We start from the raw sequence: 56823 nt of genomic DNA, 5'->3' as shown, positions 1-56823 counted from the left end.
AATAACCGCCACAAACATAATTCCCCAAACTTGCTCAATTATCCCCAAAAATAAATAAGAACTTGCCAATAATATAATTAAGAATAATAAACTTTTTTTCAATCCTAATTTTTCTTCTAGGTTATTAGCTGATAAAGAAGCTAAACTCATCATCCCATGAAACCCAACCCAAACAACCCCAAACCAAGCGGTGGGTACATTATAATTAGATAGGTAAGCTTGAGATAACCAAACAATTAAAAAAGTGGCCACTGAAAAGGTACTACTGAATAAAATAAACCAACGAATTGAAGCATTAATAATTAAAGCATTTTTGACAATCGACCATAAATTTTGTGGCTCTTGAGACAGTTCTAAATTATCATTATCAGGTTCAATTAATTGGGTTGCTAATAAGCAATAAAAAATCAAACAAATCGTTTGTAAATAAAAAGGATAAACTAAATTATATTGAGCCACAAAAGCCCCAATTAAACCACAAATGGCCTCACTAATTCCTGCGATCGCTACTAATTTTCCCTCAAATTTACGGTAGTCTTGAGGGCGTTTTAAGGTTAATAAAGTATCATAAGTTATGGCTGTATCTGCCCCAGAAATTAAACTACCAGCGACTCCCGTTAACGCTTCTGCTACAATAAACCAGGAAAATGTCTCTTGAGTACCATAAATTAACCAACTAATAACCCAAATTCCACTACCACTAACAAGACAAAACTTTCTTCCCCATTGATCAGCAATATATCCTGACGGTATTTCTAACAAAAAAAAGGAGATAGAAAGAACGGTTTTTAAGAAAATTGATTGCTCAATAGATAACCCATGAGACTCATAAAATAACATGATTGTGGGAATAGGAAACCAAGCAAAGGATAGGCCTTTTAAAATTAAAAGTTTAGAAAGATTCCTTTGCAAAGCCAGTTGAGAATTTATGGGCATAGCAAAAGGGTTATCCTGCTAAATCTTTAGTCAAAAAGCGACGAATTAAACCAATAGTTACCCCAGGTAATTCTAATTGTGGCGTTAATCCTACCTCTTCAATAATTTCAAAGGCTTTGATAAAAGTAGGATTCATTTGAGCTAATTTTAGACCAATTTCAGGGCCAGTAAACTGAGACTTTCTACCCCAAATCATCGCCGTAGGCGTGGTTAATTGGTCAATATATTCTGCCAAATCAAAACATAAATCTCCCCTGACAAAAGACAAGGCACTATATTCAGCTAAGGGTTGGGTGGCCGAGTCTAAATAAGCGGAGATAATTTCAGGATAGACGCGATCGCTATTGGCAAATTGACGCTGTTCTAAAAAATTACGGATTCCCATTTCATTGGCCACCCCAAAGTCATAAATAAAGCGATCTATAACAGGCGTGGTGACTAATTTAGCAAAGAAACTTCGGCTATAATCTTCACCAAAATCCGATAATCCTGCCGGTGTGGTTAAAATTAAGGATTTAAACAACTCAGGCCGAGTAATGGCCACTCGAATGATCAAGGCTGCTGTTAAAGAAGAGGCGATCGCTGTTACCGGTCCGTCAGCAATGTTCTCAATAAATTCGCTGAGGGTGGTTAAATAGTCATCTATGGTGTAATTTCTTTCTAAATGGGATGATTTTCCCCAACCAATTAAGTCCGGTGCGATAATACGGTATTCACTGGCAAAGGCCGGATAGACTTTTGACCATTCGTAAGCACTCGATCCCCCCCCAAACCCGTGTAAAAAGACTAATGTGGGGCGATCTGACATCTTTTCGTCTGTGGTACACCAAGGAAGACCATCAGCCATATAATAGACCATGTTGCCGAGGCTAGTGGGCAGGTAATGTTTATGGAACCCAGGAATAGTTAACATTGTGATTTAAACTGATCTTCACTTCCCATGTTAATTAAAAGGCAACAGGATTTTAACTTTCTGGCCTAACGGTACTCAGAGGGGGATCTTGAACCGATCGCCAAATAGGGGCATAGGTTTGTAAAGCTTTCATATACTGCGATCGCTCAAAGGCTGCGGGATCGGGACAATGGAGTTGCGAGAGACTCCCTTGCATCTGTTGGATAGATTCGTATTCGTTTTCTTCCATCCAGTAACGCATTCCTTCTTCTAGGGTTCCTAAATAATGGATACCATGACGTAACAAAGAACTCACCACTTGAGTGATTTTTGCTCCGGCCATGACCATTTTAATGACATCGGTGGGGTGATGAATGCCACTGGTTGCCGCTAAGTCGGCCTCAATTTTTCCGTATAAAATAGCGATCCAACGCATGGGTAAACGCATGGCGTGAGGGGTACTTAACAGCACATTGGGATACACTTCTAAGTTGTTTAAGTCGATATCGGGTTGATAGAAACGGTTGAATAAAACTAAGCCATCGGCCCCGGCTTCTCCTAACCGTTTGGCCATGTTAGCCATATTACTAAAATAGGGACTAATTTTAATGGCCACAGGAATATTAATTTCTGATTTTACCGCTTTTAAAATGTCTAAATAGTTCTGCTCAATTTCTCCGCCCGGAATATCTAAATCCGTGGGAACATAATAAATATTGAGTTCTAAGGCATCGGCCCCGGCCTGTTCAATTTGTTTAGAATAATCGAGCCATCCTCCCAAGGTTGAGCCATTAAGACTGCCAATAATGGGCATATCCACCATTTCTTTTGCCTTGCGAATATGGTCTAAATATTCTTGAGAGCCGACGTGAAAAATTTCGGGTTCAGGGAAATAAGTTAAAGCTTCGGGAAAGCTTTCGGTTCCGTGGGTTAAATGATGATGTAATTCGAGTTGTTCTTGTCGTAATTGTTCTTCAAAAAACGAGTGTAACACCACCGCTGCCGCCCCTGCATCTTCCATTCTTTTGATGTTATCGATTTCTTCAGTTAAGGGGGCGCAAGAACCTACCACTAAAGGAGATTTTAATGTCATTCCTAGATAGGTTGTTGTTAAGTCCATTTCTGACTCCTCAATTAATACTTTAATTTTAGTTTTATGCTAATTTTTTGAACATATTTTTTACAACTGTTCAATCTTTTTTGTCTCAACTTTATAGTTTTATTCTATCAGATTTGTCCCTCCTATTTTCTGGTTTTATTTATTTGTAAGATTTAGTTACAAATATTATTCTCAATCTATAGCGGTACAAAAAAAGTTGTTGGTCACTGGTTAACGTTTAAACTGTTCTTTAATTAACCATTGCTACCCCCTCTAACTCCCCCTTTTGTGAGGGGGAAAACTCTTTATTCCTAATTCCCCAGTGCGTAGCACTATTGTTTTTATCCTTCATTCTAAATCCCCAATAAACTAACCATCAAAGCTTTTTGAGCGTGCATTCTATTTTCAGCTTGATCCCATACTTTTGACTGTTTTCCTTCTATGACACTATCGGTTATTTCTTCCCCACGATGTGCCGGTAAACAGTGTAAAACAATGGCATCTTTATCCGCTTGATTTAACAGTTCATCATTAATTTGATAGGGTTGAAAAATAGGAATTCTTGATTCGGCTAAATTTTCTTGTCCCATACTTGCCCAAACATCGGTATAAAGGACATGAGACTCTTTAACCGCAGCCACGGGATCATCAGTGATCATAATCTCAAAACCGGGTTTTGCTAACTGTTTAGCTTGTTCAATAATCATCGGTAATGGTTGATAATCTTTAGGGGTGGCCACTCTAATTTTCATCCCCATTAATGCACCCCCTAAAATAAGAGAATGGGCAACATTATTCCCATCTCCTAAATAGGTTACCGTACTTCCTGCCAGTTCACCAAAACATTCTTTAATGGTCATAAAATCCGCTAAAATTTGACAGGGATGTTCTAAATCCGTTAGGGCATTAATAATAGGAATTTGGGCATATTCGGCAAAGGTTTCTAACTTCGACTGTTCAAAGGTACGGATGGCTAAAATGTCTAAATAGCGATCTAAGACTCTGGCCGTGTCCTTGGTGGGTTCTCCTCGCCCCACTTGGGTTACACTAGGATTGAGATCGAGGACTTGTCCCCCTAGTTGATAAATGGCAGCACTAAAGGAAACACGGGTCCGGGTAGACGCTTTATCGAACAACAGTCCTAATATTTTTTGACAATGGGGCGATCGCTGACCACTTTTCAATTCTGCCCCTAAGTCTAGCACCTGGGTCATTTCTTCTGCACTGAGATCCCCAATTCCTAAGATATCTCTTCCTTGGAGAGTTGTCATAATGGCTGTTTTCCTCATCTGTTGAGGACTTTATTATAACGACGGTGTTTCGCTTTACGAGAGAATCATAATTGAGATTTTAGAATTGTTTTCACAGTAATCAGTGATCAGTTACCAGTTATTAAGTAGGTAGGCATAATTAAATGGACAAAACTTGTAGGGTGGGCAATATCTCAAATGGTTTCTAGTTTAGGTTTGTCAGCTTTTTCTTAGCATTGCCCACCTTACGTTTATTTATAACCACCTACATAGTTATCTTACAATTTATTTTCTCTGAGGTGATATAAAATTATCAAATTTTGGGAAGACTAGGAATAGATAATCACCAGTCAGCTTTCATTAAGACTTGCTTTTTAATATTAATTGTCTTCAGTGTCTCTTCTCTATTGTTTTGCTTTTTCCTCCATTATGGGTTCTCCTACTTGACCTCAGTTTATCTGAGGTTTTTTTATCATTTATTTAATCTGGGGTGATAGAAAATGGTTCATTTGCTACCCCCTCTAACTCCCCCTTTTATTAGGGGGAGAACCCTTGCCTATTTAATTATACATAAGTTGCTCTAAACTTGCTTTCATTATGTCAGTAGTTTGGGCAAAAACACTAAAAACAAGAGCTTCTTTATACACCCTTTGTGCTGGATGATTGTAATAGTTAGCAGCACCACTAGACACGGTTACGGCTGCTTTCGCGCATCGTTCGGCTAAGTTAATTGACCATACTCTTAACTGTAAATCGTCGTCAAAAGAACGGTTTTCAATGGTGATAGCTTGTCTAATTTTACTTTGACAGATTTGCCATTCTTCATAAAGATGATCGTAAGCTTCTTGAATAAAATCAAGGGGTTTAGTTTCTGCTTTATTTTTAACAATATCTAGCCCTGCTTTAGCACAACCTAATACTAAAAAACTGGGATAAAGAACCACTTGTTTATCATTGTTATGTATGTCCCCAGGTTGAGCAATAGAAACAATCTTATTTTCAGGTAAAAAATAATTTTCAAACCTAGCAGTAACTGTATTGGTTGACTCCATTGCCCCTAATTTCATCGGTTTACTAAACATCACATCCGACGATGACTTAAAAGGAACAATTCCCCGAATTTCTTGACCATCGGGTAAAGTTGCCCCCAAAATAAAGCTATCAAAAAAATCAAATCCTGTGATCCAAGGAACGTTACCGGTTATTGCATATCCTCCCTGAATAGGAGTTGCTGTAATCATTGGTTTTCCCTGTCTTCGTAATTGAGAAAAACCCAAACCACACGATAAGTTTTCTGCGACAATTTTCGGTAAATAGTTTTGTTTTAACGCTTCATTTTCACTCTTGACAATAGCATTGACAGCCCCTTGATGTTGTAATTGTAAAAAAGCTAACGCCCCCGAATATTGAGATAGTAATTGTTGCAGGAGATAAAACATTTCTGAGTTTAACTCTAACCCTCCCCAAGTTTGAGGAATTCTTGCCGATAATAATGACTGTTGAATTAATCCTTCTAAAGCCTTTTTTAGAGCATCAGGAGAATGATCAATTTCTGAAGCAAACGGAGTCACAAATTCTTGTAAATAGGATTCTATATTAGCTAAAAAATTATCTAAACTATTAATATCTTGACAGATAGCCATAAACTGATTTGATAACACAACAATTAACGGTAACTATAAATTATGATAGATTAGACTAAAGATAATATCAATAAAAATTATGTTAACCCGTAACCAACCCAGTAATGCAAAAGCTGATCGAGTTGTTTTATATCAGATTAGTTGGCAACAATTTAATAAATTATTAGAAAATTTAGGAAATAACCGTGCTGCTAGAATTGCTTATGATCAAGGAACCCTAGAAATTATGACACCTTTACCGGAACATGAATATTTTAAATGATAAGAAAAAACAACTTCTGTTCGATAGAGCCGGAGCTTCGCTGTGGAACTTCTGACTTCCTACTTCTGACTTCGAGCGAAGCGATAAACTGTTCCCAAACCCCCGACACCCCACACCCGACACCCCACACCCTGCACCCTCAACAGCCAAGACGTTAAACTATTATTCAAAGAATGAGAATAAGCGAATCTAAGGTATAGACTAAAAGGGACACAGACAAGACATGGTGATCCACTGATCCCATCCATCTCAAACGGATGGCCACTGTAGTCAGGATAAAGATAAACATAAAGGGAGAGAGTGTCAATCTCTCTTGATAGGAGTTAAGGAGTTACATGGCAAACCTCAACCCAACTGCAAGTTATAGCCTTGCATTAACCATCGAATTACCCAACATTTCCGGAACCCTGGCCAACGTTACCCAGGCCATTGCAGGGGCCCAAGGGAGTTTAGGACAAATTTCTTTGATTGAGCATAACTTGAAAATTACGCAACGGGAAATTACAGTAGAAGCATCAAGCGAAGAACACGCCGAAAAAATTGTTTCTGCCGTCAGAGAAATTCCCAACGTTAAGATATTAAAAGTCTCCGATCGCACCTTTGAACTTCATCGCAAAGGTAAAATTACGGTAGAAAGTCGTCTTCCCCTTCATTCTCAGGGTGACTTGGCGATGGCTTATACCCCAGGGGTGGGCCGTATTTGTAAAGCGATCGCCCGTGATCCCTCTGAAGTCTATAATCTCACCATTAAACATAATACCGTGGCCGTGGTCACCGATGGGAGTGCGGTGTTAGGGTTAGGAAACCTCGGACCTGAGGCTGCCTTACCAGTGATGGAAGGGAAAGCCATGTTATTTAAAGAATTCGCTGGAGTCGATGCCTTTCCTATCTGTTTAGCCACCCAAGACACAGAAGAAATTATCGAAACCGTTAAACGCATCGCCCCGGTTTTCGGCGGAATTAACCTAGAAGATATTGCAGCCCCCCGTTGCTTTGAAATTGAAAAACGACTGCGTCAAGAATTGGATATTCCCGTCTTCCACGACGATCAACATGGAACAGCGATCGTTACCTTAGCCGCCTTATTTAATGCCCTGAAACTGGTTCAGAAGTCCCTAGAAAGCGTCCGTATTGTCATTAATGGGGCCGGGGCCGCAGGAGTAGCGATCGCCTCTCTATTACGGGCGGCCGGGGCTACCACCATTTGGCTGTGCGACTCCAAAGGTCTAATTTCTCACAATCGAGAGGATCTCAACCCTCAAAAACAAGCCTATGCCGTTAGTGCCAGTGGGACCTTGGCCGATGCCATGCAAGGGGCCGATGTCTTTTTAGGAGTGAGTGTGCCGGGGGTAGTCACCCAGGAGATGGTACAGTCGATGAATCGAGATCCCATTGTCTTTGCCATGGCTAACCCCATCCCTGAAATTCAACCGGAGTTAGTGATCAATGACGTAGCGGTGATGGCCACCGGACGCAGTGACTATCCTAACCAAATTAACAACGTTTTGGCTTTTCCTGGGGTATTTCGCGGGGCCCTAGATTGTCATGCGAAAAATATTACCGAGCATATGTATTTAGAGGCAGCTAAAGCCATCGCTTCTTTGGTCCATTCGAGTCAGTTAAGTGCAGAACATATTATTCCCTCTGTGTTTGATGAGCGGGTGTCCCATGCTGTGGCCAGTGCCGTAGAATTAGCAGCCCGTGCCGATGGGGTAACCCTCGAATAATCCTTGTGGGTTGAGGAGGCAGCTTTTTTCTGCTTCCCTTTCCCTGTCAATTTATCTGCTCCCGTTGAGATAATCACTGAAAAAGTGAGTAAAATAACGATCAATCATTAACCATAGAATTGATTTTTTTGACATCTAATTTAGGAGGGCTGTGGTTATGGTAGAATCCTCTTCTAAGAAAGACTGGAACTGTTTTGAATTTTCTGGCTATCAAATCTACTCGAAAGACGAACAAGATTACACCATTTATCAAACAGGAAGTCATCAAGACGGTGATTATTTAAGGATTTATGTCCCGAAAAAGCCTGATCAGGAAAATGGCAACCTTAAAGTTATTACTTATTTACATGGTTTTGCTTTATGTATGCCACAATTTTATGAACAACATTTATCTCAATTAGCCAGCTTAGGTTATTATGTCTTTTTTCCTGATTATCAAAAAAGCAATTATCCTGACTTTGCTGATGAGCCAACTTCAGAGAAATCTGACTTAAGTTATTGGTCATTAGCTGCCGGTAGTTTTTTCGCAGGAATGGTTTTAAGACGGGATACCGATCGCACTGATATTTCTGAATTAGAAACTAGAAAAAATAGTCAAAAACTTCGTTTATCATTGGGATTAATTATCTTAATTATTTTCCTCAAAATTTATGGATTTATTAAAAAAGAATATGCCCAAAATCTCTTAAGTATGGTGTTTACAGTCTTAAAAAGTTTATTTTATGCCCCCAAACAATGGCTATCTTTTGCCGTTAATAGTACGGTAATCGGTTGGGAAAAATTACAAGAATATTCTCGTCAAAATTCAGTCGATAAAAATACTCAACTATTGTTTGAAAAGGACATAGATTTTTATGTGTTTGGTCATTCTTTAGGGGGACTCTTAGCCCTAAGTTGGCCAGACTATTTAAAGCAACATCCTCAGCAAGATTTAAAGCGATTTACCCCTCAACAAATTATTACGGCTGATCCGGCTCCTAACACGAATTTAGGCATTCCTACTATTGCTTTTATCATTTTAAGACTGTTTGGCTTTCCCTTTGCCACTGAACCTATGACCATTGAAGAAACAGGACAAAGTATTGAGGTTCCTGTGGGGATATTACATGGCATTGATGATAGAATTGTTAAACCCACTGAATGGGTAGTTCCTCCGTTAGAAGACAAAAAAGGACGCTTTTTACTATTCATTCATCCCAGAAAAAAATATATTTCTCTGAATCTAATCTCGAAAAAAAATTAAGAGCCGATCATAATCAATCTGTGACGAACACTGAGTATTATGGCGACCGGTTTATGGATAATTTTGGAGGAGCTAAAGACGGACCGAATGCTTATAATTATCAATATATTTGGCCAGCTTTACAAGCCGTTGTAACCGATAAAGTGCCAGTCAATCAACTTACAAATCAGAAGGGATTTGACCTTAAAGATTTTGCCGTGGTTGATGAACCTAACCCCCCTTCAAACATCAGACAAATGATCTTAGTTATTTTAGGGGTGCTGAGTTTATTAGGGGTGGGCTATCTCATCATTAACTATTAATGATGAGTTTGTACCCTTTCGATAAGCGATCGCACTTCTTTTGTCCCTTCAGACGGTTCAAAGGAAACAGGAAACTTACCATGACTTAGCATCCGTAACCCTAAAGGGGCAAGAGACAGTAATCCTTGTAAATCTCTAAAATAATTACCGACCACATATAAACCAAATTTCCGTTCATCGATCCATCCTCCCTCCTTAACTAGATCGATCAACACTTTGCGGTGACGAATAGAGCGACTACTTTGAGCATCTTTGCGATCTAAAATGTCTTGTTTCAAATAACCAATTTGATCCATCGGGGCCACTTCCATAGGACAAACCGCATTGCAATAATAACAACGGGTACAACCCCAAACCCCTTGAGTTCCTTGATTATAGGTTTCTAAACGTTCCTCTACTTCCGTATCTCGCGAATCTGCCACCATGCGCTGTGCTTTGGCTAAAGCATGGGGGCCAACGAACTCAGGGTTAACCGTTAAAGCGTTACATTCAGAATAACAAGCGCCACACATGATACAGTTACCCGTCTGATCCAACTGCGATCGCTCTTCAGGGGTCTGTAAAAATTCTCGTTCAGGGATGTTGCGGCCTTGGGTACTAACATAAGGATCAACCTTTTGGAGTTTATCCCAAAAATCGGACATATCTACCACTAAATCTTTAATCACTGGCATATTCCCTAAAGGGGCAATGGTGATCGTGGGCAAATCTCCATTACCCGAAGCAGCAGCCATCTCTAACTCTTGTTGCACATTTTGTTTACAAGCTAAAGCGGAACGGCCATTAATTCTCATGCCGCAACTCCCACAAATAGTATTGCGACAATTTTTACGGAAGGCTAAACTACCATCTTGTTCCCATTTAATGCGATTTAAACATTCTAAGATGGTATTGCCGGCCTGAACGTCTAGTTGATAAGTCTGTAGCTGAGGACTGTGATCGGGCTTTTGTCGCCACACTTTAAACAATACTTCCATGGGAACATTCAAAAATTGATTGATTTCTTCTATCCTATCTCGTTCTTAGGATTTGTATGGCAATTTTCTTCGAGGGTTAATTAGGATAAAAGTCCCCTTTATATTTTCCACATTCCCCAAGATTCTGCTCCCTCTACCTTCCCTGCCTTCTACCCCCCTGCCCCCCTTTTAAAGGGGGGGGGTGGGGTTTAACGAAGGTGCAAGATGTGAGTTTTATTCATTTAGTCTCTGAAGCTTTTCCACACTGTTAATATCCTCATCAAAGCCAATTTTGATGCAGGGTTTAGCCTCATTACTCCTTGACTTTCTCCTTTTTCTTTTAAGGTTCAACAACCGAAACCCCAGGGGAGATAGAAGGGGAATTTATCTCGCTTTGAGCAGACCCAAGGAAATTTGTCCCCTTAAACTCCAGGGGATCAACTTCATAATTCTTGAAATATTTTTGGTTTCGTTTAGGAATTTAACGCTATATTTTTGATATGATCAATAATGATCTAAATAACCTAGTCATCATTGAAAGAAAATCAAAGGACATTGATAAAATTATGGCTGATACCGTTGATCCAAATCCTACTCCCTTAACTGGGAAAGCCTTACTTCAAGAACTAAAACAGTTAGCTGATAAGCCTCGCCGAGAAACAGCCAAAAAATGTGGCTATTACTCAGTGACAAAAGATGGACAAGTTCGTGTTAATTTAACGGACTTTTATGATGCCGTTCTTGCCGCCAAAGGGGTTCCTTTACAACCCGGTTCGACTAAAGATGGTCGGGGCCGTGAACCCACATTCCGCGTCAGCGTTCACAAGAATGGTCAAATTGTCATTGGTTCTACCTATACTGAGCAGATGGGATTGAAACCAGGGGATGAATTTGAGATTAAATTAGGCTACAAACATATTCATCTTAAACAAGTGGGCGTTGATGAGGAAGAAGCCGCTTAAGGGCTGTTTGTGAAGATCAGAACATGGGAAGCAAATCCCTAAAGCCAAGTCAAAAACAAAGGTCAACCTTTGGACTTTCCCAGTCCGATGGGACAGGGATAAAAGCGATAATTCCCATGAAATAAATCTCAGTTACATTATGGAAAGGAAACTGAAAAAGCCATATGTTATGGTCAGATGAGAAGTTCTTCAGTAATCCGTCTCTGTAATGTCATTGATAAGTGTCAAAAATGGTCTCACCATCCCCCCAGATCGCAGTCTATGGGAAGCATTTTCATCTTCCCATCTCGATCTTTTGCTCAGTGGTGTTAGTCCCTTTCCTAGTGAGAGTAAAATCGGTCTTTTCTTATTAATATGGTTGCTCTTGTGGCTACCCATCGCTTTAGTATTGGGTAAAAAGCTGGACTGGAAACCCTTTCAACCCTTAGAACCAGAGCAAAAAATCCCTTTATTAATACCCTTGTATTTACTGGTTCCCTGGTTAGGGTGGTTAACCCTGATCGTCGAGAGAACCTCATTATCTGACTATGGGTTATCTTGGCGTTGGGATCTCCTCATTTCACTCTGTCTAGGGCTTCTTTTGGGGTTAGGGGGGTTAGCCATCGTTTTTGCCGTGGAAGGGGGGTTAGGCTGGCTAAAATGGCACCCTGAGAACTTAAATCAACTAAGCAAGGTAGCCCTACCTATTTTCGGACTGGCTGTATGGATCGCTTTAACCGAAGAATTTGTATTTCGGGGTATTTTTCAAACGATTTTAGAAAAAGAGTATAATCCCTGGGTCAGTGCTATTATTATTAGCATTATTTTTGCTCTGCTTCATTTACTCTGGGAAAGACAAACCACCCTTCCCCAGTTACCGGGACTGTGGTTAATGGGAATGGTGTTAGTGATAGCAAGATGGGTCGATGGAGGGAGTTTAGGGTTAGCCTGGGGACTTCATGCCGGTTGGGTGTGGGGGTTAGCGTCTTTAGATGCGGCTCAAATGATTAACTACACCCGAAACAGTCAAGACTGGCTCATTGGTCTTTATGAGCAACCCTTAGCAGGAATGATGGGAATTTTGTGTTTATTCGGCACTGGTGGTATTTTGTGGTTGTGGCCAATACTACTCGGTTAAGCTCAACACCCTAGTTGAGACTGCAAGGGAGCATCGGAGCAGGGGGCGGGGGAGAAAACCGAAAATCCAACTCCGAAGCTCCTCTGCTTGCCTTCAAAAACTGAGAACTCAATATTTTAAAAAAGACCTTAGTTATTGAATAATAATCGGCTTTAAACCAATACTTCTCAAACTTTGTTCTGCTTTTTGAGCATTATTTTTATCACTAAATAATCCCACTTGTAACATTGACCGACCTTGATAAGAGGTGGAAAACGCTTCAGGAAATAGCGATCGCACCCGAGTCCTATCCTGACTACTACTGACCGCAACCACAACCCGATAACTTTGAGACGTTCCGATATTCCGTCCGGTGTTAACTGCGTTGGCCGAAGGAGGAGGAACCACCCCACTCACACTTTTACTGGTAGGAGGTTCGAGGGGAGGAAGTTCGGAAAAACTGGGTAAGGGCGGGGGTTCATTGGACTGTGAGGGGGTTGGGGGAGGGGGTAAGGGATTTTTTGAGGGTTCAGAGGTAAAATTACTCTGGTTAGAGACACGAGAGGGTTGAGTCTCTGCCGTAAAGGTCATCTCTTGTACAGGGGACTCAGATTCAGATACCATAGCCTCATCTGGGGACGAATCAGTGCTATTATAAGCTGGTTGAGCCATAATAGCGGTACTATCCCCCGTTAAGTAGACATGGCTTAGCACTGTGCCATTATAAGCCCGTTGGGTGAATCGCCAACCGGGATCTAAATCAATCTTTAAAAATCCTGAGGCCATTCCGTCAGTTCGGCCAACAACGATATCCGGTTGAGTGGGATCGCTGCGATGGGTTCCCACTAACACTAATTCCCCATTTTGTTGGACAATTCTTAACAAATAATCCAGTCCTAAGTCTCGTCCATCAATCCGCAGAGAATAACCATTACTATCCGTACTGCGTTGACAACTACCCGCAAAGTTAAAATTAAGCAGTAGAGGATCAACGGTTGTGACTGAATTGGATTCTATTTCTTCCCAACACTGTCGCTGTCCTGGTATTTGTTTGATGATCAATAAATCATATTTGTTATCCCCGTAGGGTCTGGCGATCGCAATATAATCCTCCTGGTTTACTTCTTGTTCATCAAAGGTCGATGCTTCCGAAGGAAACCACGGAATCATACCAGTCAAAGCAAAGGTGGTAACAGCAATCAGTTTACCCATAAGTGTGAGTTTCATAGTCTCTAGCCTTGCATCATCACAACATGACTTACACCACATACAATGTGTTCCTGTATCAGATCATGACTGATCTCCTGGGTGAAAGGTTGCTATGATTGGACAGTATTAAAAGTGTTATAGTGTGCGTGTTGATTTCATTCAGAATTGATTGACATGAAAAAACTGTCTTTATTGGCTTTTTTTGGAAGTATTTTTTATTTAAATTCTTATCCTGCCATCGCTGCTGGTTTTTCAACTATTTACGGATTTGGAGATAGTTTATCTGGGACAGGTAATGTTAATCAGATTGTTCTCGAAGCAACAGGAGGAACTCAAACTTTTCCCCCCACTCCTCCTTATTTTGAGGGACGATTTTCTAACGGACCAGCTTGGATAGAAATTCTGGCTCAAAGGTTAAATGTTCCCTTAATTAATTCAGCTTTTGGCGGTTCAACCAGTGGGTTTGACAATACCCTTGATACTACGTTACCAGGTATCCCTTTACCTGGATTACAAGGACAAATTGGTAATTTTGTTAATAACAATCCTGTAGCTGATCCTAATGCACTTTATGCAATTTGGGCAGGTGGTAATGATTATTTACCGACCAATAGTATGGTATTTACTCCTTTTGATAATCCTAATCAAACTTTGAGTAATATAGAAACAGCTATTAATTCTTTAATAGAGTTGGGGGCTGAAAATATTATGGTTTTAAATTTACCCAATTTGGGAAATACACCCCTAAATAATGGCTCTGTTGATGGGTTTTGTCCCGATGATAATCAATTTGATGGTGATTGTTTAAATGATTTAACTATGGCTCATAATCAGGGTTTGTCAAGTTTATTATCTGGTTTTTCATCCGATGTCAATCTAATACCTGTTGATATTAATACAGTGGTTAATAATACGATTCAAAATCCTTTTCCTATCTTCACAAATGTAACTGATGCTTGTCTGAATTTGAACACCTTTGAAGTGTGTAATAATCCTAATGAATTTTTATTCTGGGATGATCGTCATCCTACAGCAGTGGGACATCAATTAATTGCTAATACAGCTTTTCAATCATTAGGAATTCCTGAACCTAAAACCACAGTAGCATTATTAACAATTGGATTAATCGCTATTATTAAAAAAGTTAGAAAATAATCCCTAATTAATTATGAATGAAAACAAGACAAAGATCAAAGAATATATCGAACAAACATCCGTAATAATTGATTTACCTATCCCTCCTGAATCCATGCCAGGGGTGATTGATAATTTAACAAGAATTGCTGAAATTGCTACGTTAGTGACTGAGTTTGACCTACCTGAAACCGTTGAACCTTCCCCCATTTTTAAACCATGAATATTAATTGTTTAGGTGCGATCGCCCTCAGTCAAAAAATTAAAAATCAAGAGATTACAGCGATTGAAGTTATTAGACAATTTATTAATAATATTGAACAGCAAAACCCAACATTAAATTGCTTTACCACTATCCTAAGAAGTCAAGCTATTGAACAAGCCAAACAACTTGATTATAAAATAATAAAAGGTGAAGAAATAGGTATTTTAACCGGAGTTCCTTTTGCTGTTAAAAATCTCTTTGATATTGAAGGCGTGATAACCTTAGCCGGGTCAAAAATTAATCAAGAAAATGCACCAGCAACCCAAGATGCAACAGCTATTAAGAAGTTAAAAGCAGCAGGGGCGATCTTAGTGGGTGCTTTGAATATGGATGAATATGCCTATGGATTTGTAACCGAAAATAGTCACTATGGTGCCACTCCAAACCCCCATGATTTAACCAGAATTTCAGGGGGATCATCAGGGGGTTCAGCGGCAGCCGTTGCGGCTCATTTAATCCCCTTTTCTTTGGGATCAGATACCAATGGTTCAGTTAGAGTTCCTGCTGCTTTATGTGGTGTTTTTGGCTTAAAACCTACTTATGGTAGGTTATCACGGTCAGGTACTATTTTATTTTCTAATAGTTTAGATCACATTGGTGGGTTGACTCGTTCCGTGAGAGATATGGCGGCTATTTTTGATGTTTTACAAGGAGAAGATAAAAATGATCCGGTCTGTACTTCTTTATCCCCTCAATTATGCTTTGATAAGTTAAATCAAGATATTAGTTCTTTAAAAATTGCTGTGGCAGGAAACTATTTTCAAGAAGGGGCAGAAACAGAAGCTTTAGAAGCAGTAGAAACCGTTGCTAAAGTGTTGAATACAGACAGCATAATTACGATTCCAGAAGCACATCGAGCGAGGGCAGCTGCTTATATTATTACTGCTTGTGAAGGGTCTAATTTTCATTTAAAAAATTTGCGATCGCGTCCTCAAGATTTTGATCCAGCTACGAGAGATCGCTTTTTAGCAGGGGCATTTATTCCTAATACTTGGTACCTACAAGCGCAAAGATTTCGCCGTTGGTATCGGGATCAAGTTAAAGAAGTTTTTCAAAACGTTGATGTGATTATTGCCCCCACAACTCCCTGTGTCGCCACGACCTTAGGACAAGAAAAAATGATCATTAATGGAGAAGAAATATTAATTCGTCCCAACTTAGGCCGGTTTACTCAACCCTTATCTTTTATCGGTTTGCCTGTGTTATCTTTTCCTATATTAAGATCCAATAAGTTGCCCTTGGGAGTTCAATTAATAGCTGCACCTTATCAAGAGTTAAAAATCTTACAAGTCGCCGCCTTTTTAGAAGAAAAGTTACGTAAATTGTAAAGTTTGAGTACAAAAATTCCTTAAACTCTCTAATAACAACTATGATCAAAGTAGAATAAATTAGCGTTTTAGGTATCTTTCTTACTCTTTGCCAGAGGGAAAGCTTATGTCTTCAGTTACTAGCGATCGCCTCATTTCTCTGGATCTGGGCCAACCATTATGGGATCGTTTCTTTATGGTGGCACCTTTAGTGATCATTGGCACCAAAGAAGCAGATGAAAACTATGATCTTGCACCGAAACACATGGCGATGCCGTTTGGTTGGGATAATTATTTTGGGTTTATTTGTACCCCAAGTCATGGCACTTATCAAAATATTGTTAGAGAAAAAGCCTTTAGTGTCAGTTTTCCCCAACCGAATCAAATATTACTCACCAGTTTAACCGCTACTGCCCGTTGTGAGAATAATCAAAAACCGCTTTTATCAATCTTATCGACATTTCCCACTACCCAGATAGACAGTGTTTATCTCGAAGACAGTTATCTCTATTTAGAATGTCACCTGGATCGGATTATAGAAGGATTTGGAGATAATAGTCTCATTGTAGGCAAAATTATCGCAGCCCAAGTTAAGGAAACAGCCTTAAGGAGAAGCGATCGCGATGACCAAGACATTTTACTCGATATTCCTCTGTTAGTTTATCTTTCCCCTGGACGGTATAGCATCATCGATCATAGTTTCTCCTTCCCTTTTCATGCACAGTTTCATCGTTAACCCAGTCCAAAATGGTTTTTAAAAACCTTGAACACTCCCCAAAATGTCCACCCCAACCCTAACCCCTTCACTATCTCAACGACTACTGGACTATCTCCACAGTCGTCATGGGGACATGGTTGATCTTTTGAAGCAGTTAGTGTTAGCCGAGTCCCCTTCAACCGTTCCCACAGCACAAAAACCCGTTCTCTCCTTGCTCAAAAATGCTTTCTTAAGCCGTCATTATCGGGTTCGTTATCTTAGAGGTCAAAATACTGGGGGACACCTCTTAGCCGTACCGAAACAGCGCATTAAAGGACAACCGAGACAACTATTACTCGGTCATTGTGACACAGTTTGGCCGTTGGGAACCCTAGAAACTATGCCCTTAGTCCAAAGAAACGGTAAACTGTACGGTCCAGGAGTCTATGATATGAAAGCAGGGTTAATACAGACTATTTTTGCTCTAGAAAGTCTTTTGTCTCATGATCTAACCCCTGCTGTTACTCCTATCTTTTTAATTAACTCCGACGAAGAAATAGGTAGCAAAGAATCTACCCCTTATATTCGTCGCTTAGTGCAAGGATGCGATCGCGTCTTTGTCATGGAACCCTCTTTAGGACAAAAAGGACAACTAAAAACCCGTCGCAAAGGAGTGGGACGGTTTACAGTGAAAGTGATCGGTAAAGCTGCTCATGCCGGCTTAGAACCAGAAAAGGGTGCTAGTGCAATTTTAGAGCTATCCTTTGTCATTCAACAACTCTTTGCTCTCAATGATCCTGAACATGGCATTACCGTGAATGTCGGGACTATTGACGGGGGGATTCGTTCCAATGTGATCGCCCCAGAAAGCACCGCAGTGGTGGATGTCAGGGTACTCCATCAAGAAGATGCTCAAAGAATAGAACAAAAAATCCTCAATTTACAACCCACCACCCCCAACACTCAACTCATTATTACAGGAAAAATTGGCCGGCCACCCATGGAAAAAACCCCAGACAGTGAAAAACTATGGCAACGGGCCTATCAACGGGGGTGTGAGTTGGGGTTAACCCTCACCGAAGCGATCGCCGGGGGTGGGTCCGATGGTAATACCACGAACCGCTATGCGCCCACTTTGGACGGTTTAGGTGCCGTAGGAGACGCGGCTCATTCTCCTGGGGAGTTTATCTATCTTGATAGTTTAGTGGAGCGATCGGCTTTGTTGGCCAGTTTGTTACTTGAGCCGGCTTTACTCAGTGAACCGTGAAAGGATACTGACATCTTACACGCCTGACATAAAAACCAACTCATAGACTAGAGATTATCAATTCTCAAGTAGTTAAAGTCAAAAACAAACACCATTGCCACCCCCTCCAACTCCCCCTTTTATTAGGGGGAGAACCCTTGCCTATTCCCCATTCTCTACCCCCCACACCCCCCTTTATAAGGGGGGCAGGGGGGTTAGGGGGCAGGGGGGTTAGGGGGCAGGGGGGGTTAGCCAAGGTGCAAGATATGAGGATAAAAATGATGAAAAGTAACCGTTTAAACCCACCTTATTTATACAGTTCCTTAACTCGTATTTCTGATCTGCCAGTCCAACCCTTTGATGTCATGTCTTTACCGAGAAACCAATGGGAAACCAGTGATTATGTGGTGGGGGAGGTGGTTTCTCCTGTTCCGGTGAATGCTCAGTTAGAACTGCCTAACGGACGGTTAGCCAGTCTTTTAGAAGGCGATCGCATTATTGGCGCGTTTGGTATCCGACGAGCGACTTTAGAAGCGGTAGGAGAATGGCAGTCCATTGGAGACGATGGACGTATGGATAATATGACTTGTGCCGGGTTGTTTGGCAAAGTTACCTCTAAGTCCTATTTATTACCGCCTCTCACCTCCCTGCAATATCGGGGTCATGTCTTACGCAATGGTCAAAAAGTTTCTATGAAAGATTTTGTCTCCACCATTTCCTATCATCATTATGACTGTCCTACCATCATGATTATTGGCACATCGATGTCAGCTGGAAAAACTACCTCGGCTCGTATTATTATCCATCAATTAAAACAGTTAGGATTGAAAGTAATTGGAGCTAAATTGACCGGTGCTGGACGATATCGTGATGTTTTATCCATGAAAGATGCAGGGGCTGATTATATTTTTGATTTTGTGGATGTGGGACTCCCTTCCTCTGTGGCACCCCCTGAAGAATTTAGGGTTTTAGTGCGTCAATTATTGAGTATGATGGCGGCCAAAAATCCTGATGTGGTTGTGATTGAAGCGGGTGCTTCTCCCCTAGAACCTTACAATGGATCGGTGGTTTTAGAAGAACTAAAAAAACACATTTGTCTGACGGTATTATGTGCCTCTGATCCCTATTCTGTGGTGGGGGTTTGTCAGGGGTTTGGCTTTTTACCGGATCTGATTACAGGGATCGCCACTAGCACGTCGTCAGGGGTAGAATTAGTCAAAAAATTAACCGGAATACAAGCGTTAACCTTATCCGAACCCAGTGCTTTACCGCTCCTAACTCAGTTGTTAGAGAATAAGTTACATTTAGCTCCAACTCATGTCTTACAGGTTTGATATCCCCCTACCCCCCCTGCCTTATACCCCCCCTGCCCCCCTTATAAAGGGGGGTGTGGGGGGTGTGAGGGGTGTGGGGGGTGTGGGGTCAATTAATGTTTCTTTTTGCGAACAGTGAAACTAGCTAATCCTAAAAGGCTAACTAAACCTAACAGGGTTCCAGGTTCGGGGGTAGTTTCTATTGCTTGTTCAGGGGGTTCTGGAACGGCACTAATGGTGATACGGGCAATACCATTGGGATAGAGCGTTTCATTGTTAAAATTCAAATTAGCAAAATCGGTGTCAAAATTAGCTGGTCTATTGAGAAAATTAGCGAAAGGAGCGGTAACAGTGGTGTTGACTCCATTTTCGTTGGCTCCCTGGTTTCCTTCCGTTTGTCCCCCAGGAATTCCAAATCTGCCGTTACCAGCAGAGGTGGCAAAATCATTAACTTCGGTGCCTGCGTCGTCCACAGTTCCAGGAAGTCCGATTCCAAAAGAAATTGAGGTTTCTTCTCCTGTAAATAAAGTCGTTAAACTATGGGCTAAGGGATTACCATTGGCAACATAATAATCACTGGTAGGGAGAATCATCGACGCATAGGAGAAGTAACGATTAGCATCATCGGGGGTGACTTCAAAGAGACTCATGGCTGAGGTTCCTGGTGCAATGGGACTGTCGCCGATGGCACCATCGACACGAGTGCCGACTTGAGTGGTTGAGAAAATGCCACCGATATCATCACTAGAATCATCAGGCGTACCATTATCATCGATATAGGTTAAATTATTGAGGAAGTCTTGGGATATGAGCATGGGATTGCCATCTTCAGCAATTTGCTCTAAACCTCGCTCAGAAGGGAGTCCCCCGTTGTAACTATCAAAGCTACCGTCATGGAATCCCACCCACACGGGGGTCAGATCCACACCTCCCATCGGGCCGAGGTTTTCCACTTCGACTTTTAGGGTCAAGGCTTGGGCGGCGGCTCCTGTGGTGGCAACGGAACCAAGGGTTAAAACGATTAACAATGCTTTGCTATGGGTAGATAAGTTAATCATGGCAACATTCACAATTGAGTTGATAATCTTCCCAACAAGTTAGTGAGACTATCTGAGAATTGCCTGAGAAAATGCCAAGAGTTTTCTTATCTAAATTTCATTAACGTTTCATGTTTTCTTCTACCCAATTGTGTAAGGTTTCTACTAAGGTTTTGACTTCAATTTCTTGTGATTCTTTGCTTTTTCTCGTGATAACTTCTACTTTACCTGCTTTTAACGATCGCCCTGTTACTACCCGATAAGGAATGCCGATTAAATCAGCATCTTTAAACTTAACGCCGGCTCGTTCATCGCGATCGTCTAATAGGGTTTCTACGCCCATTTTATTCAATTCGTTGTAGAGAGTTTGGGCGACTTCCATTTGATTTTGATCTTTGATATTTGGGACAATAATAATCACGTGATAAGGGGCGATCGCCACAGGCCAAATAATGCCATCTTTATCATAGGATTGTTCGACGGCAGCCTGTGCCAAACGGGAAACTCCCACCCCATAACATCCCATTACGATGGGCTTTTCTTCGCCATTTTCATCGGTAAAAGTTGCCCCCATTGCTTCGGAATATTTAGTGCCTAATTGGAAGATATGGCCCACTTCAATACCTCTGGCACTGGCTAAGGTTTGATTGGGATCATGAACAGCGCGATCGCCGATCATTGCGGTTCTAATATCACAAACCAATTGAGGTAATTTAAAGTCTTTGTCCCAGTTTCCTCCTAGGATATGATAACCGGTTTCATCGGCTCCGGTGACGAAGTTTTCTAAGTCAACGGCGGTTTGATCTACAATTCTTAAAAACTTCCCTGTTATGTATTCTCCAGAGGCAATATAATCATCTTCTAAACTAGGGGAAATGTAGCCGACGGGTAAGGGTTTGTTTGCCCATTTTTTCTGGTCATTTTCATCAGGAACCGTTAACGCTAATAATGTATTGGCTTGATATTGTGGAGCTACTTTTACTAATTCATTGTTTAATTTAACTTCATTAACTTCTTGATCTCCTCGAATACTCACTAAAACTAAAACGGTTTTTCCGTTATCATAAACGGCTTGATAAATAACGTTTTTTACGATATTAGTGGGAGAACATTTTAAAAAGTTACACAGTTTTTCGATGGTGTTACAATCGGGGGTTTCCTTTTTTTCGTAACTGCAAAAAGGAGATTTTTCCGCATCTTTGGGAAGGGAAACGGCCTTTTCTACATTCGCGGCATATTGACCATCTTCTGTGTATAAAACCTCATCTTCTCCTGCTTCTGCTAGGATCATAAATTCTTGGGAGGCTGAACCCCCAATGGCTCCAGAATCGGCTTCTACGGCTCGATAAGCTAATCCACAACGGCTAATCATATTCCGATAAGCTTGATCCATTGCATCGTAACTTTTTTGTAAGCTGGCTTCATCTTCGTTGAAAGAATAAGCATCTTTCATGATAAATTCTCGTCCTCGCATTAAGCCAAACCGAGGGCGAATTTCATCCCTAAATTTTGTTTGAATTTGATATAAATTAACCGGTAGTTGTCGATAGGAACGGATCATATCTTTCGCCACTGTAGTAATGACTTCTTCGTGAGTGGGTCCTAACCCTAATTCCCTTTCTTGGCGATCGATTAAGGAAAACATGATTCCTTCTGCTTTGGTATAGGTTTCCCATCGTCCCGACTCTTTCCATAACTCCGATGGTTGCAACTGGGGTAAAAGACATTCTTGGGCCCCTGTGGCGTTCATTTCTTCTCGTACGATTTGAGAAACCTTTTGTAAGACGCGCCACATCAAAGGTAAATAAGTATAAATACCGCTACCAATTCGACGAATATAACCGGCTCTCAATAACAGTTTATGACTAGGTATTTCTGCTTCCGCGGGATCTTCCCGTAGGGTGACAAAGAGCATCTGAGACAGTCGCATTCAGTATTTCCTCGCAATTACCGAATAGTTATTATCGCATTTTTTGGGGGTTTCTACCAAGTTGTTAAGAATTATGTTTTAAAGGGTTATTCATAATTCAGTAAAAACTCCTATTTATTTTAAAGATTATATAAAGTTAATAGCAATTTTTATCAAGATTTTATAAAGTTATTTTTCTTTAAAAAAGATTAGACAAATTGAGGGAATATGCGTATAATCATGGAGAATATACAATAATAAAAAACTGAAAACCGTATTTTCTCGACTTTTAACATTTTTCTGCAATTATTATTGAGAGAAAATACGGGTAGTTTATGGTTTTAAAATTGTTTTTTGAGGATCAAATCATGAATAAGACTTTAAATACTAAGACTAAGATTTATGTTAATATTATGGAATTATTAGTTGATGAAGAAATTGACAAGCAACTAAAGTTTTATCCAAAACAACTTAAAGAATATATCAATAAAATTGAAGTAGCGACCTATGCGCTGAATCGTTTACCTCCTCTTTATGCCTCGAGTGCTATGGGTAAAGAGTATCAAAAACGGACAGGACAGCAAAAATATAAATCACAAATTACCTTGGCTGTTCGTCGAGCTTTAGCTGCTATAGAAAGAGATCCCCTTAAACGCTCAGTGCCTCTTATTTCAGAGAGATATGCAGAGTATGAAGTAGCAAAAATTGCTTTAAATAAGTTAGAAAAACTTCTTCAAAATAAAGGAATCATTACTAACTCTCAACAACTGTCTTGGAATAATTTAAATAAGATTCTTTATCCACTAATAACTCAAAACCAACCAACAAAAATCATTAAAGATGTAGAGGATAAATCATTAAGTTATATTTCAAAGCAACTCAATCAAGAATTATCCGATAGTCGTAACTTACGTAAATATTAGAAATTAAAGAAACTAGAGATTTTAAACCTTAGAAACGGTAGGGTAAGAAAACATAAATTTTGAAAATATATCTTGTCCCTACCGATTTATCAGATAATTAATGATTCTCAAGGTTTTCTTAATTTGATACTGTAAAAAAAATGTTAAGGTTGAAATTGTAGATCATTATAGAAATGAAGAGGATTAAATAATCAGGTGTTATCATTAATTGTACGCTTTATAGATATGATACAACCCTTAATTATTCCCCTATGTTTCATAATAGCTTGGGTATTTATTTTTGCGTTAGGGAGTAGTGTCATAGGAACCATTGTTGATGTTATAAAAAGATCCAAAAAAATGCACGAAATCCCTTGTACTCACTGCCAATATTTTACAAATGACCATCGTTTAAAATGTCCAGTGAATCCCTTTCAAGCTAATACAGAAGAAGCGATTAATTGTAAAGATTATCAGATGAGAGAATATTAAACATGAAAATTGGAATTATTGGCTTAGGATTAATTGGGGGATCTCTGGGATTTGATCTACGCGATCGCGGACATATTATTTATGGGGTATCTCGCCAAGAAAGCACCTGTCAGCGAGCCATAGAAAGGGGAGTCGTTGATTATGCAAGTATTAATATTAATTTATTATCAACGGTAGAGATAATTTTTATTTGTACTCCCATTGGCTTAATTTCTCAAACCTTAAAACAGTTGATTCCTAATTTAAGTCCCGACGTGATTATTACTGATGTAGGATCAGTTAAAACAGCTATAATCAAAGAATGTGAGCCATTATGGTCGAATTTTGTCGGGGGACATCCCATGGCCGGAACGGCTGAACAAGGCATCGAAGCAGCCCAAAAAAACTTATTTAAAAATGCGCCTTATGTCATTACTCCTACAGAAAAAACCCCAAAAGATAGCATCAAAATTTTAGAAGCGTTAGCCCAATCTTTAGGGTCAACTGTTTATACTTGTTCTCCAGACATTCATGATCAAGCAGTGGCTTGGATTTCCCATTTACCCGTAATGGTTAGTGCTAGTTTAATCGCTGCTTGTTTAGGAGAAAAAGAAAAAACTGTGTTAAAGTTAGCCCAACAATTAGCCAGTTCTGGGTTCAAAGATACCAGTCGTGTGGGAGGAGGAAACCCCGAATTAGGGTTAATGATGGCTCAATACAATAAAACTGCCTTATTGCACAGTTTGCAGGGTTATCGTCAGCAACTAGATGAGGTTATTGAATACATTAAGAGAGAAGAATGGGACTCCCTAGAACAATTATTGATGATGACACAAAAAGAGCGGTCGCCGTTTATTGAAGGACAAAAAAATTCTTAGGTTTTTCAGCAAAAATACTTAAGTGCGTCTATAATTCGGATAGATTTTAAACACGATTTTAGTCTCCATGAATAATAAAAACAGTATTCACCCCACCCAAAAGATTTTTGTCAATATTAGCTTAATTTGTCTGGGAATTTCTGCTAATGCCACGTTTTTCTCCCTAATGGTCACATTTCTGTTAGGAACAGTCGTTTTAGGTTGGTTGAGTAGTCAAAAAGATAAATTTACCTTGAATACGGAAAACATGAGTAACCAAGCTGACAAAAAAGCCATGTCTTCCTCCATGCCTCCTAAGTAATAATCCTGTTCTCTGCGATACAATACCCCTAGGGTTCTACTCGTCAGTAATAACCCTATATGTAGTGTATCAGTTACTGTTAACCATGACAGATCATCCCCTCGGTGCCGTTGTTCAAGGTTCCCTTTCACAAGGGTTAGAAGTTCGCTTACATTCTGATGTGTCGGTTGAACAGATGCGAGTGGGAAAATTTTTGGTAGTGCAAGGGGTGCGATCGCGGTTTTTCTGTTTATTAACCGATGTTTCCCTGGGAACTGCCAACCCTCGAATTTTAGCCAACCCTCCCAGTTTTCAAGATACGTTTATGAGAGATGTATTAGCCGGGAGTGCTACCTATGGCAATGTGGAACTTGCACCCATGTTAATGTTTACCCCTACCGAAGAAGAAGAAAACCATAATTCTCACACTGAAGATACTTCTTTAGGTTCGTTTCAAGCGCAAACCAACGCAGACATAGAACTCCTCCCTGTTAAAACAATTCCTACCCATTTTAGTCAAGTTTATGAAGCGTCAGAAAGGGATTTTCGGGCGGTTTTTGGGTGGGAAGATGACCCCACACGACGTAATTTTGCCATCGGTAAACCGTTAGATATGGAGGTTCCCATTTGTATTGATTTAGATCGCTTTGTTGAACGGAGTAATGGGGTTTTTGGGAAGTCAGGAACCGGTAAATCTTTTTTAACTCGCTTGTTAATTTCTGGGATTATTCGTAAGCAAGCTGCGGTTAATTTAATGTTTGATATGCACTCAGAATATGGGTGGGAAGCGATGAAGGAAGGGAAAGAAGTTTCTACGGTTAAAGGGTTACGTCAATTGTTTCCTGGACAGGTAGAAATTTATACTTTAGATCCTGAGTCTACCAAAAGAAGAGGGGTTAGTGATGCTCAAGAATTGTATTTAAGTTACGATCAAATTGATATCGAAGACATTCGTTTAGTGGGTCATGAATTAGGAATTTCTGAGGCAAGTTTAGACAATGCCAACATTTTAGAAGCGGAATATGGTAAGTCATGGATTATGCAATTATTAAACATGACCAATGAAGATATTAAACTATTTTGTCAAGAAAAACAGGGTCATGCCGGGTCAATTATGTCCCTACAAAGAAAGTTAATGCGGTTAGATAATTTAAAATATTTACGCACTGCTTGCCCTCATAATTATATTAATCAAGTGTTAGAATCTTTGGATGCAGGAAAGCACGTGGTGATTGAGTTTGGATCACAATCAAATATGCTGTCTTATATGTTAGCAACGAATATGATTACCCGACGTATTCATGGCAGTTATGTCAAGAAAGCTGAGCGATTTTTACAGACAAAAAGTCCAAGCGATCGCCCGAGACAATTAGTAATTACTATTGAAGAAGCACACCGATTTTTAGATTCTAAAATTGTTCATCAAACTATCTTTGGAACTATTGCTAGGGAGATGAGAAAATATTTTGTAACCCTGTTAATTGTAGATCAAAGACCATCGGGAATTGATAACGAAGTCATGTCACAGGTAGGGACAAGAATCACCTGTTTACTAAACGATGAAAAGGATATTGATGCTATTTTTACAGGAGTTTCTGGCGGACAAAATTTGAGGTCGGTGTTAGCAAAGTTAGATTCTAAACAACAAGCTTTAATCTTAGGTCATGCGGTTCCGATGCCAGTTGTTATTAGAACTCGTGCCTATGATCAACAATTCTATGCCGAAATCGGGGAAACAGATTGGTCAGAATTACCTGATGAAGAGGTGTTTGCTGCAGCAGAAACTGCTAGAGCAGAATTAGGATTTTAACAGTTATTTGTATGAATTAAATAACTGACTAATAGACTTCATCATGAGTTCCGATTGACTCTAAAAGGATAGCTTGTTTATTATCATATTCAACAAAAGAAAAAATAATTCTTAAATCATATCCAGCACTGCAAGACCACGAATTTTTAAGCTCTCCTTTTAATTTATGAGTTCTTAATCGAGGATGAAAGGGATCTTGACTTAATAAGTTTAGGGTATCTTGCAAACTTTGAACGATAGAGGGTTGTTTTTTGATTCGTTTTTTACCTTCTCTAATAAAAGCACTTGAACGTAATAATACATAAGTCACCCTAAAAGTTCCTCAATAATTTCCTCTGAAGTAACGGGTTGACATTTTCCTTCTGTAAACTCTTGTTTTGCTTCTTGAACATCTCTAATTCTGTCACCTCTATGGCGATCTCGAAGGCGATTTTGTAAAATACTAATGAGATATTCTTGATCTTCTGGAGTCAGTTGTTCAGCCGCTTCTAGAATATCAGCAAAGATTATTTTTGTCATTTTGTTTTTTCCTTTGTTTTGATGACTCTAATTAATTATAACAAAAAGTCTTAAATTAATTATAAAAATGTTCTATTCTTGAATTTATTTTATCAAAATACTTTTTTTCTTTTTCAATCCCAATATAATGACGATTAAGATTTAAACAGGCGATCGCAGTAGAACCGGAACCCATAAAAGGATCTAAAACTATCATATTTTCTTTGCTACTTGCTCTAATAATTCTTTCTATTAATTTAACGGGTTTTTGGGTTGGATGAAACCGTTTTTCTTCATAAAAATTGATGTCATTCCAAACATCTGTTACCCCCATTTCTATATTAAATGTTGCCGAAATATCTTCATAAGGATAGTTAAACTCTAGAACTTCTTGTAATTTTTTCCACATTTCTCTAGTAGGAACTTGGGCTAATATATTATTACCGGTGTACAGTGACCACATTCCCCCACCATTAGATTTGACCCCTAATCTTTTGTTAATTTCTAATGCAGTTAACCCTAACTCTTTTTGACGTTGTTTAAGAAACTGTTTAATAAACGGACGACTATTATAAATAAAAAATAATAAACTTTCGGTAACATTAGGAAACATTTTATAGTTTTTAGTTGCCCTTCCGCTAATGGCTTTCATTCCTTTATCTATGATAATTTGTTGTCGAAAATTAAACCCTAAATTAATAATCGGTTCGTATAAATAAAATAAGTTTCTTAAGTAACCAAATAAATATAAACTACCTGATAATTTAATCACTCTAGAAATTTCAGGCAGCCATTGTAAACACCATTCTTTATAATCATCTTCTGTACGCCATTGATAATCCCATTTTTGTTGAATCACTTTCCAATAGGGAGGATCAAGAATAATTAAATCAATGCTTTTATCAGGTAATTCTTTTAAGATTTTAATACAGTCTCCTGGTATAATTTGATTCAGATATTTCATGTTTATAGACATTGTTTAACTTAAGATTGATTCTAAAGCATTTTTAAGTAAAAATAGTAAACAGTGAACAGTCACCGATAACTGATCACTGGTAACTGATCACTGGTAACGGCTAATGTCAATTATTACTGGAAAAACAAAACTATTAGGAATCATTGGTTATCCTGTCGAACATTCCTTATCCCCTGTCATGCAAAATGCAGAAATTGAGCGGTTGGGGGTTGATTATATCTATATCCCTTTCCCAGTTAAACCCGAAAACTTACAAACCGCGTTAAATGGCTTTGCAACCATCGGCGTGATGGGTTTCAACGCAACCATCCCCCATAAACAAGCTATCATACCTCTACTATCAGACGTTACCACAACTGCGAAATTAGTGGGAGCCGTGAACACCGTTTGGCGCACAGAAACAGGGTGGAAAGGGACAAACACCGACGTTATTGGCTTTGTCACCCCCCTAAAAGCCTTAAATCGCGACTGGAACACCATTAAACCCATTATCCTCGGAAATGGAGGCGCAGCGCGGGCCGTGGTGGTGGGGTTAGCGGAATTAGGCTGCCGTCATATTTGCGTTGTGGGACGAGATAAGGATAAGTTAGGTAAATTTAAGCAAAGTTGGGACATCAGTGAGCTTCAAGCCTCTATAACCGTTCATTCTTGGGATGAATTATCGGGGTTGGTATCGGAAAGCGAGTTGATAGTGAATACCACACCTATCGGGATGTTTCCTCATACTGAGAATTCTCCCGTTGACAGTGATTTATGGGAAAAATTCTCTAATAATGCGATCGCTTATGATTTAATTTATAATCCGAGTCCCACCCAGTTTCTAAAAGATGCACAACAGCAGGGTTTAACGATTATTGATGGTTTAGATATGTTAGTGTATCAAGGGGCTGCCGCTTTAGAAATTTGGTTACAACAACCCGTTTCAGCAGACGTGATGAGTGAAGCTTTAAAACAAGTTCTTTTTTCTTAATTTATGTATTTTTGAGAATAGTTATGACCGTTACTAAAACTCATTTAACCCTTCAAGAATATCTTAATTATGATGACCAAACTGACATCACTTATGAACTGGTTAATGGGGAATTAGTTCCAATGACTTTGGGGATGGGACAACATGGCGAAATTGCCGATTTTCTCAATTATTGTTTTCGCCAAGAAATTAAACGTTTAAGTCAACCTTGGGTATCGAAACAAATGGTTATCGCTATTCAATCACCCCGTGGAAATCGATGGGATACGGTTCGTATTCCTGACGTGGTGGTATTATTAACATCCCAATGGCAACAATTACAAAATCGTGAAGCCGTTATTTTACTTAATGAACCTTCCCCCATTTTAGTGGTAGAAGTTGTTAGTGAATCAACCAAAAATATTGATTATCGTGCTAAACGTTCTGAATATAGTGTACTCGATATTCCTGAATATTGGATTGTTGATCCCTTTCAAGAACAAGTTACTATTCTGTCTTTATCTGAAGGGTTTTATGATGAGATGATATTTGCTTCATCGGATATTGTGAAATCTTCTATTTTCACTGAATTTAACTATACTGTCTCTCAAATTTTACAGGGGGATCTTTTATAAAAATATTACCGTTTTTGGGTCATAGCCATAAGATTATTAACAGTTATTTTTGCCATTTCACCTAAAGTGGGTAGATTGTCTTCTCCTGTGTAGATAAAAGGTAACTCTGTCCCTTGCCAAACCCATACTTGTTGCCGTTGTAAATCAATTAACCAAGCGAGTTGAGTATTATGACTTAAACAATGAAGAATTTTGCTTTGTAAACTTAAAGTACCTTGATCCGGGGAACGAATTTCGATTTTATTGTAGGGGCTTAATAATATTAAGCCCTCACTATTATTAACTTTTAACCGCTACTCCACTACTAAAGCGAATTTTTAAGAAATCTTCCTCCATTTTTGCCCCCGAAGGTTGCAAGGCGGCCAACGCTTGAGGTAACACTAAATTACGGCGATGATTACCAATTCTAATATTCAATTCATCCCCTGTTTTATTCAGTTGTACCTTTTCTTTAGGAATCCCCGGTAAATACAATTCTAAACTGTAATCTTGTCCATTTTGTACCACGCGAATGGTATCTTCTTGATGATAAACTTGTGCCGGATCTTCATCTTTATAGAGGGTTTCTTTTAACCGTTCTAAAGCATCCATCCCACACATTTCTTCAGAAAATAAAGGCACTTCTTTGACCGGTAACGGATGGAAATTTTCGTGAATTTCTTGTTTATAAACTTGTTGATTATTCTTCCATTTTTCAAAGAAGGGATCATTAACAGTATCAGGAATAATACGGTTAGCAATCACTAAATCGGTAGAAACATTATACAAACTGAGATAAGCATGGGCCCGCAACGACTCTTTAATCACCATTTTTTCGGGATTTGTCACCAAACGAACCGAAGTTTGCTTATTATCCGTCAAAACCTTCTCTAATTCTTCGATTTGCTCGTAAAATTCATAGGGTGCGTCCATTACCTCCTTATCAGGTAAAGAAAATCCTGCAATGGGTCGAAACAACGGTTCTACCAGAGGACGCAAGGCCACTGACATCCCTTGTAACGGTTTATAAAATCTTCTCATATACCAGCCACCCACTTCAGGAATACTCAGCAGACGCAAAGCGGTTCCTGTGGGGGCCGAGTCAATAATTAAAACGTCATATTCTCCCTCATCGTGGTGGCGTTTCATGCGAACTAAGCCAAAAATCTCGTCCATTCCTGGTAAAATTGCTAATTCTTCCGCTTGTACGCCGTCAAGTCCTCGTGCTTGCAATACCTGGGTAATATACCGTTTAACTGCCCCCCAGTTCCCTTCGAGTTCCATTAATGCGTCGAGTTCGGCCCCCCAAAGGTTGGGACACACCAAACGAGGTTCATGACCCAACTCTAAATCAAAACTATCCGCTAAGGAATGGGCCGGGTCCGTACTTAAAACGAGGGTTTTGTACCCTAACTCTGCACATCTGAGGCCAGTGGCCGCAGCGACGGAAGTTTTACCAACTCCCCCTTTACCAGTCATGAGGATTACACGCATGATTTTTTCAGAAAAATTTACATTACTTATCTTTATTATGAAGGATTTAGGACAAAATGTTGTTTTACTACATCCCAACGAGAACAGTTCCAATAGTCAATATGGGAAATAATCAGGTTTTGGTCATTAAAAGTCAGTTCGCTGCGGCCTGGGATGGAAATGGGGGGTTTCCAGGGTAACGGGGTGGTCCAGTGTAGCGTCCATTCTGTATGAATGACGTTATCGCTTTGATAGATATTGTGTAATTCTAAATCAACATTTTTAAACCAAGTTGACATAAATCCGATCATTTCTTGATAGCGTTTAACTCCTGTAAACTCATTAACTGGGTCTTTAAAATAAACATCATCTGCATAAACTGAATAAGTTTGATTATTGGGAAAAGTTTGATAGTCTTGTTTGATGGTTTCTAGAAGCGTCATAAGATAACTTTTTGTATAAACAATTTGATGAATTAACAATATTATCGATTATAAGAATCTAAACATTTTCTACGACTTCTTCGCCAAAGGTTTCAATATGAAAACGAACTGCAGATTCAGCATCTTTTAATGCTTCCTCATAAGTTTCTCCTTCTCCAATAACAATTCCTTGAACCCCTAAAGGATAAGCGATGTAACCATCATCGTGTTTTTCTACAATCATTTTGATATTGTTCATAAAGTTTAGAGGGAATAAAGAGTAACGAAACAGTATAAGACATCTTATTTAATATTTTATCTCAAGATGTTTAAGAATTCTGGTTTTTGTATATTTTTTCGATCAAGAATTAACAATTTAATCCCATTAGGTTATCATATTGATAACACTTATTAGGAGAATAGTCCATGCAACCTTTAACAATTCGTAAATTTGGTGATTCATTAGGAATAACATTACATCAAGAAATTCTCAAAAAACTTAATCTCAGTGAAGGAGATAACTTATATATTAAAGAAACTGCTGATGGACTACAAATAACATCCGATGATCCAGAATTTGATGAAGCAATGACTCTTTATCGTCAAGGTAGTTCTCAATATGATAATGCTTTAAGAGAACTTGCTTAATGACTAATATTCGTTGGATAAGTGAAAAATTTGTTATAGTAATTCAAAATTATGGAACAATTAGCATCAGGAGAAATTGAGCAAGCATATTTAGCAAAATGGTTAGAAAAATATACAGAAAATCATTTACACTAATATTTAATAAGATTATAATTGGAATTATTCCATCAAAAGGAGAAAAATAAATGAGTCAATCTAATCATACCCTTTGGAATATTTCTGAGGAAATGATTGAACTAGAAAACTTAATAAGTCGACTTCAAGAGTCTGAAGAATTAAGCGAAGAAGAAAAAGAAGTTAAAATCAATGAACTCTTTTCTGAGTGGTTAACTGCTGATACAAACTTTGAAGAAAAAGCTGAAAAAGTCGCCCATTACATTAAGTATTTAGAAGCAATAACCGAAGCAAGAAAAGCAGAAGCAAAACGGATCAGAGTTTTAGCCAGTATGAGTGAAAAACAAGGGGATAAATTACGAAACTATCTAATTAGGGAAATGCAACGGGTTAATAAAACAAAAATTGAGGGTGTCACTTGTAAATTATCCATGAGAAAGAAACAACCGAGTATTTGTTTAAAAGTAGAACCAGAAGACCTTCCCGATGAATTTAAACGGGTGAAAATTGAACCAAATCTAACAGAAATAAGAAAAGCCCTCAAATCTCAAAAAGACATTGATTGGGCTTTTTTGGACGATAATGAAGACTATAGTTTAACCATTAAATGAATCTTTCAAAGTAAAAGGCAACAGGATAGAAAACGTCTTGTTTTGCCTATTGCCTATTGCCTATTGCTAGAATGCCTGTTATATTTTTGTGCCACATTCAGGACAAAACTTGTTAGTAACAGGGTTATCCGTACCACAGTAACTACAACGGGTTAACTCCGTCATCAACTGGTTAGACTTTAACTCAGGCAGTCCGATCATTTGAGCATTACTCTTTCCGGGTGCAACCATGGGATAACAATTTTCATCCCGTTTCACATGAACATCCATCAACACAGGGCCATCATGGGCTAACATTTCAGCCACCGCACCAGCTAACTGAGAATGCTCTCTAACGGTGATTCCTTTAACCCCGAACGCTTTAGCCAACAATTCAAAATCAGGCATTCCTGTCTGCATATTAGACGAAGAATAACGCTCGCCGTAAAAGGTTTGTTGCCATTGGCGTACCATCCCCTGCCAACCATTATTAATAATGACCGTTTTCGCAGCAATGTTATACTGTGCCAGGGTTGCCAACTCCTGGAGATTCATCTGAAAACTCGCATCACCACTAATACAGATAACCTCTTCTTCTGGCAGAGCCACCTTAACCCCCATAGCTGCTGGCATTCCATAACCCATGGTTCCTAACCCTGCGCTAGAAATCCAACGACGGGGCCCGTTATTTAAGAATTGAGCCGCCCACATTTGATGCTGTCCCACATCCGTCGTATAGTAAGCGTGAGGAGCTTGACGACCCACTTCTACAATCACCTCTTGAGGAGAGATGCTATGGTCATAATGGGGTGCAGTGAGGGGATATTGTTCGCGCCAACGGTTGATCCGGTTTAACCAAGGTTGATGTTTCTCAGCATCCAAAGGAACATCAATTTCCCGCGATCGCTGTAATAATTGTTCTAATACCTGACGTACATCTCCGACGATAGGAACTTCAGGGAGTCTATTTTTACCCACTTCTGCCGGATCAATATCAATATGAATGACTCGGGCCCGGGAAGCAAATTCATCTAATTTACCCGTTACGCGATCGTCAAACCGTGATCCCACCGCGATCAATAAATCACACTCACTCACCGCAAAGTTAGCGTAAGCGGTGCCGTGCATTCCTAACATTCCCACGGATAACGGGTGATGTTCATCAAAGGAACCTATTCCCATTAACGTCGTGGTGACAGGAATTTGAAAGCGTTCAGCAAATTCTTGAACTTGAGCGTGAGCATTGGCTGCGATCGCTCCTCCTCCAACATATAATAAAGGACGTTCTGACCCTTCAATTAAAGATAAAGCTGCATTAATTTGACGAGGGTTGCCTTTTACCGTGGGACGATACCCAGGTACTTTAACTTGGCCCGGTTCAACAGGAATATAATCACATTCTTCTAAACCCACATCCTTGGGAACATCGATCAACACAGGGCCAGGCCGTCCGGTACTGGCGATATGAAACGCTTCAGCCACAATATTGGCCATATCTTCAGCATGACGTACCACATAGGAATGTTTAACAATGGGCAGAGTAATGCCAAAAATATCCGTTTCTTGGAACGCATCGCTACCAATGGCCGCCCGTCCCACTTGTCCCGTTACCACCACCATCGGAATAGAATCGAGGTGCGCTGTAGCGATCCCTGTGACTAAGTTAGTCGCTCCCGGGCCAGAGGTTCCGAAACAGACTCCCACTTTACCCGTGGCGCGGGCGTAACCATCCGCTGCGTGGGACGCACCTTGTTCGTGGCGCACTAAGAAATGTTGGATGTCTCCCCTTGCTTCGGCTCGGTATAATTCATCATAAATAGGAAGAATGGCTCCTCCTGGATAGCCAAAAATGTGCTTAACGCCGTGACGAATTAAACTATCGATCAAGGCATAGGCCCCTGTCTGGCGTTGGGGAGTTTCTGCTAAGGGTGGAGTTATTTTTGCTATTGAAGAAACCACAGGGCAAACCGTCTCACTTACTTAATATCTAATCTATATCTTCTATTTTAGTTATGTTGTCTCCCTTATAACATAAAAAATTTCAACATTTATATCGAATGGCAGGAGGTAGGAGGCAGGAGATAGGAGGCAGGAGATAGGAGGCAGGAGATAGGAGGCAGGAGGCAGGAGGCAGAATAGGTTAAGAATTTTTGAAGAAAGTTGATATCCTATCTGCGATCGTGTCGGTTGGATAAAAGAAGGAAAATATGTGAGTTACTCAGACCTTACTTTTAAAATACAAGATAGTACACCAGTGGGACACCTCCCTAGGATGAGAAGTCAAATAGTAGAGTGGGGAGGAGGAGGAATATGGGAAAATCTATTCTCTCGCGCAAAGACTTGTAACCTGTAATATATCACCATCACAACCATGTAGAGACGTTTCATGAAACATCTCTACAAAAATCATTAATTGACTCAATATTTTGTGAAAACTGACAGCATTTTTTATCAACTATTTCAAACCTTTCCCCGTTGCTTTTTTGACTTACTCAACCTTCCTGAAACTACTGTCAATAATTATGAATTTTCTTCCGTCGAAATTAAACAATTGGCATTCCGTATTGATGGGGTATTTCTTCCTGATACTGAAGATAAACTCATCTATTTTGTTGAAGTCCAATTTCAAAAAGATGAGCAATTTTATTCTCGATTTTTTAGTGAAATCTTCTTGTATCTCCATCAAACAAAATTAAGTAATAATTGGCAAGGCGTTGTCATTTATCCGAACCGTAACGTAGAAATAAGGAACACCTCTCGTTATCAAGAAATATTAAACTCAGAGAGAGTTAAACGATTTTATCTCAATGAATTAGATAACATAGAATCAGTCGGACTAAAAACCCTAAAATTAATTATCAGTCCTCAAAAAAATGCCATTGAACATGGAAAAGAATTAATTGAACAAGTTAAACAGGAATTTAATGATAACAAAAACAAGAAAATATATTACAATTAATAGAGACAATTCTCGTCTATAAACTTCCGTTGATTAGTCGTCAGGAGATAGAAAAAATGTTTAGTTTAAGTGATCTTAGAGAAACAAAAGTGTATCAAGAAGCATTAGAGGAAGGGATAGAACAAGGAAGACAGGAAGGAGAGTTAGCTGCGAAAATATCCTCTATTCCTCGCTTAGTCGCATTAGGTTTAACGGTAGAACAAATTGCTCAAGCATTAGAGTTAGAGATTGAACAAGTTAGAAACATTGTAGAATCTAATTAATAAGCGATCTCGAAAAGATCCACTTTTCGGTGCGCCTATCATAATTAACAATAAAAATTAATACAGCTTTTCTCATTAGAAATGAGGTACATTTTTAACTCTTGACTATTGCCTCTTGCCTGTTGCCTTAAAGCGATCACTTGTGTACCTTACGAGTATGAGAACTGCTATAACTTAAATTTTCAGGAACGATTCGGGGTAAAATTATGTCCATTAATCTGATATTGTTTGTTCGGCGTGGCCGCTATGCTCCAGTTCAAAATACAATCCGATAGTGATATTCCCGCGTCCAAACAACTGTTTGATCAGATTCGATTTGCGATCGCCTCTCGTCAATATCCCCCCGGCCATCGTTTACCGAGTACCCGTCAACTCGCCACCATGACAGGACTCCATCGCAATACCATCAGTAAAGTTTATCAACAACTCGAAGAAGCGGGCCTCGTCGAATCTATCGCTGGTTCAGGAATCTATGTTAAAGCACAAAACAACGAAGACATCTCTTTTCCTGAGTCCCCCTTATTCACCCAATATCCTCAAGAAAGTCAACTGGTTTATAAAAGCCTAGATGAACTCCTCAGACAAGGCTTAACCCTTACCCAAGCGAAAGAATTATTTTTAGCCGTCATTGATTGGCGGTTACGCTGTAGCGCACAAGTGATCGTTACCGTTCCCAGTAGAGATATGGGGGCCGGCGAACTGATTTTACAAGAATTAGAAAAAGCCCTCGCTATTCCCGTCGAATTAGTATCAATTGAAGAATTAGACCAAGTTTTAGCTCAAAAAGAATCTGCCACTGTCGTCACTAGCCGTTACTTTATCCCCGAAGCCGAATTAATTGCCTCTCCCCATGCAACCCGTGTCTTCCCCATCGATATCTACGATTATGGCAAAGAATTAGCCATGATTAAAGAATTACCGAAAGATACTCGTTTAGGGATTGTTAGTTTAAGTCCAGGGATTATTCGCGTGGCAGAAATCCTCATCCATAGTTTACGGGGAGATGATTTATTATTAATCACTGCACCAGCAAGCGATCGCCGTCAACTGTTAACCTTAGCGCGATCGGCACAAACCATTATGAGTGATCCGGCTAGTTATGAGTTGGTTAAAGAAGCCATTCTCACCGTTAGAGATGATTTAATTCGTCCCCCAGATATTTTTTGCTCGGAATATTACATCGGAGAAAAGTCGATTAACCTCCTCAAACGAGAGTTAGGACTTGGCTAATACAGTGAACAGTGAACAGTGAACAGTGACCAACTATTAATTTAATTAGTGGTCACCTTTGTTAAAAGCGAGATTAACCAATGGATTTATCAATTATGTAGGATCTTCAAACTCCATTTCTAGCTGCTTAAATCTTTCTTCCTCCTGAAGTTTCCTTCTAGTGCTTATCAATTTACGAAAATGTTTCATAAACTCATCCCATACTAAATTTTGCCTTGCTTCTAAAAACGCATCACAAATCTCCACTAAAACAGAAGCTTCATAACCATTAATTTTCATTTTGCCTTGATAACATTCAATCGGCTTAAAAATATCAGGATTTTTATTCTTATACAAATAAGGTTTTAAAGACTGTTGTTCTAAATATCTATTTAATCTTGTTCCTGCAGTTTTACTTGCGTCTTCATCATCAACCATTTTTAAAGCACCTTGCATTCCTCTGCCAGATAATACTCGTCTCCCATCTTCTAAGACATAACATGAGATTTTGGAGTTACCTAATACAATTTCACCTTTATGTGTAATGTTATTCATAGTTAATCTACAATAATTGTTACGTGAGCTATTATAAACTACATTTATATAGCTTAATACATAAATACTATGAATGTCGAGTGAACCGTCTTGATATAGCCATATCTCGTAAAAATATAGAGATTATTCGTATATTCTTAGGTGTCGAAGCAGATACTACAATTTATTTTACTTCCACCTTGGTGATGCTTCTTCTTTTATTCTTTTTAAATCTAGTTAACGATGAATTTACCCATTGTTTATCATCCTCAATATGTTGTTTTTCTCTTGGATGGACATCGATTTCCTATGGAGAAATTTTCTTTACTTTATTCACCGCTTATTGTCAAGGAACTTTAACGGATAAAGCCCAGCGACGCATTGGTTTACCTGGGAGTGAAGCAATAAATCATTTCACAATTGATTTTGCTATAATATTAGCCTACCCACAATCACTGTAGGTAGGCTAATAGTTACCGAACAAATTTCTCTAAAACAGCTTAGAATGCACGGTTATTGGGCTTATGAACGATAAAGCTCATGGTTTGACACTGTTTGATGTTGTCAAAACCAATCACACGAATATAAGCATTAGGATACTCAGAACGACATTCCCGTACTTCGGCTAATACTTCTTGAGCCGAACTAGCACCGAATAAAGGTAACTTCCACATGGTCCAGAAGTGAGTCTCAGGCTGAGGATTTTCTTCAAATTCAACCCCAGGAATCATGCCTTGATCCAATACATATTGAACTTGACGAACAATTTGTTGATCGGTTAAAGGGGGTAAATAAGAAAGGGTTTCGTAACGACGCTCTTTAGGTAATGTTTTCATTGTTGGTAGATTCCTATCTCAAATTAATCACAATTAGGGTTTGAGTCATCATTTTCTGACTCAGAAGGAGTTGAGGATACGGAGGAAGAACGGGTAAGCCTTTCCAATAGCTGACGACGGTGTTCCATATTGGACTGACTAATGCCGTGTCGCACCATCTGGGGCATAAATTCCATCACCTCTGAAGCTAGATATTCCCTAACTTTGAGAATACGCATGACTAGCTCTTTATCTTCTTCCATTAACCCCTCAATAAAGCTTTCTCCTTTTTGGATATTATGAGAAGCGGTATATTGCCTTAGCCAGATGGCTTGTTTGGGGTTGGTTTCCGATAGTTGGTCAAGAATGATACGAACCGCTTGATAAGTCAGGTAATTTTGGATGACCTCTGCCGTGTCGTTAGCTATTTTTTTGGGATACATAAACGCCTACCTGTCCCTCCTCGGACACAGTTGTTAGTTTTTAGTGTTTTATATTCCTAAAAACTAACAATTATCCCAAAATTAGAGTGTATCCATTGCCTCAAACTCGAATGTAATTTCTTTCCAGAGTTCGCAAGCAGCAGCTAACTCAGGACTCCACTTACAAGCTTCGCGGATAACGTCATTACCTTCACGAGCTAAGTTACGACCTTCGTTACGGGCTTGAATACAAGCTTCAAGAGCCACACGGTTAGCGGTTGCACCAGGCGCGTTACCCCAGGGGTGTCCTAAGGTACCACCACCGAACTGTAAGCAAGAGTCGTCGCCAAAGATTTCGACTAAGGCGGGCATATGCCATACGTGGATACCACCGGAAGCAACGGGCATGGTTCCAGGCATAGAAGCGTAGTCTTGGGTGAAGAAAATACCACGAGAGCGATCTTCTTCAACGTAGTCTTCGCGCATCAGGTCAACAAACCCCATGGTGATGCCTCTTTCCCCTTCTAATTTACCCACAACGGTTCCAGAGTGGAGGTGATCACCACCAGATAAACGTAAACACTTGGCTAAGACGCGGAAGTGAATACCATGATTCTTCTGACGGTCAATTACAGCGTGCATCGCACGGTGAATGTGCAGTAATAAACCATTGTCACGACAGAACTTAGACAAGGTGGTGTTAGCGGTGAAACCACCGGTTAAGAAGTCATGCATAACGATAGGAGTGCCAATTTCTTTGGCGAACTCAGCCCGTTTCATCATTTCTTCGCAAGTACCGGCGGTGACGTTAAGGTAGTGACCTTTAACTTCGTTGGTTTCAGCTTGGGCTTTTTCAATAGCTTCTTGTACGAATAAGAAGCGATCGCGCCAACGCATGAAGGGCTGAGAGTTGATGTTTTCGTCGTCTTTGGTGAAGTCTAAACCACCCCGTAAACATTCGTAAACGGCACGTCCGTAGTTCTTAGCGGATAGACCAAGTTTGGGCTTAATGGTACAACCTAATAAGGGACGACCATATTTGTTTAATTTATCCCGTTCCACGGTGATCCCGTGAGGAGGCCCTTGGAAGGTTTTGATTAAAGCAACGGGGAAACGGATATCTTCTAAACGTAATGCCCGTAATGCTTTGAACCCGAATACGTTACCCACTAAAGAGGTGAGAACGTTGGTGACTGATCCTTCTTCAAATAAGTCTAAAGGATAGGCAATAAACGCAAAATACTGGTTGTCTTCGTTAGGAACGGGTTCGATGTCATAACAACGACCTTTGTAACGATCTAAGTCGGTTAAGTTATCGGTCCAAACGGTTGTCCAGGTTCCGGTAGAAGATTCTGCTGCAACGGCTGCACCGGCTTCTTCAGGAGGAACACCCGGTTGGGGGGTCATACGGAAGCACGCCAATAGATCAGTATCTTTGGGAGTGTAGTCGGGGGTGTAATAGGTTAAGCGGTAGTCTTGAACACCGGCATTAAACCCTGCTTTTGTGGCCTGTGCCATTTTGTTATTCCTCCATGAATGGGCGTCGTTAATTTCTCATTTATCATTTCGTAAGTCGGTTTCCCCTGACCTACCGGTAATAGAGAAAATTTTAGAAAGTTATTCGGTTGCTCAAAGTCGCTTGTAGCAAACCGTTTATTCACTTATGTTCGTTTCGAGTCCTTATCATATCACGATAGTTAGACTCTTTTAACATTGTTTTTACCCTTTTCTAGTAGATTTTTTGATTACAATTTATGGACAGTCTCATTAATTTAACTAATGAGTGTTTCTGCTCTGATTCCTCTTTAATCATTTAGTTTTCCTTCATATCAGACATGGGATCACTTATTCTAAAAAATTTATAAATATTTACATCTCCTGGTCTGATCCACTGGGTAAGATTGCTCAAGTTTTGGATAATAAGAAACAGAATGAGGCTTGACAATTAATCACACTTGGTCATTTATAGATATTTGTCAATGTATTTCTGATTACTGATTGTGTTTTGACAATATATATCACTACGAAGGATCAAATCAGGATCGAAGGTGCAAGATATAAGTTGAAGAAAGACAAAAAGATAGAGAACGGACTGAACAACTACAACGTGCTGTAGAATATTTATTGAGTAAAGATAGATAAAAAGGTTATCATTTTATCATTTAGATACGCGAATAAATAAGGTAATTAAATATGAATCAAAAATTAGTTGACTCTCTAATAACTATTATTCAATCTCTTTCTGAAGAAGAACGGAAAATGTTTGAGCAAAAACTATTTTTTGATGATAATGGAATAAACACTCAAGATGTTATGAACTTAGCAGAAAAAAGTAATTCTTTTAATTTTCTTGATGATGAACCAGATATCTATACTATTGACGATGGAGAAGCTATTTAATGTCTCTTAAAAAAGGTGATATTGTTTTAGTTCCTTTTCCTTTTAGTAATTTAAGTATAAGTAAACTTCGTCCTGCTGTTGTTTTATGGGTTGATGTATCAGGAATAGATATAACTGTTTGTTTTATTTCCTCTCAAAATGTTAATATAATTAGTCCAGAAGAATTTCTAATTGATAAGAGTGATCCTGAATTTTCCAAAACAGGATTAAAAGTTACTTCTAAAGTTAGAGTTGCTAAAATAGTAACAATTCAACGTAATTTAATCAAAAGAAAACTAAGTAAATTAGAGAATAATTTCTTACAAAAGCTTGATCAATGCTTAAAAGATACATTCCAAATTTAAAATAATATATTAATTTTACTCATCTATTTGTAGTCGGTAAATAATGGTATTTGGATCAATTTGATTAATAATATTTTTAATAACCATACTCGGTCCTAAATCTCCCCAACTACACCCTTTTTCTAAATATTCTTGGGCTGCTTTACCAATAATATAAGTCCCATAGGCTGCTAACCCACCTTGCATAATAGCGGTACTTCCATAAGTCGTTAAAATAGCAGGATTTTCGATAAAACTTGATACTGCTAAAGCTGTTTTTCCTAACCCTAATATTAATCCTGTCGCAATTTCTCCTAATAATAATCCTCCGGAACTAACAAATATTTTACGCCATAATTTCCCGGCTTCATGATTGGTTATGGGTAGTCCATATAATCTTGCTAAGGAACGAATTAAGGTTAAATCTGTAATACTTCCTCCGATAATATCTAAGAAACCAATCGGGTTAACTGCAACTGCCACGGATTTATATCTAACATATTTCCAGATAATAGCTTCTGCTTCTTGTTGACGATTTTTGATGGTTTTTTTAGCAATATTTTCTTCTGCCTTTTTCGCTTTTTGCAAAGCATTTAAACATAACAAAGATTTTCCTTCGTGATTCAAAATAGTTAAAATTTTGTTTTTTAATTCATCAATTTGTGGCGGTGGTGTTTCCCATTCTTCTGCTGTTTTTCCATCGGGATATTTAACTAAAATAGGAATCGGTTGAGGAGAAGCTGCCACCCTGACAATATCTTCTGCAGCAATCAAAAATTTCTCGTCAATGTTAGAATTTCGTCCAATATTCTGTAATTGTTCATAAATCGTATTAACATCTTTTTCAGGATAGAGATCGATTTTATTAAACACTAAAATAATCGGTTTAAATGATTGTTTTAACTGTAATAAAGCCTCGTATTCAGTGCGAGTGATATCCTCAGAAATAATAAATAAAATTAAGTCAGCTTCATTGGCAATATTTCGGGCCATGATTTCCCGTTCTTTTCCGTCTATTTCATCTAATCCAGGGGTATCAATAAATTCAATTGTTACTTGACTATTGGGGGGAGTCCAACGAACCGATTGGGGCCATTTTGTTACCCCGTGAATGGGTCCACTTTCTAGAATAGTTTGACCCATTAAAGCATTAATTACAGCAGATTTTCCACGACTCACTAATCCAAAAGTCGCAATTTTAATAACATTATTTTCTATCTTTTCTAATGAAGCTTTTAACGCTTGTAAATCCGGTTTGACCGCTGCTTGTAATTCTAGATTGGGGGGATAATTCCAATGACGACGGACGCTAGTATACCAGGATAAAGCTTGTTGCAGACTAGCGCGGGTTTGTTGAATGTGGGTGTCTTGTTGAGTCAACGTTAATTAATCATTAATAGGGTTAGAGAAAAGCAATTTTTTAAGAGTTATGATACCTTAAAAATGTTCTTTATCTATATTATTTATGCGTTTATTTATTGCATTGGTTTTAGGTACTTTCTTAGGGGTAATCGGTTGGCAATCTCATCTTTTTGCAACTAATGTCACCTTACCTCCTCAAGATAACTATGTAGACTATCTGTGGGAAGTTCATCAGAATGAACAACCCCTTCCTACAGATATTTTAACGCAAGCACCGGATGAAAATGATACAGTTACCGCAGACATGGTAACTTACGGGAGGTTAGACGGAAAAGAAATTAAAGGTTATCTTGCGTCTGGGATGAACAGCGATCGCCCTTTACCGGGTATTATTGTGATCCATGAATGGTGGGGACTTAATGATAATATTAAAGCCATGACTCGTAAACTGGCAGCAGAAGGTTATACAGCGTTAGCAGTGGATATGTATGGGGGAGAATCGGCCGAAACCCCTGAAAAAGCCAGAGAATTAGTGACTGAAGCGAGAAATAATAGCGATCGCCTTCAAGATAATCTTGCTTTAGCTTACCAATATTTAGAAGAAGAAGAAAATGCCCCGAAAATAGCGTCTATTGGTTGGTGCTTTGGGGGTAGTTTATCTTTACAAACTGCTTTGTTATTCCCTGAAACCCTCGATGCTGCGGTGATTTATTATGGAGGAGACTTAGAAACCGATCCAGAGGTGTTAAAACCCTTAGAAATGCCCATTTTAGGGATTTTTGGCGAGTTAGATAATCGGCCCTCCCCTGAAACGGTTGAGGCGTTTGAAAAGGCCCTCAAGTCTCTTGACGTTGATGTTGATGTCTATATCTATCCGAATGCGGATCACGCTTTTGCTAACCCATCCGGAGAACGCTATAACCCAGTAGCGGCCATGGATGCTTGGGATAAAACAGTAGACTTTCTTTCAGAACATCTGAATTAACCATAGCCCATAAAATCCTATGGCCTGTTGCCTATCCCATACCCTCTACCCCCCCTGCCCCCCTTTTAAAGGGGGGTGTGGGGGGTGTGGGGGTGTATTGGCGAAGGTGCAAGATTTAAGCGTACAGACTCGCGACATATTCCCCGTAACCATTGTAGGGGAGTGTCTCTTTGATGTCCCAAGATAATCCGGGTCCGGTACTAATAAATTTTTCCGTTGCTTGGGACCATCGGGGATGGGGTTTAGCCGGGTTAACATTGGCTTCAAAATCGTATTCGTTGGGGTCAATGGTGTTCCAATAAGTGGCCGGTTGTTCGTTTAAAAATTCAATTTTGACAATGGATTTTGCCCCTTTAAATCCATATTTCCAAGGAATAACCATGCGTATCGGTGCGCCATGTTGTTTGGGTAAATCATGACCATAAATTCCCACCGCAAAAAAGGCTAAATCATTAGCCATTTCTTCAATTCTTAATCCTTCTTTATAAGGCCAAGGTAAATAACCCAGGTGAAAAGCTGGCCCTGTGGTAATGTCTTTATCATAAAAAGAGGTAAAACGGACATATTTAGCTTCGCTTTTAGGGTCTACTGCTTCAATTAATTTTTTCATGGGAAAGCCTACCCAAGGTAATACCATTGACCAAGCTTCAACACAGCGAAAACGATAGACTCTTTCTTCTAAAGGGAATTTCTTTTTTAAATCATCAATATCGTAGGTTTTAGGATTATTAACTAATCCTGTTACTTCAACTTTCCAGTTTTCTGTGGGTAAATTTTGGGCGTTTAACCAAATTTTTTTGGTTCCTCCAAATTCATAAAAATTGTTATATTGTCCGGCTAAAATTGCTTTAGTTATGGGCCGGTCCACTTGACTAAATTCAGGAGAGGTTTTAACCCCTGGAATTTTAGGTTGTTGTAGGGTAGCTTCTAATGCGGTTTGAGAAGCTGATTTTTGACATCCTGAAAGGGGAATTAAACTGCCGGCAATGCTGGCACTGATCATCCCTTTCAAGAGGCGACGACGGTTAAAATAAACGGTTTCGGGGGTGATTTTATTTTCAGAAATAGCCCAGGAAGGCCGAATGCGAATTAAAGACATAACTTAAAAAAATAGATTTAGGAAAAAACAAAAATATTAATCAGACAAACAACCAGATTCAGTCGCTTATATCATAGCATAGCTAAGGCTTATAAATTCAAGGCCTTTAACTGTGCTTTAGCTTTTTGTAAGGACTCAAACCATTCTTTTTCGGGATCACTGTCAGCCACAATTCCGGCACCGACTTGTCCCCAAACACTGGATAAATTCGCGGATAAGGGCGTATATAATAAGGTACGGATTAAGATGTTTAAGTCTAAATTACCTCGATAGTCCAAATAACCACAAGAACCATAGAATAAATTACGTTTAATGGGTTCTAATTCTTCAATAATTTCTAAACATCTCACTTTCGGACATCCGGTAATGGTTCCCCCAGGGAATAAGGCTTTAATGAGGTCAATGGCTGTTTTATCTTGATGCAATTTTCCTTTAATGTTACTGACTAAATGAATAACATGACTATATCTTTCGATGGTTAATAATTCATCGACTTCGACGGTTCCCCATTGACAGACTTTTCCTAAATCGTTACGCTCTAAATCCACTAACATAATATGTTCTGCCCTTTCTTTGTTATCAGAAGACAGTTCCATTAACATAGCTGTTTCTTGTTGAAAATTCTTGCCACGGGGACGGGTTCCAGCAATGGGACGAGTTTGAGCAATCTTATTATTTAAACTCACTAATCTTTCCGGGGAACAACTAATCATATCTCCCCAAGGCGATCGCCAATAACTGGCAAAGGGAGAAGGGTTAATCTGTTGTAATTTTTTATATAATCGCCAACTGGTTAATGGTGTGCTTGTTTGAAATCTTAAGGATAAATTCGATTGAAAAATATCCCCTGCTTTAATATATTTTTTTGCCTGACGCACAGCATTTTCATATTCTTTTTGATCAGTACAAAAAGATAAGTGAGAGGGAGAAGCTTTGAGAGGATAAGGAAGAGAATAGGGTTTGGTTTCTAACTTGGATTGTAACTTATCTAATCCTTGAAAACTATGACTCCCTAACCATAAGGTTTGTTCGAGATGATCTAAAATAGCAAAAGATTCCGGTGCGTACCAATAAGCAACGGGAAAAGGAAGCGGATCATGATTATAATGGGGTAACGATTCAATTTCCCAAGCCAAATCATAACCTAACCATCCTAACCAGCCTCCGCAAAAAGGAAGATGATCAGGCCCTGGTAAATTACGGTTAGTTTGGGTTAATAATGTTTGTAAAAATGGTAAGATATTTCCTAATTTAGGTGTCCATAATTGGGGTTGGTTATTAATAATTAGGGGTTCCCCGGCACAAATCGAATAACGAGATAAATAAGGATAGTCAGAGGGAGTGGGAAAGGGACTTTCTAAAAGAGTGGCAATGGTGGCATCAGAAGCATATAACCGTTCAAAAACCTCCGAACCTGTTAACTTTTTTAAGGGAAGCGATCGCCAATGCCAAGATAATAAATGAGTCATATTAAACTATAACTAAATGGTCTGGTGACTATCCTTTATCATTACTACATCAAACTATTATTATGCCTGATTCTCATCCTCATCACCATCACCCCACCTCTAACTATACCCGCGCCTTTATCATCGGGACCGTTTTAAATGTGGTCTTTGTTGTCATTGAGTTTGGGTTTGGGTTTTGGACCGGGTCCCTTTCCTTATTAGCCGATGCCGGTCATAATCTCAGTGATGTGTTTGGCCTATTAGTGGCCTGGGTGGGTAACTTTTTAGCCCAACGTCCCCCGACGCAACGCTATACCTATGGGTTACGTCGGTCTTCTATTTTGGCTGCTTTATTGAACGCTTTAACCCTATTATTGGTCATGGGAGGCATTACCTGGGAGGCCATTTCTCGATTATTTAATCCCACTCCTATTCCTGGTATTACTATTATCATAGTTGCATTGGTGGGGGTGATTATTAATACCATCACTGCCTTATTATTTATGTCCGGACGGCATCAAGATTTAAACATTCGTGGGGCATTTTTACATATGTCTGCCGATGCGTTAATTTCTTTGGGGGTGGTTTTGACCGGTGTGGCTATTCTATTAACCGGTTGGCTATGGTTTGACCCGGTGGTTAGTTTAGTCATTGTGGTTGTCATTGTGATTGGAACGTGGCAACTTCTGAAAGATTCCGTTAATTTAGCTTTAGATGCGGTTCCTGTTGACATCGAACCCCAAGCGGTTAAAACCTATTTAAAAGAACTACCTGGGGTTGATCATATTCATGATCTTCATATTTGGGCCATGAGTACCCGTGAAACAGCCTTAACAGTCCATTTAGTGATGCCCAATGGCTTTCCAGGGGATGACTTTTTAACAGAAACCTCTCAACAATTACATGATTTATTTGGCATTGAACACCCTACGTTACAAATTGAAACTGGTGATCCCAACTATCCTTGTCATCTCGCCTCAGATCACAAAGTTTAAGCAGTCAGTAGTCAGTCGGAGAAGTTATTTCTGTCACAAGGATTTATGCCTCGATCTAAACACTTTAGTTAAAATAAATTAATCCATTTTCCTGGCGGAAAAATTTCCTATGCAAATAAGTTGGCAAATGATCAAAAAATTGGGTTTAGGGGCTATTCCTATTCTCAAACTAAGAGAATCATTATTAGAAGAATCTCAACTAACACAAAATTATTTAGTGCTTAGTTTAGGATCTTGTTTATTAGCAACCTTTGGATTAATTATTAATAGTGCTGCTGTGATTATTGGGGCGATGATTATTGCTCCTTTGATGTTACCGTTACGGGGATTTGCTTTTGCTACTTTAGAAGGAGATATTGAGTTATTACGCCGTAGTTTTATCTCGGTTATTATTGCTACTTTTTTATCTATTTTTTGCTCAGGCATTGTGGGACTTATTATTTCTTTGCCAGAATTTGGGGGCGAAATTTTATCGAGAACTCAACCCACATTAATTGATTTATTAATTGCGATTGTTGCCGGGGGAATTAGTGGTTATGCCAAGATTCGTCCTTCTGTGGGAGATGCCATTCCAGGAACAGCGATCGCCGTTGCTTTAATGCCTCCTATTTGTGTTTTTGGTTTAGCTTTATCCCAAGGAGAATGGCAAATTGCTTCGGGGGCTGGCCTACTTTATTGTACTAATTTAATTGGTATTAATTTAGCTTGTATTACTATCTATTTTCTGGGAGGATATGCCAGGAGTAATGAGTTTGCTAGAACTTTATCTTGGGGAGTTTCAATTATTTTAATTGTTTTCTTAGCTGTACCATTAGGGATTAGTTTCTGGCAATTAATTAGTAAAGCAAAAATTCATGATTCTATTCAAAAGATTTTAGTGACTCGGTCTTTAGTTAATCGACCTGATATTAATGTCTTTCAAGTTCGAGTCAATTGGAATAAAAACCCCCCTGTTGTAGTGGTTAAAGCTAGGGCATCTAATCCCATTGAACCTAAAGAAGTCGAAATTGTCGAAAACCGTTTACAACGAGAATTAGAAAATCCTTATAAAGTAATTTTTGAAGTGACACCCACCAGTGTCATTGATTCATCAAATGAAGAATAAAATATTAATATCCGTAGGGGCTTAATATTATTAAGCCCAAATCATTTTTTTAGTTAATTAAATCAATTTAATGGGTGAGAACATGAGATAAGCTCATGTCTTTTTTATCATTTGAGTCAATGTTTGATATAATAAGTAAAGGATTAATCATGATTACAATCAATGTTCATAACAGATGAAAAAATACAAGAGTTTTACAACAATATTATTGACAACTTATCCCCCAATTAACAACTTTTGCTGGCTTCTTTAATTTTAAAGACTCTCAGCAAAAAAAACGTCATGATCATAGATAATAGTGATACTTGGACAGAGGAAGATCAAAATGATTTGATTTCATTTTCCCTAAATAATAGTAATGAAATCTCAACCGATAGTGAGGATATTATTTAATGTCCTATCATCCTGGCGATGTTGTCACCGTAGATTTTCCAGGGGTAAAATGATTGCTGGAATAGTTAAGAATATGAATTAAGAAATTTTTTCCCTCTAGTCTAGCCTAGGTTTTCTTGTCCCCAACCCTCGCAAATGACAGAGAATATGTCACAATGTTAATTCAACTGTCATAATGTAATGTAACGATTCATCCTAGACTATCTATGAGTACAACAAACACCAATAATAATCAAAGTGATAAACTGTTAGAAGCAATGAAGAATTTTGCTGAACAGTACGCAAAACGGACCGAAACCTATTTTTGTAGCGAACCCTCTGTAACTGCAGTAGTCATTGAAGGACTCGCTAGACATAAAGAAGAGTTAGGGGCCCCATTATGTCCTTGTCGCCATTACGAAGATAAAGAAGCAGAAGTTAAAAATACCTATTGGAACTGTCCCTGTGTTCCCATGCGTGAACGGAAAGAATGTCATTGTATGTTATTTATTACCCCAGACAATGAGTTTGCTGGGGAAGAACAAGAAATTGACATAAAGTTCATTAAAGAAGTTCGAGAAGGTATGTCAGCTTGAAGAACATCATGACATCAGAGGTATTCTTGCAAGGAATTGAGCAATTTAATCGACGGGAGTTTTATGCTTGTCATGATACCCTAGAAGCGATTTGGATCGATGCAGCCGAGTCGGATAAACGTTTTTATCAAGGTATCTTACAAGTGGCCGTCGGTTGTTATCATCTCACTAATCATAATTGGCGCGGTGCTGTTATTTTATTAGGAGAAGGGGTAAGACGACTCCGTGATTATCAACCGGATCATGAAACCGTTAATGTCACTCAATTGTTAGAAGAAAGTCGAGAATTATTAAAATATCTTCAACATATTGATCCTGATAATGTAGCCCAAGTGGCTCAAACGTTGCAAGAAGCTTCTGATGATTCTCCTTGTCAATTTCCTTTTATTATTAGGTTATGAACTTTTTTTGATGGACTTTGCATCTAAAAAATAATCCCAAAATAATTATGCCTACAGAAATCCAGAAAGATACAGTGATTTTTGTCTGTCAACTTCTTTCTACACTTTATCAACCTATTTGGTTATTTCGTTACAATAGTAGGCAAAATTATATTTTCATCATAGCAGGACAGCAAGAAGGTTTAGAAATTATAATTTTCCCTGATGGACATTGGGAGTTTAACCAAGATGACGAAACCTGATTTTAAACAAATGACCCGTAAAGAACTCAAAAAATACATCTTATCTCATCCTACAGATGATGAAGCAATAGAAGAGTTTATTGTTAATCATCGTGGTACAAATACAGTGGTTTTACCTCCTCCCTCTACTATGTCTTATGAACAAGTAGAAGCAATTTTCAAGGAAAAAATAGACCTTTCTCAATCAGAAAAACTAGATTAATTAGTTATCAAATTTCTTTTTGTCCCCATTGTTTAAGATATTTTAAGACTTTTGGGGATTCGCTGATAATATCATACCCACCAGACTTTCTGAATTGAGGATAACATATTTTTCCTCATTTTTTTCATAGGGATAGCCCACTCCATTTTTTGAACGAAAGGGCTTAATATTTTAAGCCCCTACCACTGGTCAAAACATTAGATTCCTAACCGTTGATAAATGGTGTCTAAATTTTGTAAATGATGCTGAGGATCGAAACATTTTTCGATCTCTTGAGGGGAAAGATATTGGGTCACCTGGGCATCTTGACACACTAACTGATGAAAATCACCATCCTCTTTATTCCAAGCTTCATGGGCGCATTTCTGCACCACCTTATAAGCGTCTTCTCGACTCATACCTTTTTCGACTAAAGTCAATAGAACCCTTTGACTAAAAATAACCCCACCATACACATTCATGTTGCGTTTCATGTTGTCGGGATACACTAATAAATTTTTGACTAAATTAGTAATTTCTTTCAACATAAAATGGGTCAAAATACAGGTATCCGGTAACATCACCCGTTCTACCGAACTATGGGAAATGTCCCGTTCATGCCATAAAGCCACATTTTCTAAGGCCGCTACGGTATAACTTCTAATAATACGGGCAATCCCCGTTAACCGTTCCGAACGAATGGGGTTCCGTTTGTGAGGCATAGCGGAAGACCCTTTTTGCCCTTTAGAAAAGAATTCTTCTACTTCTAACACATCGGTGCGTTGTAAGTTTCTAATTTCAACAGCAAACCGTTCGACAGAAGAGGCTAATAAAGCCAATTGTTGCACAAAATCGGCATGGCGATCGCGGGATATCACCTGAGTCGAAGCCGTATCCGGTTCTAAGCCCAAATACTGACAGGACAAAGCTTCTACCCTAGGGTCAACATTGGCGTAAGTGCCTACGGCCCCGGATATTTTACCCACACTAATGGTACTACGTAGGTTAACTAATCGTTCTCGGTTGCGTAACACTTCAGCCAACCACCCGGCCAACTTAAAGCCGAAGGTAATAGGTTCAGCGTGGATACCATGCGATCGCCCCACCATGACCGTGTTACGATGCTGTTGCGCTTGATAACGTAAGGCTTGGATCAAATCTTCGAGACGTTCTAAAATCAAGTCTAAACTAGCCACCAATTGCAACGCCAAAGCGGTATCAAGCACATCGGAACTGGTTAACCCTAAATGGATGTAACGGCCAGCATCTCCTACATATTCGTTAACATTGGTTAGAAAGGCAATGACATCATGACGCACTTCTGCTTCAATTTCTAGGACCCGTTGCGGATCAAAATTCGCTTTTTCCTTAATCTCTATTACGGCTTCTTTAGGAATATAACCTAATTCTGCTTGGGCTTCACAAACTGCGATTTCCACTTGTAACCAAGTTTTCAGCTTATAGCTATCTGTCCACAGTTGGCCCATTTCTGGCAAGGTATAACGTTCAATCACTGCCATTTATCCCTGATACAACAAGACATCCTATCACATTAATGTTTTTTTCTGAGTTCATGATGGACGCTTGTCTGGATAAACGTGGATAATGAACAAGGGTAGAGAGTTTTGTTTTAGAATAATCATGACCTACCTGTTAGGTAGCAACGAAAAAGGGGAACTCTAAAGATTGATATTGAAGTTTTAAGGGAAAAAAGATGAGCAAAAGTATTATCCAGAAAGTGTTACCGGCTTTCTTATTCACTGCAATCGTACCGATAACCCTAATACAACAATCAGTTTCAGCCGGGGAAGCTTTGTGTGTGATTAAAGGGGCTGATAACGAGATTTTGTTTCGAGATCAATGTATTTTTGAGCAATTTGGGGGAAATGGCAGTTTCTCCATTTGGGCTAAGTCTGGACTGATAGCAGAGAGAGAGTCTATCAGTGTGTCTATTGTTCAGCCAGGAATTGCTGAAGTGAGAGGGTTGACGACGGCCGGAATTAACTCTCGATGGGGTGAAGCAAGAAGATCCAAGTCTGATCAAGCTTGTTGGGTTGGAAACGATTTTACCATCTGTGCCTATTGATCATTATTTTAAGAATTAGAATCAAGTCTTTGAGAAATTTTATTAATGCCCCAACTGAGAATGGCACCTAAAAAGAGAATACCAATGGCAGGATTAAATAAGGGTTGCCAGAGTTGATACCATAAATCAAAACCCAAGGGAACTCCCACAGAACGACCAATAACGGCCGCCATAAACCAAAAAAATCCTAGAAAGATTAAAAACACATCCGCCACTAATAAGCGGTTCAACCAAGTTACAATTGTTTCTTTCATTATCTTGTTTATTATTCTCTCTCACTTTAGTATCCAGCAAATTCTGGATAATCACAACCTTAACCACAAATATTAATACAACAGGTTTAAAATAGGACTTAGATAAATTCGCTACCAAATTCTTTTATATTTACCCATCATGCAAACTCTCCAAACACCTCAAACCCCTGTCGTATCTGAATTTGATACCACTATTCATCGTCGTCAAACCCGTCCGGTTAAAGTGGGAGATATCACCATTGGCGGTGGTTTTCCCGTTGTTGTCCAGTCCATGATTAATGAGGATACCCTCGATATTGAAGGGTCTGTGTCTGCTATTCGTCGTTTACATGAAATGGGTTGTGAAATTGTTCGGGTAACGGTTCCGAGTATGGCCCATGCCAAAGCGTTAGCCACCATTAAAGAGAAATTAGCCCAAGTGTATCAACCGGTTCCTTTGGTGGCCGATGTGCATCACAACGGTTTAAAAATTGCCCTAGAAGTGGCCAAGCACGTGGATAAAGTGCGGATTAACCCAGGATTATACGTCTTTGAAAAACCCAGTCCCACCCGTAGCGAATACACTCAAGCAGAATTTGAAGAGATTGGGGAGAAAATTCGCCAAACCCTAGAACCCTTAGTGATTTCACTACGAGATCAAGGAAAAGCCATGAGAATTGGGGTGAATCATGGTTCTTTAGCGGAAAGAATGTTATTTACCTATGGAGATACCCCAGAGGGAATGGTAGAATCGGCCTTAGAATTCATCCGTATTTGTGAGTCTCTAGATTTCTATAATTTAGTCATTTCCCTCAAAGCATCTCGTGTTCCTGTGATGTTAGCGGCCTATCGTTTGATGGTCAAACGCATGGATGAATTAGGAATGGACTATCCCCTACATTTAGGGGTCACAGAAGCAGGAGACGGAGAATATGGTCGCATTAAATCAACGGCCGGAATAGGAACCCTGTTAGCAGAAGGAATCGGAGATACGATTCGTGTTTCTCTAACTGAGGCCCCAGAAAAAGAAATCCCGGTGTGTTATAGCATTCTCCAAGCGTTGGGCCTACGTAAAACGATGGTGGAATACGTCGCTTGTCCTTCCTGTGGCCGTACCCTATTTAACCTTGAGGAAGTCTTACACAAAGTACGAGAAGCTACCAAACATCTGACGGGGTTAGATATTGCTGTCATGGGATGTATTGTTAATGGACCAGGGGAAATGGCCGATGCTGACTACGGTTATGTGGGTAAACAAGCGGGTTACATTTCTTTATATCGGGGGCGAGAAGAAATTAAAAAGGTTCCTGAAGACCAAGGGGTAACAGAGTTAATTAATTTAATTAAAGCAGATGACCGTTGGATTGACCCTTAATTAGTCGTCAGTGATCAGTTTTTCACAATCTATCAATATAAGGTAACAAGTTGATCAATAAACTTCATATCTTGTTATCTTTGACCCCAAGAAATCAGGAAAAAATCTTAAGATTGTCCCATTTTGGGCAATTTTTTTTTGTCATCTGCTCACAAAAATCAAAAAAATCTAAACAGAGAGGGAAATGTTAATGAATCGTACAAAAAACTTAATAAACATTTGTAGCAGATTTTAAAAGAAAATAAATCAACTTTACTAAATTTAAGCAGTTTGTAAATTTAATCAATATTAAAGTCAAGAAATAAAATTGAAGGGTTAAGCTTTGTTGATTTTTTTATATATAGTTATTTATTTTCTAAAAAATGCAAACCAATATCTTATTTTATGATTATTTTTTACATTAAAAATACAATTCAATTTTTTAATTTTTGGGAAAGAATTGAATCAAAAAACTATTGATAGCATTGGCTTAGTAGAGTGATTTTTTATCAAATAATTGTATGGGTATTTGTCAACAAAAATACTTAACTAACCTATCTTTAGGTATTGTTTTCTCTTTAACCGGTGCTGTTAGTGCTAAAGCCGCTACGGTTTCTTATGAACCAGTTTTTAATGCAATGAATAATCCCTCGTCACCGGTTGTCAACTTTTTGGGTGATTACACATTGGGTTATCAGTTTTCAGTTGATCCGGCTGGCAATGATAATAATTTAGAAATGACAGCTTTTGGAGTTTTTGCGTCTCGAGATAATCTTTTTGTACCAGATAATCCCGACGATTATTTTTTCTTACCGAACGAACAAGGTTTTTTTACTGTTCCAGAAAACATTCATGAAATAGGACTTTGGGAAGTGAACGACATGGGGGAACCTTTGAACCTTGATTCAAATAATGTACCTATACCCCTCAGAAGAATTACCATTGATCCTAATGATCCTGAAAACCCTGGTAATCCTAATCCCCTCCTAGGTTATATTGATGGTTTCGCTTATTTAGCCCTGGATGATCCTGATGATCCTGTGACTCCCGATAACGAACTAGATGACATCTTGACTTTAGAGCCTAATATCGAACGATTCTTTCGCTTAGGAGTATCTTACAGTGATGGCTCAGATCAAGCCTGGATCAATGATGCCAGTGCGGGTCCTCTATTTGGTGAGGTGATTGTTCCCAATGAAAATCTTGACGGCGTTCCGAATGAAGGGGCAGACGTTGATCCGATGTTGACGTTGCAACCGAATCTTGTCGGTAGTGGTCACCCTCAAGGTTACTATAGTTCTGATCCTTTCTCCTTCCCAGATCAAGACGTAATGCTTAGTTTCGCTCCTGGCAATACACCCTTTTTTGTTGCTGGTAATATTCTCTTTGGGCCGTTACCTCCAAGCTTTCCTATCAGTGGCACAACCACTGGTGGGACGACAACTGGTGGCACAACTACTGGTGGCACAACAACCGGTGGCACAACCACTGGTGGCACAACCACTGGTGGCACAACCACTGGTGGCACAACCACTGGTGGCACAACCACTGGTGGCACAACCACTGGTGGCACAACCACTGGTGGCACTCCTACCATTCCTGAACCTAGTCTAATTCATGGCTTATTAGCCATAACATTAGGGGGTATATTCACTCGTTACAAACAAGGAAAAATGAAAAGATAGAACGCACTCAGTAGGGGTTTAGCAATGCTAAACCCATCTGCAAAAATAGAGAATCCTGATTTTACAATAATTGATCCCGTTCCGTAATGGCCATCCCATGAGCCGGAAACTCCTCGTAATGAGCTAAAGTTTGGCTGGTTTCTTTAACGCGATCAAACCCTTGGGCGGTTAAATAAGCAATGGTTGATCGCTTGAGAAAATCGTACACAGAGACGGCAGAATAGGAACGGGCAAACCCACCAGTGGGCAAAACGGCGTTAACCCCGATCGCATAGGTAGCAGCAGAAGAAGGGGTATATTTTCCCAGTAAAATCTCCCCTGCATTTTTAATTTCTCCCACCAACCGCAACGGATCGTCTACTAACACCTCTAAATGTTCCGGGGCGTAGTCGTTCACAAAATTAATGGATTCTTCTAAGCTAGAAGTCAGAATAATTCCCCCATAAGCATCTAACCCGGCTTGACAAAATTCTCTGCGCCACTGGGGAAGTTTGTCTAAATATTCATCGGCAAACTGACTGGCTTTTTCGGCAACCGCTTCGCTATGGGTGACTAATAAAGCTGCTGAGTCAGGCCCGTGTTCAGCTTCTATTAATAAGTCGAGGGCTGCCAGTTGGGGATCGGTGGTTTCGTCAGCTAAAACA

General features: G+C 39.2%; 59 protein-coding genes and 3 pseudogenes (1 of these 62 only partly in view). 36 read left to right on the top strand and 26 right to left on the bottom strand.

The genetic code is table 11. The features are described 5' to 3' along the window. From C4E06_RS22675 to C4E06_RS22655, 5 genes are all read right to left on the bottom strand, one after another. Positions 1-936 carry the 5' portion of an MFS transporter gene (locus C4E06_RS22675; protein ID WP_107670649.1) on the bottom strand. The gene continues 252 nt to the left of window position 1, outside the view, so the window shows 936 of its 1188 coding nt (coding positions 1-936); the start codon lies at positions 934-936; its stop codon lies off the left edge, out of view. Positions 937-946: 10 nt separating this feature from the next. Then, positions 947-1849 (bottom strand): alpha/beta fold hydrolase, encoded by a 903-nt coding sequence (locus tag C4E06_RS22670; protein ID WP_107670648.1) that lies wholly within the window; start codon positions 1847-1849, stop codon positions 947-949. 52 nt (positions 1850-1901) lie between these two features. Continuing rightward, entirely contained in the window at positions 1902-2948 is a 1047-nt protein-coding gene (locus tag C4E06_RS22665) for a dihydroorotate dehydrogenase-like protein (protein WP_107670647.1), read from the bottom strand. Between the two features lie 332 nt (positions 2949-3280). Next, positions 3281-4198 (bottom strand): ornithine carbamoyltransferase, encoded by a 918-nt coding sequence (argF, locus tag C4E06_RS22660; RefSeq protein ID WP_107670646.1) that lies wholly within the window; start codon positions 4196-4198, stop codon positions 3281-3283. Positions 4199-4737: 539 nt separating this feature from the next. Then, on the bottom strand, positions 4738-5820 hold the full coding sequence (locus tag C4E06_RS22655; protein WP_107670645.1) for an acyl-CoA dehydrogenase family protein: 1083 nt from the start codon (positions 5818-5820) through the stop codon (positions 4738-4740). A gap of 79 nt (positions 5821-5899) precedes the next feature. Between C4E06_RS22655 and C4E06_RS22650 the strand changes: the two are divergent. The 4 genes and pseudogenes from C4E06_RS22650 to C4E06_RS28365 all read left to right on the top strand — a co-directional run. Then, positions 5900-6079, top strand: a pseudogene (locus C4E06_RS22650) (Uma2 family endonuclease); the annotation flags it as partial. Between the two features lie 338 nt (positions 6080-6417). After that, the gene (locus tag C4E06_RS22645) at positions 6418-7809 is read left to right on the top strand and encodes a malic enzyme-like NAD(P)-binding protein (RefSeq protein ID WP_107670644.1); all 1392 of its coding nucleotides are present in this window, start codon (positions 6418-6420) and stop codon (positions 7807-7809) included. Between the two features lie 157 nt (positions 7810-7966). After that, positions 7967-9052 (top strand): hypothetical protein, encoded by a 1086-nt coding sequence (locus tag C4E06_RS22640; protein ID WP_198648958.1) that lies wholly within the window; start codon positions 7967-7969, stop codon positions 9050-9052. A 53-nt stretch (positions 9053-9105) separates the two neighbouring features. Continuing rightward, positions 9106-9354, top strand: coding sequence for a hypothetical protein (locus C4E06_RS28365; protein ID WP_232826341.1), 249 nt, complete (start codon positions 9106-9108; stop codon positions 9352-9354). Here the strand turns inward: C4E06_RS28365 and C4E06_RS22635 are convergent. Next, positions 9351-10331 (bottom strand): succinate dehydrogenase/fumarate reductase iron-sulfur subunit, encoded by a 981-nt coding sequence (locus C4E06_RS22635; protein ID WP_107670643.1) that lies wholly within the window; start codon positions 10329-10331, stop codon positions 9351-9353. The genes C4E06_RS28365 and C4E06_RS22635 overlap by 4 nt on opposite strands. 545 nt (positions 10332-10876) lie before the next feature. On the opposite strand from C4E06_RS22635, the gene C4E06_RS22630 reads away from it, so the two are divergent. Together C4E06_RS22630 and C4E06_RS22625 are read left to right on the top strand one after the other, a co-directional pair. Next, complete coding sequence (locus C4E06_RS22630) at positions 10877-11272, top strand: AbrB family transcriptional regulator (protein ID WP_198648965.1); 396 nt, start codon at positions 10877-10879, stop codon at positions 11270-11272. A 208-nt stretch (positions 11273-11480) separates the two neighbouring features. After that, positions 11481-12389, top strand: a complete 909-nt coding sequence (locus tag C4E06_RS22625) for a CPBP family intramembrane glutamic endopeptidase (protein WP_107670641.1) — start codon at positions 11481-11483, stop codon at positions 12387-12389. Positions 12390-12521: 132 nt separating this feature from the next. Here C4E06_RS22625 and C4E06_RS22620 read toward each other — a convergent pair whose 3' ends face one another. Next, positions 12522-13595 (bottom strand): DUF3747 domain-containing protein, encoded by a 1074-nt coding sequence (locus C4E06_RS22620; protein WP_107670640.1) that lies wholly within the window; start codon positions 13593-13595, stop codon positions 12522-12524. Between the two features lie 156 nt (positions 13596-13751). Here C4E06_RS22620 and C4E06_RS22615 point away from each other — a divergent pair, with 156 nt between their 5' ends. From C4E06_RS22615 to C4E06_RS22590, 6 genes are all read left to right on the top strand, one after another. Further along, positions 13752-14732 carry an SGNH/GDSL hydrolase family protein gene (locus C4E06_RS22615; protein WP_107670639.1) on the top strand — a complete coding sequence of 327 codons (981 nt, stop codon included), beginning with the start codon at positions 13752-13754 and terminating at the stop codon, positions 14730-14732. Positions 14733-14745: 13 nt separating this feature from the next. Further along, a complete protein-coding gene (locus C4E06_RS22610; RefSeq protein WP_107670638.1) occupies positions 14746-14934 on the top strand; it encodes a DUF4089 domain-containing protein in 189 nt (62 codons plus the stop codon). Continuing rightward, entirely contained in the window at positions 14931-16304 is a 1374-nt protein-coding gene (locus tag C4E06_RS22605; RefSeq protein WP_107670637.1) for an AtzE family amidohydrolase, read from the top strand. The genes C4E06_RS22610 and C4E06_RS22605 overlap by 4 nt, the downstream gene beginning before the upstream one ends. Before the next feature lie 106 nt (positions 16305-16410). Continuing rightward, positions 16411-17019: a flavin reductase gene (locus C4E06_RS22600; RefSeq protein WP_107670636.1), complete on the top strand. Its 609-nt coding sequence runs from the start codon at positions 16411-16413 to the stop codon at positions 17017-17019. Between the two features lie 43 nt (positions 17020-17062). Next, positions 17063-18247 (top strand): M20 family metallopeptidase, encoded by a 1185-nt coding sequence (locus C4E06_RS22595; protein WP_107670635.1) that lies wholly within the window; start codon positions 17063-17065, stop codon positions 18245-18247. Between the two features lie 257 nt (positions 18248-18504). Next, positions 18505-19560, top strand: coding sequence for an AAA family ATPase (locus C4E06_RS22590; protein ID WP_107670662.1), 1056 nt, complete (start codon positions 18505-18507; stop codon positions 19558-19560). 92 nt (positions 19561-19652) lie between these two features. Here C4E06_RS22590 and C4E06_RS22585 read toward each other — a convergent pair whose 3' ends face one another. Next, positions 19653-20597, bottom strand: a complete 945-nt coding sequence (locus tag C4E06_RS22585; protein WP_107670634.1) for a spondin domain-containing protein — start codon at positions 20595-20597, stop codon at positions 19653-19655. Between the two features lie 100 nt (positions 20598-20697). Continuing rightward, positions 20698-22506: a proline--tRNA ligase gene (gene proS, locus C4E06_RS22580; RefSeq protein WP_107670633.1), complete on the bottom strand. Its 1809-nt coding sequence runs from the start codon at positions 22504-22506 to the stop codon at positions 20698-20700. Positions 22507-22853: 347 nt separating this feature from the next. On the opposite strand from proS, the gene C4E06_RS22575 reads away from it, so the two are divergent. The 5 genes from C4E06_RS22575 (at position 22854) to C4E06_RS22555 (ending at position 26826) form a co-directional block, all read left to right on the top strand. Beyond that, the gene (locus C4E06_RS22575; protein ID WP_107670661.1) at positions 22854-23408 is read left to right on the top strand and encodes a late competence development ComFB family protein; all 555 of its coding nucleotides are present in this window, start codon (positions 22854-22856) and stop codon (positions 23406-23408) included. Between the two features lie 195 nt (positions 23409-23603). Then, positions 23604-23879: a hypothetical protein gene (locus C4E06_RS22570; RefSeq protein ID WP_107670632.1), complete on the top strand. Its 276-nt coding sequence runs from the start codon at positions 23604-23606 to the stop codon at positions 23877-23879. Positions 23880-23881: 2 nt separating this feature from the next. After that, entirely contained in the window at positions 23882-24736 is an 855-nt protein-coding gene (locus tag C4E06_RS22565; RefSeq protein WP_107670631.1) for a prephenate/arogenate dehydrogenase, read from the top strand. Positions 24737-24803: 67 nt separating this feature from the next. Next, entirely contained in the window at positions 24804-25037 is a 234-nt protein-coding gene (locus tag C4E06_RS22560; protein WP_107670630.1) for a hypothetical protein, read from the top strand. A gap of 85 nt (positions 25038-25122) precedes the next feature. Further along, positions 25123-26826, top strand: a complete 1704-nt coding sequence (locus C4E06_RS22555) for an ATP-binding protein (protein ID WP_107670660.1) — start codon at positions 25123-25125, stop codon at positions 26824-26826. A 28-nt stretch (positions 26827-26854) separates the two neighbouring features. On the opposite strand, the gene C4E06_RS22550 is transcribed toward C4E06_RS22555, so the two are convergent. Genes C4E06_RS22550 through C4E06_RS22540 form a run of 3 tightly spaced genes read right to left on the bottom strand, consistent with a single transcriptional unit; the run spans position 26855 to position 28288 of the window. Continuing rightward, complete coding sequence (locus C4E06_RS22550; protein ID WP_107670629.1) at positions 26855-27136, bottom strand: type II toxin-antitoxin system mRNA interferase toxin, RelE/StbE family; 282 nt, start codon at positions 27134-27136, stop codon at positions 26855-26857. After that, positions 27133-27345, bottom strand: a complete 213-nt coding sequence (locus C4E06_RS22545; RefSeq protein ID WP_107670628.1) for a hypothetical protein — start codon at positions 27343-27345, stop codon at positions 27133-27135. Before C4E06_RS22545 ends, C4E06_RS22550 begins: the two co-directional genes overlap by 4 nt. Before the next feature lie 55 nt (positions 27346-27400). Continuing rightward, a complete protein-coding gene (locus C4E06_RS22540) occupies positions 27401-28288 on the bottom strand; it encodes a site-specific DNA-methyltransferase (RefSeq protein ID WP_107670627.1) in 888 nt (295 codons plus the stop codon). A 115-nt stretch (positions 28289-28403) separates the two neighbouring features. Here C4E06_RS22540 and C4E06_RS22535 point away from each other — a divergent pair, with 115 nt between their 5' ends. Both C4E06_RS22535 and C4E06_RS22530 read left to right on the top strand, forming a co-directional pair. After that, complete coding sequence (locus C4E06_RS22535) at positions 28404-29270, top strand: shikimate dehydrogenase (protein ID WP_107670626.1); 867 nt, start codon at positions 28404-28406, stop codon at positions 29268-29270. Positions 29271-29293: 23 nt separating this feature from the next. Beyond that, positions 29294-29884, top strand: coding sequence for a Uma2 family endonuclease (locus C4E06_RS22530; protein ID WP_107670625.1), 591 nt, complete (start codon positions 29294-29296; stop codon positions 29882-29884). Positions 29885-30163: 279 nt separating this feature from the next. On the opposite strand, the gene C4E06_RS22525 is transcribed toward C4E06_RS22530, so the two are convergent. From C4E06_RS22525 to C4E06_RS22515, 3 genes are read right to left on the bottom strand one after another with little or no spacing between them, the layout of a single operon-like run. Next, complete coding sequence (locus tag C4E06_RS22525; RefSeq protein WP_107670624.1) at positions 30164-31357, bottom strand: TRC40/GET3/ArsA family transport-energizing ATPase; 1194 nt, start codon at positions 31355-31357, stop codon at positions 30164-30166. A gap of 35 nt (positions 31358-31392) precedes the next feature. Next, on the bottom strand, positions 31393-31779 hold the full coding sequence (locus C4E06_RS22520) for a DUF2358 domain-containing protein (protein WP_107670659.1): 387 nt from the start codon (positions 31777-31779) through the stop codon (positions 31393-31395). Positions 31780-31837: 58 nt separating this feature from the next. Further along, entirely contained in the window at positions 31838-32017 is a 180-nt protein-coding gene (locus C4E06_RS22515) for a type II toxin-antitoxin system HicB family antitoxin (protein WP_107670623.1), read from the bottom strand. 167 nt (positions 32018-32184) lie between these two features. On the opposite strand from C4E06_RS22515, the gene C4E06_RS22510 reads away from it, so the two are divergent. Both C4E06_RS22510 and C4E06_RS22505 read left to right on the top strand, forming a co-directional pair. Next, positions 32185-32406 (top strand): AbrB/MazE/SpoVT family DNA-binding domain-containing protein, encoded by a 222-nt coding sequence (locus C4E06_RS22510; protein WP_107670622.1) that lies wholly within the window; start codon positions 32185-32187, stop codon positions 32404-32406. Positions 32407-32591: 185 nt separating this feature from the next. Continuing rightward, a complete protein-coding gene (locus C4E06_RS22505; RefSeq protein WP_107670621.1) occupies positions 32592-33131 on the top strand; it encodes a siphovirus Gp157 family protein in 540 nt (179 codons plus the stop codon). 78 nt (positions 33132-33209) lie between these two features. Here the strand turns inward: C4E06_RS22505 and ilvB are convergent, their stop codons facing one another. Then, on the bottom strand, positions 33210-35069 hold the full coding sequence (gene ilvB / locus C4E06_RS22500) for a biosynthetic-type acetolactate synthase large subunit (protein ID WP_107670620.1): 1860 nt from the start codon (positions 35067-35069) through the stop codon (positions 33210-33212). A gap of 469 nt (positions 35070-35538) precedes the next feature. On the opposite strand from ilvB, the pseudogene C4E06_RS22490 reads away from it, so the two are divergent. Both C4E06_RS22490 and C4E06_RS22485 read left to right on the top strand, forming a co-directional pair. Then, positions 35539-36332: pseudogene (locus C4E06_RS22490) on the top strand (Rpn family recombination-promoting nuclease/putative transposase). Between the two features lie 246 nt (positions 36333-36578). Beyond that, on the top strand, positions 36579-37562 hold the full coding sequence (locus C4E06_RS22485; protein WP_107670619.1) for a GntR family transcriptional regulator: 984 nt from the start codon (positions 36579-36581) through the stop codon (positions 37560-37562). Between the two features lie 93 nt (positions 37563-37655). On the opposite strand, the gene C4E06_RS22480 is transcribed toward C4E06_RS22485, so the two are convergent. Continuing rightward, positions 37656-38096, bottom strand: coding sequence for a hypothetical protein (locus C4E06_RS22480; protein ID WP_107670618.1), 441 nt, complete (start codon positions 38094-38096; stop codon positions 37656-37658). Positions 38097-38318: 222 nt separating this feature from the next. On the opposite strand from C4E06_RS22480, the pseudogene C4E06_RS29025 reads away from it, so the two are divergent. After that, positions 38319-38482: pseudogene (locus tag C4E06_RS29025) on the top strand (histone deacetylase); the annotation flags it as partial. 93 nt (positions 38483-38575) lie between these two features. On the opposite strand, the gene C4E06_RS22470 reads toward C4E06_RS29025, so the two are convergent. From C4E06_RS22470 to C4E06_RS22460, 3 genes are all read right to left on the bottom strand, one after another. After that, a complete protein-coding gene (locus C4E06_RS22470; protein ID WP_107670617.1) occupies positions 38576-38911 on the bottom strand; it encodes a ribulose bisphosphate carboxylase small subunit in 336 nt (111 codons plus the stop codon). 23 nt (positions 38912-38934) lie between these two features. Next, a complete protein-coding gene (locus C4E06_RS22465; protein WP_107670616.1) occupies positions 38935-39333 on the bottom strand; it encodes a chaperonin family protein RbcX in 399 nt (132 codons plus the stop codon). Between the two features lie 81 nt (positions 39334-39414). Continuing rightward, positions 39415-40830, bottom strand: coding sequence for a form I ribulose bisphosphate carboxylase large subunit (locus tag C4E06_RS22460; protein WP_107670615.1), 1416 nt, complete (start codon positions 40828-40830; stop codon positions 39415-39417). A 675-nt stretch (positions 40831-41505) separates the two neighbouring features. On the opposite strand from C4E06_RS22460, the gene C4E06_RS22455 reads away from it, so the two are divergent. Together C4E06_RS22455 and C4E06_RS22450 are read left to right on the top strand one after the other, a co-directional pair. Beyond that, complete coding sequence (locus C4E06_RS22455; protein WP_107670614.1) at positions 41506-41712, top strand: hypothetical protein; 207 nt, start codon at positions 41506-41508, stop codon at positions 41710-41712. Further along, positions 41712-42056, top strand: coding sequence for a type II toxin-antitoxin system PemK/MazF family toxin (locus tag C4E06_RS22450; protein WP_107670613.1), 345 nt, complete (start codon positions 41712-41714; stop codon positions 42054-42056). The genes C4E06_RS22455 and C4E06_RS22450 overlap by 1 nt, the downstream gene beginning before the upstream one ends. A 15-nt stretch (positions 42057-42071) precedes the next feature. On the opposite strand, the gene C4E06_RS22445 is transcribed toward C4E06_RS22450, so the two are convergent. Beyond that, positions 42072-43415, bottom strand: a complete 1344-nt coding sequence (locus C4E06_RS22445) for a GTP-binding protein (protein WP_107670612.1) — start codon at positions 43413-43415, stop codon at positions 42072-42074. Positions 43416-43500: 85 nt separating this feature from the next. Here C4E06_RS22445 and C4E06_RS22440 point away from each other — a divergent pair, with 85 nt between their 5' ends. Then, positions 43501-44382, top strand: a complete 882-nt coding sequence (locus C4E06_RS22440) for a dienelactone hydrolase family protein (RefSeq protein ID WP_107670611.1) — start codon at positions 43501-43503, stop codon at positions 44380-44382. A gap of 115 nt (positions 44383-44497) precedes the next feature. On the opposite strand, the gene msrP is transcribed toward C4E06_RS22440, so the two are convergent. Together msrP and C4E06_RS22430 are read right to left on the bottom strand one after the other, a co-directional pair. Continuing rightward, positions 44498-45481, bottom strand: coding sequence for a protein-methionine-sulfoxide reductase catalytic subunit MsrP (msrP, locus tag C4E06_RS22435; protein WP_107670610.1), 984 nt, complete (start codon positions 45479-45481; stop codon positions 44498-44500). An 89-nt stretch (positions 45482-45570) separates the two neighbouring features. Continuing rightward, positions 45571-46950 carry an anthranilate synthase component I gene (locus C4E06_RS22430; protein ID WP_107670609.1) on the bottom strand — a complete coding sequence of 460 codons (1380 nt, stop codon included), beginning with the start codon at positions 46948-46950 and terminating at the stop codon, positions 45571-45573. 62 nt (positions 46951-47012) lie between these two features. On the opposite strand from C4E06_RS22430, the gene C4E06_RS22425 reads away from it, so the two are divergent. From C4E06_RS22425 to C4E06_RS22395, 6 genes are all read left to right on the top strand, one after another. Beyond that, entirely contained in the window at positions 47013-47924 is a 912-nt protein-coding gene (locus tag C4E06_RS22425; RefSeq protein WP_107670608.1) for a cation diffusion facilitator family transporter, read from the top strand. A gap of 109 nt (positions 47925-48033) precedes the next feature. Continuing rightward, entirely contained in the window at positions 48034-49029 is a 996-nt protein-coding gene (locus C4E06_RS22420) for a TIGR00341 family protein (RefSeq protein ID WP_107670607.1), read from the top strand. A 599-nt stretch (positions 49030-49628) separates the two neighbouring features. Next, on the top strand, positions 49629-49997 hold the full coding sequence (locus C4E06_RS22410) for a ferredoxin-thioredoxin reductase catalytic domain-containing protein (RefSeq protein ID WP_107670606.1): 369 nt from the start codon (positions 49629-49631) through the stop codon (positions 49995-49997). A gap of 8 nt (positions 49998-50005) precedes the next feature. Further along, positions 50006-50398 (top strand): DUF309 domain-containing protein, encoded by a 393-nt coding sequence (locus C4E06_RS22405; RefSeq protein ID WP_107670605.1) that lies wholly within the window; start codon positions 50006-50008, stop codon positions 50396-50398. Between the two features lie 47 nt (positions 50399-50445). Continuing rightward, positions 50446-50640, top strand: a complete 195-nt coding sequence (locus C4E06_RS22400) for a hypothetical protein (RefSeq protein ID WP_107670604.1) — start codon at positions 50446-50448, stop codon at positions 50638-50640. Next, entirely contained in the window at positions 50627-50842 is a 216-nt protein-coding gene (locus tag C4E06_RS22395) for a hypothetical protein (protein WP_107670603.1), read from the top strand. The genes C4E06_RS22400 and C4E06_RS22395 overlap by 14 nt, the downstream gene beginning before the upstream one ends. Before the next feature lie 197 nt (positions 50843-51039). On the opposite strand, the gene purB is transcribed toward C4E06_RS22395, so the two are convergent. Then, complete coding sequence (gene purB, locus C4E06_RS22390) at positions 51040-52335, bottom strand: adenylosuccinate lyase (protein ID WP_107670658.1); 1296 nt, start codon at positions 52333-52335, stop codon at positions 51040-51042. Between the two features lie 200 nt (positions 52336-52535). Between purB and C4E06_RS22385 the strand changes: the two genes are divergently transcribed. Next, on the top strand, positions 52536-52907 hold the full coding sequence (locus C4E06_RS22385) for a hypothetical protein (RefSeq protein ID WP_107670602.1): 372 nt from the start codon (positions 52536-52538) through the stop codon (positions 52905-52907). Between the two features lie 8 nt (positions 52908-52915). On the opposite strand, the gene C4E06_RS22380 is transcribed toward C4E06_RS22385, so the two are convergent. Beyond that, complete coding sequence (locus C4E06_RS22380; RefSeq protein ID WP_107670601.1) at positions 52916-53161, bottom strand: hypothetical protein; 246 nt, start codon at positions 53159-53161, stop codon at positions 52916-52918. 139 nt (positions 53162-53300) lie between these two features. Between C4E06_RS22380 and ispG the strand changes: the two genes are divergently transcribed. Together ispG and C4E06_RS22370 are read left to right on the top strand one after the other, a co-directional pair. Continuing rightward, positions 53301-54515, top strand: coding sequence for a (E)-4-hydroxy-3-methylbut-2-enyl-diphosphate synthase (gene ispG / locus C4E06_RS22375; protein WP_107670600.1), 1215 nt, complete (start codon positions 53301-53303; stop codon positions 54513-54515). Between the two features lie 500 nt (positions 54516-55015). Continuing rightward, positions 55016-56179 (top strand): histidinol dehydrogenase, encoded by a 1164-nt coding sequence (locus tag C4E06_RS22370; protein WP_107670599.1) that lies wholly within the window; start codon positions 55016-55018, stop codon positions 56177-56179. A gap of 61 nt (positions 56180-56240) precedes the next feature. On the opposite strand, the gene C4E06_RS22365 is transcribed toward C4E06_RS22370, so the two are convergent. Next, positions 56241-56823: histidinol dehydrogenase (locus C4E06_RS22365; protein ID WP_198648954.1), on the bottom strand; the 583-nt coding region annotated here is incomplete at its 5' end.

It is taken from the genome of Cyanothece sp. BG0011 (assembly GCF_003013815.1).
Classification (GTDB): domain Bacteria; phylum Cyanobacteriota; class Cyanobacteriia; order Cyanobacteriales; family Microcystaceae; genus Crocosphaera.
Note: the sequence above shows the minus strand (reverse complement) of the source record. Positions and strands in the feature narration are given on the sequence as shown.

Excerpts from the sequence above, each read along its gene's own strand:
- C4E06_RS22670 (WP_107670648.1), bottom strand. The coding sequence starts at position 1,849 with ATGTTAACTATTCCTGGGTTCCATAAACATTACCTGCCCACTAGCCTC.
- C4E06_RS22665 (WP_107670647.1), bottom strand. The coding sequence starts at position 2,948 with ATGGACTTAACAACAACCTATCTAGGAATGACATTAAAATCTCCTTTA.
- argF (WP_107670646.1), bottom strand. The coding sequence starts at position 4,198 with ATGACAACTCTCCAAGGAAGAGATATCTTAGGAATTGGGGATCTCAGT.
- C4E06_RS22655 (WP_107670645.1), bottom strand. The coding sequence starts at position 5,820 with ATGGCTATCTGTCAAGATATTAATAGTTTAGATAATTTTTTAGCTAAT.
- C4E06_RS22645 (WP_107670644.1), top strand. The coding sequence starts at position 6,418 with ATGGCAAACCTCAACCCAACTGCAAGTTATAGCCTTGCATTAACCATC.
- C4E06_RS22640 (WP_198648958.1), top strand. The coding sequence starts at position 7,967 with ATGGTAGAATCCTCTTCTAAGAAAGACTGGAACTGTTTTGAATTTTCT.
- C4E06_RS28365 (WP_232826341.1), top strand. The coding sequence starts at position 9,106 with ATGGATAATTTTGGAGGAGCTAAAGACGGACCGAATGCTTATAATTAT.
- C4E06_RS22635 (WP_107670643.1), bottom strand. The coding sequence starts at position 10,331 with ATGGAAGTATTGTTTAAAGTGTGGCGACAAAAGCCCGATCACAGTCCT.
- C4E06_RS22630 (WP_198648965.1), top strand. The coding sequence starts at position 10,877 with ATGGCTGATACCGTTGATCCAAATCCTACTCCCTTAACTGGGAAAGCC.
- C4E06_RS22625 (WP_107670641.1), top strand. The coding sequence starts at position 11,481 with ATGTCATTGATAAGTGTCAAAAATGGTCTCACCATCCCCCCAGATCGC.
- C4E06_RS22620 (WP_107670640.1), bottom strand. The coding sequence starts at position 13,595 with ATGAAACTCACACTTATGGGTAAACTGATTGCTGTTACCACCTTTGCT.
- C4E06_RS22615 (WP_107670639.1), top strand. The coding sequence starts at position 13,752 with ATGAAAAAACTGTCTTTATTGGCTTTTTTTGGAAGTATTTTTTATTTA.
- C4E06_RS22610 (WP_107670638.1), top strand. The coding sequence starts at position 14,746 with ATGAATGAAAACAAGACAAAGATCAAAGAATATATCGAACAAACATCC.
- C4E06_RS22605 (WP_107670637.1), top strand. The coding sequence starts at position 14,931 with ATGAATATTAATTGTTTAGGTGCGATCGCCCTCAGTCAAAAAATTAAA.
- C4E06_RS22600 (WP_107670636.1), top strand. The coding sequence starts at position 16,411 with ATGTCTTCAGTTACTAGCGATCGCCTCATTTCTCTGGATCTGGGCCAA.
- C4E06_RS22595 (WP_107670635.1), top strand. The coding sequence starts at position 17,063 with ATGTCCACCCCAACCCTAACCCCTTCACTATCTCAACGACTACTGGAC.
- C4E06_RS22590 (WP_107670662.1), top strand. The coding sequence starts at position 18,505 with ATGATGAAAAGTAACCGTTTAAACCCACCTTATTTATACAGTTCCTTA.
- C4E06_RS22585 (WP_107670634.1), bottom strand. The coding sequence starts at position 20,597 with ATGATTAACTTATCTACCCATAGCAAAGCATTGTTAATCGTTTTAACC.
- proS (WP_107670633.1), bottom strand. The coding sequence starts at position 22,506 with ATGCGACTGTCTCAGATGCTCTTTGTCACCCTACGGGAAGATCCCGCG.
- C4E06_RS22575 (WP_107670661.1), top strand. The coding sequence starts at position 22,854 with ATGAATAAGACTTTAAATACTAAGACTAAGATTTATGTTAATATTATG.
- C4E06_RS22565 (WP_107670631.1), top strand. The coding sequence starts at position 23,882 with ATGAAAATTGGAATTATTGGCTTAGGATTAATTGGGGGATCTCTGGGA.
- C4E06_RS22560 (WP_107670630.1), top strand. The coding sequence starts at position 24,804 with ATGAATAATAAAAACAGTATTCACCCCACCCAAAAGATTTTTGTCAAT.
- C4E06_RS22555 (WP_107670660.1), top strand. The coding sequence starts at position 25,123 with ATGACAGATCATCCCCTCGGTGCCGTTGTTCAAGGTTCCCTTTCACAA.
- C4E06_RS22545 (WP_107670628.1), bottom strand. The coding sequence starts at position 27,345 with ATGACAAAAATAATCTTTGCTGATATTCTAGAAGCGGCTGAACAACTG.
- C4E06_RS22540 (WP_107670627.1), bottom strand. The coding sequence starts at position 28,288 with ATGAAATATCTGAATCAAATTATACCAGGAGACTGTATTAAAATCTTA.
- C4E06_RS22535 (WP_107670626.1), top strand. The coding sequence starts at position 28,404 with ATGTCAATTATTACTGGAAAAACAAAACTATTAGGAATCATTGGTTAT.
- C4E06_RS22530 (WP_107670625.1), top strand. The coding sequence starts at position 29,294 with ATGACCGTTACTAAAACTCATTTAACCCTTCAAGAATATCTTAATTAT.
- C4E06_RS22525 (WP_107670624.1), bottom strand. The coding sequence starts at position 31,357 with ATGCGTGTAATCCTCATGACTGGTAAAGGGGGAGTTGGTAAAACTTCC.
- C4E06_RS22520 (WP_107670659.1), bottom strand. The coding sequence starts at position 31,779 with ATGACGCTTCTAGAAACCATCAAACAAGACTATCAAACTTTTCCCAAT.
- C4E06_RS22515 (WP_107670623.1), bottom strand. The coding sequence starts at position 32,017 with ATGAACAATATCAAAATGATTGTAGAAAAACACGATGATGGTTACATC.
- C4E06_RS22510 (WP_107670622.1), top strand. The coding sequence starts at position 32,185 with ATGCAACCTTTAACAATTCGTAAATTTGGTGATTCATTAGGAATAACA.
- C4E06_RS22505 (WP_107670621.1), top strand. The coding sequence starts at position 32,592 with ATGAGTCAATCTAATCATACCCTTTGGAATATTTCTGAGGAAATGATT.
- C4E06_RS22485 (WP_107670619.1), top strand. The coding sequence starts at position 36,579 with ATGCTCCAGTTCAAAATACAATCCGATAGTGATATTCCCGCGTCCAAA.
- C4E06_RS22480 (WP_107670618.1), bottom strand. The coding sequence starts at position 38,096 with ATGAATAACATTACACATAAAGGTGAAATTGTATTAGGTAACTCCAAA.
- C4E06_RS22470 (WP_107670617.1), bottom strand. The coding sequence starts at position 38,911 with ATGAAAACATTACCTAAAGAGCGTCGTTACGAAACCCTTTCTTATTTA.
- C4E06_RS22465 (WP_107670616.1), bottom strand. The coding sequence starts at position 39,333 with ATGTATCCCAAAAAAATAGCTAACGACACGGCAGAGGTCATCCAAAAT.
- C4E06_RS22460 (WP_107670615.1), bottom strand. The coding sequence starts at position 40,830 with ATGGCACAGGCCACAAAAGCAGGGTTTAATGCCGGTGTTCAAGACTAC.
- C4E06_RS22455 (WP_107670614.1), top strand. The coding sequence starts at position 41,506 with ATGAATCAAAAATTAGTTGACTCTCTAATAACTATTATTCAATCTCTT.
- C4E06_RS22450 (WP_107670613.1), top strand. The coding sequence starts at position 41,712 with ATGTCTCTTAAAAAAGGTGATATTGTTTTAGTTCCTTTTCCTTTTAGT.
- C4E06_RS22440 (WP_107670611.1), top strand. The coding sequence starts at position 43,501 with ATGCGTTTATTTATTGCATTGGTTTTAGGTACTTTCTTAGGGGTAATC.
- msrP (WP_107670610.1), bottom strand. The coding sequence starts at position 45,481 with ATGTCTTTAATTCGCATTCGGCCTTCCTGGGCTATTTCTGAAAATAAA.
- C4E06_RS22430 (WP_107670609.1), bottom strand. The coding sequence starts at position 46,950 with ATGACTCATTTATTATCTTGGCATTGGCGATCGCTTCCCTTAAAAAAG.
- C4E06_RS22425 (WP_107670608.1), top strand. The coding sequence starts at position 47,013 with ATGCCTGATTCTCATCCTCATCACCATCACCCCACCTCTAACTATACC.
- C4E06_RS22420 (WP_107670607.1), top strand. The coding sequence starts at position 48,034 with ATGCAAATAAGTTGGCAAATGATCAAAAAATTGGGTTTAGGGGCTATT.
- C4E06_RS22410 (WP_107670606.1), top strand. The coding sequence starts at position 49,629 with ATGAGTACAACAAACACCAATAATAATCAAAGTGATAAACTGTTAGAA.
- C4E06_RS22405 (WP_107670605.1), top strand. The coding sequence starts at position 50,006 with ATGACATCAGAGGTATTCTTGCAAGGAATTGAGCAATTTAATCGACGG.
- C4E06_RS22400 (WP_107670604.1), top strand. The coding sequence starts at position 50,446 with ATGCCTACAGAAATCCAGAAAGATACAGTGATTTTTGTCTGTCAACTT.
- C4E06_RS22395 (WP_107670603.1), top strand. The coding sequence starts at position 50,627 with ATGACGAAACCTGATTTTAAACAAATGACCCGTAAAGAACTCAAAAAA.
- C4E06_RS22385 (WP_107670602.1), top strand. The coding sequence starts at position 52,536 with ATGAGCAAAAGTATTATCCAGAAAGTGTTACCGGCTTTCTTATTCACT.
- C4E06_RS22380 (WP_107670601.1), bottom strand. The coding sequence starts at position 53,161 with ATGAAAGAAACAATTGTAACTTGGTTGAACCGCTTATTAGTGGCGGAT.
- ispG (WP_107670600.1), top strand. The coding sequence starts at position 53,301 with ATGCAAACTCTCCAAACACCTCAAACCCCTGTCGTATCTGAATTTGAT.
- C4E06_RS22370 (WP_107670599.1), top strand. The coding sequence starts at position 55,016 with ATGGGTATTTGTCAACAAAAATACTTAACTAACCTATCTTTAGGTATT.